Source organism: Pseudomonas sp. NPDC089741, assembly GCF_044748825.1.
GTDB classification, from domain to species: Bacteria; Pseudomonadota; Gammaproteobacteria; order Pseudomonadales; family Pseudomonadaceae; genus Aquipseudomonas; species Aquipseudomonas helmanticensis.
Window position 1 is genome coordinate 1 of the sequence record NZ_JBIVGT010000020.1, and the last position, 57,671, is coordinate 57,671.

Annotated in this window: 45 protein-coding genes and 2 pseudogenes (1 of these 47 running past the window's edge); 30 read left to right on the forward strand and 17 right to left on the reverse strand. The window is 59.5% G+C overall.

The annotated features are described in order from the left end of the window. From ACIPZE_RS18675 to ACIPZE_RS18690, 4 genes are all read left to right on the forward strand, one after another. A partial coding sequence (locus ACIPZE_RS18675; RefSeq protein ID WP_400774584.1) for a helix-turn-helix domain-containing protein occupies positions 1 to 106 on the forward strand: 106 nt, incomplete at its 5' end. An 83-nt stretch (positions 107 to 189) separates the two neighbouring features. Beyond that, positions 190 to 1,797 carry a bifunctional phosphoribosylaminoimidazolecarboxamide formyltransferase/IMP cyclohydrolase gene (gene purH, locus ACIPZE_RS18680; protein WP_053116902.1) on the forward strand — a complete coding sequence of 536 codons (1,608 nt, stop codon included), beginning with the start codon at positions 190 to 192 and terminating at the stop codon, positions 1,795 to 1,797. Between the two features lie 161 nt (positions 1,798 to 1,958). Continuing rightward, entirely contained in the window at positions 1,959 to 3,254 is a 1,296-nt protein-coding gene (gene purD / locus ACIPZE_RS18685; RefSeq protein ID WP_283437856.1) for a phosphoribosylamine--glycine ligase, read from the forward strand. Between the two features lie 99 nt (positions 3,255 to 3,353). Next, positions 3,354 to 6,131, forward strand: a complete 2,778-nt coding sequence (locus tag ACIPZE_RS18690) for a response regulator (protein ID WP_400774488.1) — start codon at positions 3,354 to 3,356, stop codon at positions 6,129 to 6,131. Here ACIPZE_RS18690 and ACIPZE_RS18695 read toward each other — a convergent pair whose 3' ends face one another. Then, positions 6,132 to 6,851: a hypothetical protein gene (locus ACIPZE_RS18695; RefSeq protein WP_400774490.1), complete on the reverse strand. Its 720-nt coding sequence runs from the start codon at positions 6,849 to 6,851 to the stop codon at positions 6,132 to 6,134. A gap of 80 nt (positions 6,852 to 6,931) precedes the next feature. Beyond that, positions 6,932 to 7,735, reverse strand: a complete 804-nt coding sequence (locus ACIPZE_RS18700; RefSeq protein ID WP_400774491.1) for a hypothetical protein — start codon at positions 7,733 to 7,735, stop codon at positions 6,932 to 6,934. 263 nt (positions 7,736 to 7,998) lie between these two features. Here ACIPZE_RS18700 and ACIPZE_RS18705 point away from each other — a divergent pair, with 263 nt between their 5' ends. Beyond that, positions 7,999 to 8,595 carry a MarC family protein gene (locus tag ACIPZE_RS18705; protein ID WP_102354383.1) on the forward strand — a complete coding sequence of 199 codons (597 nt, stop codon included), beginning with the start codon at positions 7,999 to 8,001 and terminating at the stop codon, positions 8,593 to 8,595. 79 nt (positions 8,596 to 8,674) lie between these two features. Here ACIPZE_RS18705 and ACIPZE_RS18710 read toward each other — a convergent pair whose 3' ends face one another. From ACIPZE_RS18710 to ACIPZE_RS18740, 7 genes are all read right to left on the reverse strand, one after another. Continuing rightward, positions 8,675 to 15,673 carry a TcdA/TcdB pore-forming domain-containing protein gene (locus ACIPZE_RS18710; RefSeq protein ID WP_400774493.1) on the reverse strand — a complete coding sequence of 2,333 codons (6,999 nt, stop codon included), beginning with the start codon at positions 15,671 to 15,673 and terminating at the stop codon, positions 8,675 to 8,677. 170 nt (positions 15,674 to 15,843) lie between these two features. Next, positions 15,844 to 22,917, reverse strand: coding sequence for a TcdA/TcdB pore-forming domain-containing protein (locus ACIPZE_RS18715; protein WP_400774496.1), 7,074 nt, complete (start codon positions 22,915 to 22,917; stop codon positions 15,844 to 15,846). Between the two features lie 407 nt (positions 22,918 to 23,324). After that, positions 23,325 to 25,025, reverse strand: coding sequence for a precorrin-3B C(17)-methyltransferase (cobJ, locus tag ACIPZE_RS18720; RefSeq protein WP_283437860.1), 1,701 nt, complete (start codon positions 25,023 to 25,025; stop codon positions 23,325 to 23,327). Then, the gene (locus ACIPZE_RS18725; protein ID WP_400774499.1) at positions 25,025 to 25,759 is read right to left on the reverse strand and encodes a precorrin-2 C(20)-methyltransferase; all 735 of its coding nucleotides are present in this window, start codon (positions 25,757 to 25,759) and stop codon (positions 25,025 to 25,027) included. The genes cobJ and ACIPZE_RS18725 overlap by 1 nt, the downstream gene beginning before the upstream one ends. After that, complete coding sequence (locus ACIPZE_RS18730) at positions 25,756 to 26,382, reverse strand: precorrin-8X methylmutase (RefSeq protein ID WP_064388739.1); 627 nt, start codon at positions 26,380 to 26,382, stop codon at positions 25,756 to 25,758. Before ACIPZE_RS18730 ends, ACIPZE_RS18725 begins: the two co-directional genes overlap by 4 nt. Further along, positions 26,375 to 27,673, reverse strand: coding sequence for a precorrin-3B synthase (gene cobG / locus ACIPZE_RS18735; protein WP_283437861.1), 1,299 nt, complete (start codon positions 27,671 to 27,673; stop codon positions 26,375 to 26,377). Before cobG ends, ACIPZE_RS18730 begins: the two co-directional genes overlap by 8 nt. Before the next feature lie 159 nt (positions 27,674 to 27,832). Next, positions 27,833 to 28,471, reverse strand: a complete 639-nt coding sequence (locus tag ACIPZE_RS18740; RefSeq protein ID WP_283437862.1) for a hypothetical protein — start codon at positions 28,469 to 28,471, stop codon at positions 27,833 to 27,835. A gap of 270 nt (positions 28,472 to 28,741) precedes the next feature. On the opposite strand from ACIPZE_RS18740, the gene cbiE reads away from it, so the two are divergent. The 22 genes and pseudogenes from cbiE (at position 28,742) to ureC (ending at position 48,677) form a co-directional block, all read left to right on the forward strand. Next, the gene (gene cbiE, locus ACIPZE_RS18745; protein WP_400774503.1) at positions 28,742 to 29,953 is read left to right on the forward strand and encodes a precorrin-6y C5,15-methyltransferase (decarboxylating) subunit CbiE; all 1,212 of its coding nucleotides are present in this window, start codon (positions 28,742 to 28,744) and stop codon (positions 29,951 to 29,953) included. Then, the gene (locus tag ACIPZE_RS18750; RefSeq protein WP_400774506.1) at positions 29,946 to 31,043 is read left to right on the forward strand and encodes a cobalt-precorrin-5B (C(1))-methyltransferase; all 1,098 of its coding nucleotides are present in this window, start codon (positions 29,946 to 29,948) and stop codon (positions 31,041 to 31,043) included. Before cbiE ends, ACIPZE_RS18750 begins: the two co-directional genes overlap by 8 nt. Further along, the gene (locus tag ACIPZE_RS18755; RefSeq protein WP_400774508.1) at positions 31,040 to 31,765 is read left to right on the forward strand and encodes a cobalt-precorrin-6A reductase; all 726 of its coding nucleotides are present in this window, start codon (positions 31,040 to 31,042) and stop codon (positions 31,763 to 31,765) included. Before ACIPZE_RS18750 ends, ACIPZE_RS18755 begins: the two co-directional genes overlap by 4 nt. 56 nt (positions 31,766 to 31,821) lie before the next feature. Further along, positions 31,822 to 32,156 (forward strand): annotated as a pseudogene (locus ACIPZE_RS18760) (type II toxin-antitoxin system RelE/ParE family toxin). A 3-nt stretch (positions 32,157 to 32,159) separates the two neighbouring features. After that, positions 32,160 to 32,483: a DNA-binding protein gene (locus ACIPZE_RS18765; RefSeq protein ID WP_008078139.1), complete on the forward strand. Its 324-nt coding sequence runs from the start codon at positions 32,160 to 32,162 to the stop codon at positions 32,481 to 32,483. A gap of 112 nt (positions 32,484 to 32,595) precedes the next feature. After that, on the forward strand, positions 32,596 to 32,994 hold the full coding sequence (locus ACIPZE_RS18770) for a DUF2946 domain-containing protein (protein WP_400774509.1): 399 nt from the start codon (positions 32,596 to 32,598) through the stop codon (positions 32,992 to 32,994). 48 nt (positions 32,995 to 33,042) lie between these two features. Beyond that, positions 33,043 to 33,522 (forward strand): copper chaperone PCu(A)C, encoded by a 480-nt coding sequence (locus tag ACIPZE_RS18775; RefSeq protein WP_400774511.1) that lies wholly within the window; start codon positions 33,043 to 33,045, stop codon positions 33,520 to 33,522. A 21-nt stretch (positions 33,523 to 33,543) separates the two neighbouring features. Beyond that, on the forward strand, positions 33,544 to 33,990 hold the full coding sequence (locus ACIPZE_RS18780; protein WP_400774514.1) for a DUF2946 domain-containing protein: 447 nt from the start codon (positions 33,544 to 33,546) through the stop codon (positions 33,988 to 33,990). 84 nt (positions 33,991 to 34,074) lie between these two features. Next, positions 34,075 to 36,195, forward strand: a complete 2,121-nt coding sequence (locus tag ACIPZE_RS18785; RefSeq protein WP_400774517.1) for a TonB-dependent copper receptor — start codon at positions 34,075 to 34,077, stop codon at positions 36,193 to 36,195. A gap of 100 nt (positions 36,196 to 36,295) precedes the next feature. After that, the gene (locus tag ACIPZE_RS18790; RefSeq protein ID WP_400774520.1) at positions 36,296 to 37,675 is read left to right on the forward strand and encodes a PepSY-associated TM helix domain-containing protein; all 1,380 of its coding nucleotides are present in this window, start codon (positions 36,296 to 36,298) and stop codon (positions 37,673 to 37,675) included. Between the two features lie 161 nt (positions 37,676 to 37,836). Beyond that, on the forward strand, positions 37,837 to 38,136 hold the full coding sequence (locus ACIPZE_RS18795) for a hypothetical protein (RefSeq protein ID WP_400774523.1): 300 nt from the start codon (positions 37,837 to 37,839) through the stop codon (positions 38,134 to 38,136). A gap of 226 nt (positions 38,137 to 38,362) precedes the next feature. Continuing rightward, positions 38,363 to 39,628, forward strand: a complete 1,266-nt coding sequence (gene urtA / locus ACIPZE_RS18800; RefSeq protein ID WP_129388453.1) for an urea ABC transporter substrate-binding protein — start codon at positions 38,363 to 38,365, stop codon at positions 39,626 to 39,628. Between the two features lie 143 nt (positions 39,629 to 39,771). Beyond that, on the forward strand, positions 39,772 to 41,274 hold the full coding sequence (urtB, locus tag ACIPZE_RS18805; protein ID WP_400774527.1) for an urea ABC transporter permease subunit UrtB: 1,503 nt from the start codon (positions 39,772 to 39,774) through the stop codon (positions 41,272 to 41,274). Continuing rightward, positions 41,274 to 42,353: an urea ABC transporter permease subunit UrtC gene (urtC, locus tag ACIPZE_RS18810; protein WP_283437872.1), complete on the forward strand. Its 1,080-nt coding sequence runs from the start codon at positions 41,274 to 41,276 to the stop codon at positions 42,351 to 42,353. The genes urtB and urtC overlap by 1 nt, the downstream gene beginning before the upstream one ends. Beyond that, the gene (urtD, locus tag ACIPZE_RS18815; protein WP_108224426.1) at positions 42,350 to 43,219 is read left to right on the forward strand and encodes an urea ABC transporter ATP-binding protein UrtD; all 870 of its coding nucleotides are present in this window, start codon (positions 42,350 to 42,352) and stop codon (positions 43,217 to 43,219) included. The genes urtC and urtD overlap by 4 nt, the downstream gene beginning before the upstream one ends. Before the next feature lie 134 nt (positions 43,220 to 43,353). Further along, complete coding sequence (urtE, locus tag ACIPZE_RS18820) at positions 43,354 to 44,052, forward strand: urea ABC transporter ATP-binding subunit UrtE (protein WP_053116875.1); 699 nt, start codon at positions 43,354 to 43,356, stop codon at positions 44,050 to 44,052. Between the two features lie 43 nt (positions 44,053 to 44,095). Further along, entirely contained in the window at positions 44,096 to 44,935 is an 840-nt protein-coding gene (locus ACIPZE_RS18825; RefSeq protein WP_400774530.1) for an urease accessory protein UreD, read from the forward strand. 150 nt (positions 44,936 to 45,085) lie between these two features. Further along, positions 45,086 to 45,388: an urease subunit gamma gene (ureA, locus tag ACIPZE_RS18830; RefSeq protein WP_008085431.1), complete on the forward strand. Its 303-nt coding sequence runs from the start codon at positions 45,086 to 45,088 to the stop codon at positions 45,386 to 45,388. A 9-nt stretch (positions 45,389 to 45,397) separates the two neighbouring features. Next, positions 45,398 to 45,931: a GNAT family N-acetyltransferase gene (locus tag ACIPZE_RS18835; protein WP_129388435.1), complete on the forward strand. Its 534-nt coding sequence runs from the start codon at positions 45,398 to 45,400 to the stop codon at positions 45,929 to 45,931. 5 nt (positions 45,932 to 45,936) lie between these two features. Next, the gene (locus ACIPZE_RS18840) at positions 45,937 to 46,470 is read left to right on the forward strand and encodes a GNAT family N-acetyltransferase (RefSeq protein WP_129388432.1); all 534 of its coding nucleotides are present in this window, start codon (positions 45,937 to 45,939) and stop codon (positions 46,468 to 46,470) included. Then, positions 46,470 to 46,775 (forward strand): urease subunit beta, encoded by a 306-nt coding sequence (locus ACIPZE_RS18845; RefSeq protein WP_016984791.1) that lies wholly within the window; start codon positions 46,470 to 46,472, stop codon positions 46,773 to 46,775. Before ACIPZE_RS18840 ends, ACIPZE_RS18845 begins: the two co-directional genes overlap by 1 nt. 201 nt (positions 46,776 to 46,976) lie before the next feature. After that, positions 46,977 to 48,677 carry an urease subunit alpha gene (gene ureC / locus ACIPZE_RS18850; protein ID WP_400774533.1) on the forward strand — a complete coding sequence of 567 codons (1,701 nt, stop codon included), beginning with the start codon at positions 46,977 to 46,979 and terminating at the stop codon, positions 48,675 to 48,677. A 143-nt stretch (positions 48,678 to 48,820) separates the two neighbouring features. On the opposite strand, the gene ACIPZE_RS18855 is transcribed toward ureC, so the two are convergent. Beyond that, positions 48,821 to 49,126 carry a chaperone modulator CbpM gene (locus tag ACIPZE_RS18855; protein WP_283437877.1) on the reverse strand — a complete coding sequence of 102 codons (306 nt, stop codon included), beginning with the start codon at positions 49,124 to 49,126 and terminating at the stop codon, positions 48,821 to 48,823. Positions 49,127 to 49,149: 23 nt separating this feature from the next. Further along, on the reverse strand, positions 49,150 to 50,100 hold the full coding sequence (locus tag ACIPZE_RS18860) for a DnaJ C-terminal domain-containing protein (RefSeq protein WP_400774536.1): 951 nt from the start codon (positions 50,098 to 50,100) through the stop codon (positions 49,150 to 49,152). A gap of 291 nt (positions 50,101 to 50,391) precedes the next feature. On the opposite strand from ACIPZE_RS18860, the gene ACIPZE_RS18865 reads away from it, so the two are divergent. After that, on the forward strand, positions 50,392 to 51,666 hold the full coding sequence (locus ACIPZE_RS18865) for an Hsp70 family protein (protein ID WP_283437879.1): 1,275 nt from the start codon (positions 50,392 to 50,394) through the stop codon (positions 51,664 to 51,666). A gap of 135 nt (positions 51,667 to 51,801) precedes the next feature. Here ACIPZE_RS18865 and ACIPZE_RS18870 read toward each other — a convergent pair whose 3' ends face one another. The 3 genes from ACIPZE_RS18870 to ACIPZE_RS18880 all read right to left on the reverse strand — a co-directional run bounded on the left by ACIPZE_RS18870 (position 51,802) and on the right by ACIPZE_RS18880 (position 54,148). Further along, the gene (locus ACIPZE_RS18870) at positions 51,802 to 52,815 is read right to left on the reverse strand and encodes an AI-2E family transporter (RefSeq protein ID WP_129388418.1); all 1,014 of its coding nucleotides are present in this window, start codon (positions 52,813 to 52,815) and stop codon (positions 51,802 to 51,804) included. Positions 52,816 to 52,984: 169 nt separating this feature from the next. After that, complete coding sequence (locus ACIPZE_RS18875; protein ID WP_025111807.1) at positions 52,985 to 53,290, reverse strand: PsiF family protein; 306 nt, start codon at positions 53,288 to 53,290, stop codon at positions 52,985 to 52,987. Between the two features lie 63 nt (positions 53,291 to 53,353). Next, the gene (locus tag ACIPZE_RS18880) at positions 53,354 to 54,148 is read right to left on the reverse strand and encodes an AraC family transcriptional regulator (protein WP_400774539.1); all 795 of its coding nucleotides are present in this window, start codon (positions 54,146 to 54,148) and stop codon (positions 53,354 to 53,356) included. Positions 54,149 to 54,244: 96 nt separating this feature from the next. Between ACIPZE_RS18880 and ACIPZE_RS18885 the strand changes: the two genes are divergently transcribed. Beyond that, entirely contained in the window at positions 54,245 to 55,132 is an 888-nt protein-coding gene (locus ACIPZE_RS18885; RefSeq protein ID WP_400774542.1) for a DMT family transporter, read from the forward strand. Between the two features lie 106 nt (positions 55,133 to 55,238). On the opposite strand, the gene ACIPZE_RS18890 is transcribed toward ACIPZE_RS18885, so the two are convergent. From ACIPZE_RS18890 to ACIPZE_RS18900, 3 genes and pseudogenes are all read right to left on the reverse strand, one after another. Then, positions 55,239 to 56,117, reverse strand: a complete 879-nt coding sequence (locus ACIPZE_RS18890; protein ID WP_129388408.1) for a triacylglycerol lipase — start codon at positions 56,115 to 56,117, stop codon at positions 55,239 to 55,241. Between the two features lie 94 nt (positions 56,118 to 56,211). Further along, positions 56,212 to 56,274: pseudogene (locus ACIPZE_RS18895) on the reverse strand (QacE family quaternary ammonium compound efflux SMR transporter); the annotation flags it as partial. Further along, a complete protein-coding gene (locus ACIPZE_RS18900) occupies positions 56,275 to 56,913 on the reverse strand; it encodes an FMN-dependent NADH-azoreductase (protein ID WP_400774545.1) in 639 nt (212 codons plus the stop codon). A gap of 109 nt (positions 56,914 to 57,022) precedes the next feature. On the opposite strand from ACIPZE_RS18900, the gene ACIPZE_RS18905 reads away from it, so the two are divergent. Next, positions 57,023 to 57,671, forward strand: partial view of a LysR substrate-binding domain-containing protein gene (locus ACIPZE_RS18905; protein WP_283437884.1) — the 5' portion only. 299 nt of this gene lie beyond the right edge of the window; the window shows 649 of its 948 coding nt (coding positions 1–649); its start codon is at positions 57,023 to 57,025; its stop codon lies beyond the right edge, outside the window.

Consider the following 57,671-nt stretch of genomic DNA (forward strand, 5'->3'; position numbering starts at 1 on the left):
AAGCGTGATGAACTACGTCAAGGGCAACCAGACCAAGGCCAGCGAGCTGCTCGGTCTCAACCGAGGCACGCTGCGCAAGAAACTCAAGCAGTACGATCTGCTGTAAGCATTCAATCAAACCAGAAAGGCGCCCGCGTAAAAAACGGTCGCCTTTTTTGCTGACTTCCTTTGCTTTTGATGGAAATTGAGATGACCGACCAGACTACCCGCCTGCCGATCCGCCGCGCCTTGATCAGCGTTTCCGACAAGACCGGGATCCTCGAATTCGCCAAGGAGCTTGAAGCCCTGGGCGTCGAGATCCTCTCCACCGGCGGAACGTTCAAGCTGCTGCGCGACAACGGTGTTGCCGCAGTGGAAGTCGCGGATTACACCGGTTTCGCCGAGATGATGGACGGTCGGGTGAAAACCCTGCACCCGAAAATCCACGGCGGCATCCTCGGTCGTCGCGGTATCGATGACGCGATCATGAACGAACACGGCATCAAGCCGATCGATCTGGTTGCCGTTAACCTGTACCCGTTCGAAGCCACCATCAACAAGCCAGGTTGCGACCTGCCGACCGCCATCGAAAACATCGACATCGGCGGCCCGACCATGGTCCGTTCGGCAGCGAAAAACCATAAAGACGTAGCGATCGTGGTGAATGCCAGCGATTACGCCAGCGTGCTGGAAGGGCTCAAGGCCGGCGGCCTGACCTACGCGCAACGTTTCGACCTGATGCTCAAGGCTTTTGAACACACCGCTGCCTACGACGGCATGATCGCCAATTACATGGGCACCGTGAATCAGGCCGCTGAAACACTGAGCACCGAAGGCCGCAGCGAATTCCCGCGCACCTTCAACAGCCAGTTCATCAAGGCGCAGGAAATGCGCTACGGCGAGAACCCGCACCAGAGCGCAGCGTTCTACGTTGAGGCCAAGCCAGCCGAAGTCGGCATCGCCACCGCGACCCAACTGCAAGGCAAAGAGCTGTCGTACAACAACGTGGCCGACACCGACGCCGCGCTGGAGTGCGTGAAGAGCTTCGTCAAACCAGCCTGCGTCATCGTCAAGCACGCCAACCCGTGCGGCGTTGCCGTTAGCCCGGACGCTGAAGGCGGCATTCGTCAGGCCTACGAACTGGCCTACGCCACCGACACCGAGTCGGCGTTCGGCGGGATCATCGCCTTCAACCGTGAACTGGATGCCGAGACCGCCAAAGCGATCGTCGAGCGTCAGTTCGTCGAAGTGATCATCGCGCCAAGCGTCAGCGAAGAAGCTCGCGCGATTGTTGCGGCGAAAGCCAACGTGCGCCTGCTGGCCTGCGGCGAGTGGTCGGCTGACCGCGCTGCTGCCTGGGACTACAAGCGCGTCAACGGTGGCCTGCTGGTACAAAGCCGCGACATCGGCATGATCAGCGCCGATGACCTGAAAGTCGTGACCAAGCGCGCCCCGACCGAACAGGAAATCCATGACCTGATCTTCGCCTGGAAAGTCGCCAAGTACGTTAAGTCCAACGCCATCGTCTACGCCAAGAACCGTCAGACCATCGGTGTCGGCGCTGGCCAGATGAGCCGCGTAAACTCGGCGCGTATCGCCGCGATCAAGGCTGAACATGCCGGCCTGCAAGTTGCCGGTTCGGTGATGGCATCGGACGCTTTCTTCCCGTTCCGCGACGGCCTGGACAATGCGGCCAAGGTCGGTATCACTGCGGTGATCCAGCCGGGCGGCTCGATGCGTGATGCTGAAGTGATTGCTGCAGCCGATGAGGCTGGTATTGCCATGGTGTTCACCGGCATGCGCCACTTCCGTCACTGATTTTTTCGCCCCCTGGTTGATCGTACCCACGCTCTGCGTGGGCACGCAGCCCGGGACGCTCCGCGTCCCATGGACGCAGAGCGTCCGTAGAGGCATTCCCACGCAGAGCGTGGGAACGATCAAGGTTTGGTAGCGCCCCACAGAGTTTGAGGTTTTTTGAAATGAATGTTTTGATCATTGGCAGCGGTGGCCGTGAACACGCCTTGGCCTGGAAAGTGGCTCAGGATCCACGTGTGCAAAAGGTTTTTGTCGCGCCGGGCAACGCCGGTACGGCGATTGAAGCCAAGTGCGAAAACGTCGCTATCGACGTGCTGGCCCTTGAGCAACTGGCCGACTTCGCCGAGAAAAACGTTTCCCTGACCATCGTCGGCCCGGAAGTGCCTTTGGTGGCGGGCGTCGTTGACCTGTTCCGCTCGCGTGGCCTGGACTGCTTTGGTCCGACCGCCGGCGCTGCACAGCTGGAAGGCTCGAAAGCCTTCACCAAGGACTTCCTCGCACGCCACAAGATCCCGACCGCCGACTACCAGAACTTCACCGAGATCGAGCCGGCCCTGGCTTATTTGCGTGAAAAAGGCGCACCGATCGTGATCAAGGCCGACGGCCTGGCCGCCGGTAAAGGTGTGATCGTCGCCATGACCTTGGCTGAAGCCGAAGACGCCGTACGCGACATGCTCGCCGGTAATGCGTTCGGTGACGCCGGTTCGCGCGTGGTGATCGAAGAGTTCCTCGACGGCGAAGAAGCGTCATTCATCGTCATGGTCGACGGCAAGAACGTGCTGCCGATGGCCACCAGCCAGGACCACAAACGTGTTGGCGACGGCGACAGCGGCCCGAACACTGGCGGCATGGGTGCCTACTCCCCTGCCCCGGTGGTCACCGCCGACGTGCACAAGCGCGTGATGGATCTGGTGATCTGGCCGACCGTGCGCGGCATGGCCGAAGAAGGCAACGTCTACACCGGTTTCCTCTACGCCGGTCTGATGATCGACAAGGCTGGCAATCCAAAGGTTATCGAATTCAACTGCCGCTTCGGCGATCCGGAAACCCAACCGGTGATGCTGCGTCTGCAATCGAGCCTGGTGCTGCTGGTTGAAGCGGCGCTGGCGCAAGCGCTGGACAAGGTCGAAGCACAGTGGGATCCACGCCCGAGCATCGGCATCGTGCTGGCCGCTGGCGGCTACCCGGGCGACTACGCCAAGGGCGCGGCGATCAACGGTCTGGATGCTGCGGCGAAACTGGAAGGCAAAGTCTTCCATGCCGGCACTGCACTGAAAGATGGCCAGGTTGTAACCGCCGGTGGTCGCGTACTGTGCGCCACCGCAATGGGCGCTTCGGTGGGTGAAGCCCAGCAGCAAGCGTACAAGCTGGCAGCGGCCATCGACTGGGAAGGCTGCTTCTTCCGCAAGGACATTGGCTACCGTGCCATTGCCCGTGAACGTGGCGAAAACCAGGAATAAGCGGTCCTTCAAGTCCGGCGAGGTGAGCCATTCCTCGCCGGGCTGTTCCGCCGCCGCGCATCGTTATATTCTGGCATCAATCTACGAAGGGATTTCGCCGTGCGCTGGCTCAGGATTGCCATAAGCTTCACCGTCACGTTGCTGACCTTGCTCTGCATGCTCCCGGCCCAGGCCGCGCAAGGCAGCGGCTGGTCGGTATTGCTTGACGATCAGGGCAATCTGCAACTGAGCGATATCCGCTCCACTCGCTACACCAATCAATTCAGCCCCATCGACCTTGACCGCCTCACCGCGTCCGAGCCCGAAGGAGCCCTGTGGCTGCGCTTTCGACTGGCGCCGGGCAAGCACGAACAAGTGCTGCGGATCTTCGCTCCCGACCTGTCACACCTCAATCTCTACGTGCTGGACGGCGACAAGCTGATCGAGCAACGCAACACCGGTACTGACCAGCCTCAGGCTGAGCGGCCCCTGCCGAGCAGCGACTTCATGTTGCCGCTGCCGCAGAGCGACAAACCCCTCGATGTCTATCTGCGGATGGTGTCCGACCATCAGTTGCGTCCGCACATCACCCTGCAATCGGCAGTGATGAGCGCGGCCAATCAAAACCAGACACTGATCTTCGGCCTGCTCTTCGGCTGTCTCGGCATGCTGCTGTTGCACAACCTTGTGCGCTACGCCTATTCCCGGTCGCGCAGCAGCTTGTGGCTGGCGGTCTGCGAAGGTCTGCTGGGCTTGAGCCTGTTGCTGCTGCTCAACCTCGCCGGCCCATGGTTGCCGAACTGGCATGCGATCCAGACCCCCGGCGCCTATCTGGCGCTGCTGCTGACCGCGCCGGCCGGGCTGATGTTTGCCTTGCGCTTCTTCGCGCCGCTCGGCCCGCACCCGCTGAACAAACTGCTGCTGGGCGATATCCTGTTCATCGTCACTTGCAGTCTGTTGCTGCTGTTCGTCAACACGCTGCCGCTGAACATCATCACCTATGCATTGGTGGCGCTGGCCGGGCTGAGCATGCTGCTGGTGAGTTTCTATCACTGGCAAAAGGGCTACCGCCCGGCGCGGCTGTTCGTCGCTGCCATGGTGGTGTTCAACATTGGCACGCTGATCATTTTGCCGGCGCTGCTCGGGCTGACACTGGTTGCACCGCAAGGCCTGATCATGACCCTGATGGTGTTCATCTGCATCAGTGGTCTGCTGATGAGCATTGCCTTGGGCGAGCGTCAGCGCAGTATCACCGAGAGCCGTTTCAGCATCAGCCGCGACCTCGCCGCGAGCAATGCCGAGATCAACGCCAAAGCCGAATTCCTCGCCAAGATCAGCCACGAAATCCGCACACCGATGAACGGCGTGCTGGGCATGACCGAACTGCTGCTGGGCACACCGCTGTCGGTCAAGCAACGCGACTATGTGCAAACCATCCACAGTGCCGGCAACGAACTGCTGACACTGATCAACGAGATCCTCGACATCTCCAAGCTCGAGTCCGGGCAAATCGAACTGGATGACGTGCAGTTCGACCTCAACGCCTTGATCGACGATTGCCTGAGCATCTACCGGGCCAAGGCCGAACAACAGAACGTCGAGCTGATCAGTTTCATCCAGCCGCAGGTGCCTCGGGTAATCAGCGGTGATCCGACCCGCCTGCGCCAGACACTGCTGAGCCTGTTGGAAAATGCCCTGAAGAAAACCGAAGAAGGCGAAGTGCTGATTGTGGTCGCCCTCGACGAACGCAGCAGCAAACCGCGCCTGCGCATCGCCGTGCAGGACAGCGGCGCACCGATGGAGCAGGAAGAACGCGACGCGCTGATGCACGCCGAACTGCACAGCAAGCACTTCCTCTCGGCCAACCGTCTGGGCGGTAACCTCGGCCTGGTGATCGCCCGCCAACTGATCCGTTTGATGCAGGGCGAATTCGGCATCAAGAGTGGTGCCAGTCAGGGCAGTACCTTGTGGCTGACGCTGCCGCTGGATCCGGATCGCCTCGAGCATCCGACGTCCGATCTCGACAGTCCGCTGCAAGGTGCACGCGTGCTGGTGGTCGATGACAACGATACCTGCCGCAAGGTGCTGGTCCAGCAATGCAGTGCGTGGGGCTTGAACGTCAGCGCCGTGCCATCCGGCAAGGAAGCGCTGGCACTGCTGCGCACCAAGGCACACCTGCGCGACTACTTCGATGTGGTGCTGCTCGATCAGAACATGCCCGGCATGACCGGCATGCAGCTCGCCGCCAAGATCAAGGAAGATCCGAGCCTGAACCACGACATCCTGCTGATCATGCTCACCGGCATCAGCAATGCGCCGAGCAAGATCATCGCGCGCAACTCGGGGATCAAGCGCATCCTCGCCAAACCGGTGGCCGGCTATACGCTCAAGACCACGCTGGCGGATGAACTGAACCAGCGCAACAAGGGCCAGGTGGTGTTCCAGCCACAAGTGGTCACGCCCGCCACGGCGGCCAAGGTACCGAGCGACTTCCGCATTCTCGTCGCCGAGGACAACACGATTTCGACCAAAGTGATTCGCGGCATGCTCGGCAAGCTCAACCTGCAACCCGACACCGCCAGCAACGGCGAAGAAGCGCTACAAGCAATGAAAGCCCAGCGTTACGACCTGGTGCTGATGGACTGCGAAATGCCGATTCTCGATGGTTTCTCGGCGACCCAGCAATTGCGCGCGTGGGAAGTCAGCAATCAGCGCATCCGCACACCGATCGTAGCGTTGACCGCGCACATCCTCGCCGAGCACAAAGAGCGCGCACGCCAGGCGGGTATGGACGGGCACATGGCGAAACCGGTGGAGCTGTCGCAACTGCGCGAGCTGATCGAACACTGGGTGGCCCAGCGCGATCAGCAAAATCGAAGTACTGCGCAAACATCCTGATCAGTCTGCGCGGGCCAACAGCTTTTCATCCACCTGACCGTCAGTAACCATTTCGATCAAGTCCATGTATGGCAGCACGTGCCCCGCGAGAATTTCGCGGATCGGATCGAAGAGTGGCGGAGCAAGATCCAGTTGCAGGAAGTATTGCTCTACCAGCCCCGAAACATTGGCAGCAGTAAAAATCTGAGAGTACGGATTGATTGCGCCGACTACCGAAGACTTCAATGTCATGTATGTCGCGTTGATCCGGGGGCCAGGTTGCGCGACGATGAGCAAGAAACGAAATCGGCCGAAGCCTGGTTCGTCCGCCGGGTCCTGTTCGATCGACTGCTGAACCCGCTCGTGCAGAGACTCGATGAGCGGGTCTGCAGCCGACCGCCCGACAATGTCTTTCAGGACTGGCACCAGCGTGCCCTTGTCGGCACTTTCGAGCCCACCCTCCATATAGTCCACCAGCCTCGTCATGGCTGTGTCACTGGATTTGCGTGGCGGAGTGAGCTCGATCGATTTCCAGCTTTTCTCCAGCCAGTTGTCCTTCAAAACCTGCTGCCAGATCGCGTACCAGTTATCCTGCTCACTGTCTAGCGGGAACATATTGGTGGCAACCAGTTGGGCAAACAGGAGGGAATGTTGTACATCCTGTTTTTCCTGCTCGGTCATTCTTGACGACAGCAGAACCAATGCGCCGGCATTGCGATAAATTGCATACTTTTCCTGCACTGGACAACTCCTCGAGTTGAGCATGCGGCGACTGAAAACGGCCACCACATGCTTTGAATAAATCCTAAGAACTTACTGACTTACTTTAACTTCAGAGCCCACCTACTTACATTAGTCACTGCACGATCACCCAACGCACCGGAAATCATATCGCGCGTCTTGGCGATGATAAATGGAACCATCGTCATATGAGACTCACCCTTATATAGATCTACCGAACTGCTATCCCAGTTGACGAACAGCACTTTGGTTTGATTAACCCGATTAATAAAGCGCACAGCGCCCATTGTCAGGATGACTTCCTTATCCGGTGTTTCAATGCACGAACCAACCGCGAAACCACCGTTAGCCTTGTTTTTGACATTCTTGTCGAAAACCTGAAGAGGTTTCTCGGAGTTTTGCAGAGACGCCATTGCATCGGTTGCCACTTTCAGCAACAGCGCCGAAGTTGGACCCGGCAGGGCGGCCGCAGCTGCGGCGGAGCCGAGAATGGTCAGGGCAAGCTGGTCCATCGTGAAGCTTTTACCGGATGCTTGGGTAGAGTCGTAATATCCCTTGAGAATGGCCCAACCACAGTCTTGCATGACTGTCAGAAAAGTTTTGTACCACTCCTTGCCCTGGCTTTCCAAAGGATGGTCATTGTTAGCCACCAGGGTCGCAAAAAGATAGGTATTGCGAACGTCTGCCTGATTCTGTTCGGACATGCCCGACACGAAAGCAATAATAGCTTCACCGACGATCGCGGCCTGATCTGGCTGCTCGACATCAAAAGCTGTTACACCGGAAAAACTGCGCGGGGCCAAAACAACCCGGTCGGCACTTATATTATAATTGTTCAAGCGTTCCAGTCGCTCTGCAATACTGAGTACGGTATTAGTTTGCATTATTCAATTCCATTAGTTTGTTTTAATTGAGCTCTTTCCAAGCCCGCAGTGCAAACTTACGCAGAAAACTTTAACCCAACAAGCTGATGAGTGTTACCAATAAACAACAACAGCAACTTACAACTCAAAAGTCAAAACCTCTTAGAACCAGCAGCTGAAAAAACGAACAGTTGAACTATGCCGTACGGCAAGCAATCGAGTCCGACAGACTGCCCGTTGCCTGATAGACTTCGCTCAACTTTCACCGGTACGGACGTCTCCCCATGCTCCACGTGTTATTCAGCGTTTACCTGAAGATGCTGGTGCTCTACAGCCCGTTCTTCGTGTTGTCCTGCTTCATTAGCCTGACCCGTGGTTACTCGCGCAAGGAACAGCGGCGCCTGGCCTGGAAAGTGGCGATTGCCACACTGATCTCCAGCGTTCTGCTGTATCTGTTTGGCCGGGTGATTTTCGACGTGTTCGGGATTACCGCAGACGCATTCCGCATCGGTGCCGGTAGCGTATTGTTCATCTCGGCGCTGGGCATGGCCCAAGGCAAGCCTGTGGTGCAAAGTGACAACGTGCAGCAGGACGTGACAATCGTGCCGCTGACCATTCCCTTGACCGTTGGCCCGGGGACTATCGGTGCACTGCTGGTGATGGGTATAAGCCAGCCGCATTGGGACGACAAACTGACTGCGATCATGAGTATCGCCCTGGCCAGTTTCACCGTTGGGGTGGTGCTGTACCTGTCCAATCACATCGAAAGGATTCTCGGCGATCAGGGCTTGCAGATCGTCAGTCGGTTGATGGGGTTGTTTGTCTGCGCATTGGCGGCGCAGATCATCTTTACCGGGGTAAAGGGCTATCTTGTTTCCTGAAAGCAAGAAAGGGCTGCGGATGATCTGATCCGCAGCCCCTTCGACTAATCCCGTCGGCGTTGAGCTACCGGGTTACGCCTTAACGGATGTTGGAAATCAGCGCGCCGAGCTCACTCAGCGCTTCCTCCTGCAAGGCGCTCATCAACTCATCGAGATAGAGCGTCACCGCGAGGTCTTCCGCCAAGGGAATACTGAGTGACACATTCTTTCGAGACTCTGCGCTGATAGCACCGACATTGCGCAAAATGATGCTGCGCCCCGTGTCAGTGTCCGTCAGCAGCAGGTGTCCATCCTTCTGCGTGACCAACCACTGCTCCATCGGCTGCAGCTGGAACGAAAGATGACTATTCAACGCGTCGGGAAAATCGAGATCGACAATCAGGCAGTCAAGTCGTGCCCAGGTCCGTTGGTCGATCAACAAGGAACCGCCATCCGTCGTAGACTTCAGGACCAGCGTATCAATGCCGTCCGGAATCGGCGCAAGCCTGCCAGGTATCCGATCACTTTCGATGACCAGCGTATTATCTACTCGCCTGACTGTTTGTGCAGTCATCCATACGTCACTGAGCTTGCCATCTTCACTGCGGTTGCTGAAAAGCTGCAGGCTCTGCGGGTCATGCAACACCAGGGTTTGACCGTTGGCGACGCCCACGTAGCCAGGCAAGTCTTCACCTGGAGCCGTTGCACTGAGCAAGCGGCCGGCGTCGACGTCATACCAGCTGCAAAGATCATCGACCCTGCCTGCCGTCAGATACGGAGCACAATGCTGACCCGACAGCAGCTTCTCCAGTTTCCGCTCCCGCGCCTGTAGCGAATCCACGCCGTCGAAGAACTCGTTTTCCACACCGACAATGCGCGCAGGCTCACCTTCGAACATGTCGAACAATACGTGATCATGGGACTTGGCGCGCAAGCCCGACTCATGGGGCATAGCCCAGGCGAACGTGCGCTGCGGCATCACCGCCTGCATTTGCGGGATCAAGTCAGCGCCTAACAGTCGCGTTCCCGCGCCAAATGCTGCGAACAAGCTATCGGGGGCCATCAACGCTTGGCGGTAGATCCGTCCAGTAGTCCAATCGATCATCAAAGCGGCCTTCCTGTCCAAGGTCAGCCTCAATAACCCAAAGCTTTTCCCCGCTGTATCGGCGATAAGAAGTTGCTGATCGAGACACACGACATAGAGCGGCGAGTGATTCGAAGCAGCGCTGATGCCACCGACCTCCACAGCCCTGGCGGACCACATTGCGGCAGTGCCCAGGACCGAACCCCACCAACGAAAATTGCTGCCTGAGCGCTCTTGGCGGGCGAATAGCCAATCACTACCGAGGCCTGCCAAATGTCGTTCGCCTGCGCCATTCAGGCGAAACACCATGCCCTCGTCAGTCAATGCAATGTATTGCCGGCCTCGGCGATGAATTTGCTGCACCTCGAGCGACAAGATGGATTGTGCAAAAATTACCGAGGACTGATCTTGTGCACTGATGCGCTGTCGATAAAGGAGGCGATGACGCAAGTGATGGAACAGAACCGTATCGCGTTCTGGCTGCTGTGGATCCAGAAGAGCCCAATCGAAGGCGCCGGCGTTGCTGTCCTCCTCTTTGAGCATCGGTCTAAAAACCCGTCCGTCGTCGCAACGTACCCAGACCCGGCTGTACGCTTTCGAGCTGTAGTCCATGTAATCAACGGTTATGAACCTGGACCAACCAGCACTTGTCACGTGTTCGTCGTCAACGCCTGACGCTGCCGGAATCAACCAGTACCACGAGAGGAAATCGTCCAGGAAGACCGTCCCGCTTCGAATCTCCCGACCTTCGTGATAGCTGAGATGACCGGACACACCAGTAATCGAGAGTTCATCTTCTTCGATCAGGTAAGTCATTTTCACAAACCAGTCTTCGTCGAGTTCGATGCGCCGAACCACTTGCAACGCACCGCCCGGCATCTCCTGGATTGCGGTAATCCAGGCTTTCAATTTCGTACGCACCAATTGGAAAACACGTATGATTTTCCCGGTGACAACATCAACGCGCCAGATCAATGCATCAGCGGGGCAGTAGTAGTAAATGTCCCGACCAATCCTGGGGCCCATACAAATATCCGCGGCATATTTCGGGTCCAGCCCGCGAACCAACGATAATGAATCTTGCTCGCGGTCATACCAGGCGCTGGTGCGCACGCCGGTCAGAGCGTCCTGGTAATTGCGAATGACCGTGGGGCCATCCGCCAGACGGCTGGAACGTGCAAGTTCGCGAACTCGCTTAAGGGTCATCGGGCCGTTTTCATCCGGGCCGGCCTCCAGCTCCGTGAGCAACAGGGTTCCGGTTGTCCAGTCCACCTGATACGAATGTCCGTCGAGTTGCACAAGCACTGTGTTCTTGCCAGGCACCTGCACCTGTATCGCGCCCAGTTGCAGGACGTCGCCCTCAATTTTCACGCCACCTTCATTCAACCAGGCTGTGCGCAATGACCAGGTCATCGCTTCGCCGGTCGAGACTTGTAAACGCACAGACTTGACACCCTCGGCCAAGGTAACCGAACAGTGTCCGCCCAATGCCTCGATATCATAGGAAAGATGGCCGTGTACCTCTTGCGGCAAAGTCGGTACATGCAGAAAACGGTGTTGCTTGCCCAGCACCACGCTGACCGTGGTTGCCACATAGTTGGGCACCATTTTTTCGATGATGTATTCGGTAGGTATTTTGTAGAAGGTAAACCAGAATTGCCGCTTGCCGTAACGGTCATGCTCAAGCGCCAGGGCCGTTTCCAGATCTTCGCGCAGGGTTGTCGAAAAGGCCAACCCGCCAAACTCATAGGCCAGGTAGCAATCCGGCAGGCTCGGCAACACAACGCTTTCAACGTTTAATCCGTCGCTGATGGCAAATTTTCCCGGCAGATCGAGCGCTTTTCGAATGCTGAATGCATGCTCGCGATCCGGGTCGATCTTGGGTGGATGCAAATCAGAGTAGTTGTCTGCGGCGTAAATTTTCTGACTGCCAAAGGTGATGGTTCCACTGCGCAGATCCAGTTTTGAATAAACCGCATGAGGGTTGGCAAAGAGGGTATCCCCTCGTACCGAGTAACCTCCGGTACGATACGCCTCGTTGACCCGATTCAAATACCTGCCGATCTGCTTGCCACGCTCTGTCCTGGCGCTGAAACCCTCGACCAGTGCACCGATGCCAACAGCCAGCCCGCCCAGAATGACACTGGCGCCACCCAGAAACGCAGCCGCCGTGGCCGCTCCGGCAACACCTGCGCCAAACGCTCCGGCGCCCAGCACCAGACCGGCGGTATCAAACGCCAGCTGTGTAGCGAACACCGCGCGCTGGGTATCGTTTTCAGCGTTGATCAACAAATAGATGTCGAAACCGATACTCGCCAGTTGCAGTGCATTCCCCACACCTTCGTTCAATACGTTGCCCAGCGCATTGCCCACAATTGCAGAGGTGGTGTTGGCCACACGCACACTGTCGGTGAACGCATGACGAACCAGCCCCAGCAATTGCACCGCGTCAACCACGAGTCCGTGGGCCAGTTGCGCGTAGGAAAGGTAACCGTGAATGCGCACCGCAGACGTCAATGCCGTCGAACCATCGGCGTGTTCTGCTTCTTTGAGCCCAAGCAGCAACGCCTGAATGGCAAAACCGGCATTGAGCGTGTGGACCGCACCGACGTCGGTCGGATCGACCACGGGTGAACCTGCGCGCCTACCGGATAACTCTTCGAAGGAATCGCTCAGATAAGATTTGATTGCGGACAGCCGTTTGTCATCGGTCAACACCGTGCGCGTCTGATGTGGGTCTTTGGCGTTGACCAGAGTGATTTCACTGCGCCCTTGTGCGGTGGGTTTCAAAGACTCGAATACTGGAACGAAGTCACGGCTCAGTTGATATTTTTGATGCAACTGATCGGTCGCACCCTTGATGATCCGCGTCCACTTGTGGGCGGCCACACTGGCGAACGCTTGGCCAAGACGCGCGTTCTCCGACAGCGACCGTAGTCGCAACTGCGCATGATGGTGCCAGGGTTCGACGGGCTTCCCGCCGGCAATCGGGTCATTGCTCAGCAGGTTTCCAACGCTGACTCTGGACGGCAAAGTCGCGTCGGCAATGTTCACGCCGTTGAGGTCCACCACATCGAAAGTGGCTCCGGGCCCCTCTGCAACGCCATAGAGTGTGGCGACCGTCCCATCCTGCAAAAACCCCTGGATACCCTTGTGCAGTTCATCTATACGGGCAAACGCATACAGGCCGAAGTTGGGATCGTAGAAGCGATAGGATGTTTCATCTGCTCCCGCGACTTTGCTCACCAGCATCGAATGATTTTCGGTATTGAGCAGCAAGCTGCCGCCGCTGGTTTTGGCATCCAGCGCCTGTATCACTGCGTGCAGATTCGCCACCGGCGTTTTTTCGCCGAACTGCGCCATCGGGATGCCGCGCAACTCATCCAGCACATGCAGCAACGCCTGGGTTTCAGCTGACTCCGGGGCGATATTGGCCAGCGCCAGTTTACCGATCAGAGCGCGCTCTGCGGCGACGCCCCGTTCCAATGCTGCCGCCATGGCCAATGCCAATGGATAACAGCGCCGCCCCGGATCGCCCACACCCTGTACCAGCAACCCTTGTGGAAACTGTTTGGCTGAGAGAGCCCCCGACCGGAAAAACTGCTCACGTACCGCATTGCCTCGTGTGAGAATCGACGCCCGTTGTTCTTTTTTAGCCACGGCTTCTACCTGGCTCAGGTGTTGGCGCCATTGCCGTACGCTCATCGGCTTGGCAAATGCCTGCGCCTTCAGAACCCGAGAGTTGTTTTCCCCCGTGCCGATGCTGGAAGTACTGAACTCTGTCGATGCCGCGTAACGGTTGAGCAGCGTTTGTTCGATGACGTCATAGCGTGCGAACAGCCCGCGATCACGGGTTTTCTCGGCAAAATCAACGGTGGTTTTCCAGGTGTCGGCGAACCCGTTCTGATCCAGTGTCGTAGCGCCAAACAGGCCGCCGAACATCACACGGTGCAACGGACTCAACTGATCCACAGGTAATTTGCCTGCCGCGATCCGCGCCAACGCTTCGTTCAAATTGCCCAGCGACTCGGCGCCTGTCGATGGCGGCAGTTCGACGGTGGGTTGCTGCAGAATCTGCTGACGTGTTTCGAAATCGACAGAGAACGGAGCATTGAACGCAATATCGCCAGTCAATCGGTCATTCATCGCACGAACGAACGGTTCACCCAGGCTATCCAGCAGTTGCTGCAGCACTGACGTCAGCAACACGGGCTTGCCTTCGATGACCGGCCAGCCTTGCTTGAAAGTCAGAGTCTGACCTTTGAGCAGTTCATCCACATTGCCCAGATAACGGTTTTTGTAGGCACCATCGGCAATTCTGGTTGTTTCCAGTTCGAACCAGGCGGACTCGGTCTTGGCGTTGTCCTTCCAGCTATGGTGGGTCTCCTCTTCGGTGGCCAGATTGAAACCGTCACGCAGATCGACTCGGTCACTGATTTGTTGACGAGCTTCAGCAAGCGCTTTTTCGTTGACGTAATCACTCAAACCTTGCGAAACGGCCGTCGGGCCACTCATGGTAATCGCCGATTGGGCACCAAATTTGATGCCGTCGGCATCGTACTCAGCGATAGCCTGCAAAAACCGGTTTCGAGCAATTAACTCGTCACCCCAGGTTGATAGCGGGCCATATATTTTCTCCATCTCGCTAATGATCAGATTGGAGAATGCGGCGGAATCTGTCAGTGAGATGCTCCCCTGACGAGCCAGCACCTCCACTCGATCCAGAAATGCGTAATTACTGCGAATTTTATCGATGATCCCGACAATTGCCGCGGACCCGGCATGACCACTCAACATTGCATTGGAAAGACCATTGAAAGGGCTGCTTTTTAAATCGGCGCTATTTTTATTGCCTACACGCACTCCGTGTTGTGAAACAACGACATCATTGAACGGTGCAAAAATATCCTTGAATGAAGGTGCGGTCCTGGCAAACTCTATCAATGCGTTTTTTATGTGTTCCGGTACCTTATGGCGTAAATCCGCATACGGTGCGCTTCGGTTCGGAAGTATTTGCGGGTTAGAGTCGAGCAGAATCTGCGTGATTCCCATCCGGGTTTCGATGTCAAAACCGGAAATATCCACGCCACCGATATTTTCATGTAATGACGGCAATAGATCCGCATCCAGATAAGTTCCGCTTTCGAAATGCACCGCCTGCAGTCGCGTGATGTCAGACGCCGCTGCCAGATTGCCGCGAAGAGACAACTCTCGTTCATAAATTTCGAACAAGGGTCGACTGGACAATTCGCTACGGATATCCCGAAGTGCAATGCCATTCGCAGCAACACTTTCAAGCGACTGCAAATTGCGCACCTTCAGCGCATTGAGCGTGGCCTCATCCTGACCGTAAGCGCTGACCAAAAGATTGATTCTTGCCCGGTCGGCACTGCCACCTGTCGCGGAGGCTTTCTGGATATGTTCGAACATCTGCTGACGAAGCACGCGGGCGCGCTCAACGTATAGCTTGCCAAGCCTCGCTGACTTCATCGATGCATCTTCAGAAGCGAGCTTCGCGACTTGAGCCTTGGCCGATTCGACGATGATCTTGTTGGTTTCATGCGCAAGCAGTCCATCGCTGTCGTACCAGAGATTCAGACGATATCCATCAGCGTCGGTCATCTGTTTCCAGACATTGATGTAATCCCCCTGAATGGTTCCAATGCCTCCGCCTACCCAGACAAAATGTAACTTTCGCGCAACCGGTTGACCTCGAGACAAAAGGTTTGCAGTAGTCGTTAGCCGGCGGTGGTAATCCCTAAGGTTTTCACTGAATTTTTTGAATTGAATATCGGCTACACCAGGAAGATTCGACTCGACGAATTCCTTGAGTAATCTGACTGCTATCAGTTGTTCTGTCCACTCCGCGGCCCCGACCGCAGCGTTGTAATAACGCAGCAACTGTTCTCGAGACATGTCATCACGCAAACTCCCTGCAATCAAATCAATTTCGGCTCGTTCAAAAACGCTCGAGAACTTACTGCTCACCATTAATCCATAATCCTTAGTATTCAACCGAGCTTCCTTTTCCCACACAAATATAGACCGCGACGGGCTTTACCATCACGACATCCAGAAACAATTAAATGTTTTAAAACCGCAACTTTTCGCGCGCCTTCTACTCGCCAATCAATTGCGCCAGCTTACAAACAATTAACAACTATCGAGAAACTTCCATTCGTTTCTCAAGCCGGTACTACACGCAATAACTGCTCGAGCGTCGCACCGGTTTGGGCATTTGGAACACTCTGCAACCCCTGCACCAGTCTGGAAACCGGATAGGAGTTCTGCCCCTCAAACCCCAGAAAGACGTCGCCTCGCAGCGCCGGATCGGCCGAGCACACTTCGCGCAGGATCAGGCTGTGCTGGCGATCGGGATCGACAACCAGCAAATGCTCGCCAACCACCGACAGTTGCAGTTTTCCCGGTGCATCGACTGCCCAGATCAACTTGCCGGGAATCGCCGACCGCTCTCCAGGTCCTGGCCGGCAATCGACAATGACGAAGTCCAGTCGCAGCCAGCTGGCTTTTGACAAGTGATAGCTCACGCCGCCCTGCCCCATGCGTAAAACCAGACGGCTTACGTCATCGGCGAGCAGCGGCAGCAGGTCGCTGACCTTGTTCTGCCCCTCGACCACGAGTACCTCGGCATTGCGCTGCACATAATCGAAAGGTCCGACGCTATGGTGACCGGGATAGATCGAAACGCGCTGTTCCCGGGGCTCGTGCAACAGCACACTGTCACGGCAGGTGCCGAGCAGTTCGCAATCACTAGGCAGGTCTTGACTGGCGACTCGAATCATCCGCGCGTTGGCCACGTCATACCATTGCCGGACGCCAGCCGCGGATTCCACAGTGATGAATTCGCCATGCCCGGAGGTCTCCAGCAACGCTTGCAGCGACTCGAGCAGATGGTCGGCATGCGCGTTTGCCCAGCGGTGGTCGACGCCAATGACGAGCTCCGTCTCCTGGTAACGCAATTGCAGAGACACACCTTCCACCGACGTGCCACGCAAGGCGGAGCCTTCATTGGTTACACCGCTGAACCGCCAATCGTCCCACTCGGCCTGCGGTGCCGGTAACAAGTCCCTCGCCAATAATTTTTGGCCGTGGCCAAAAGCCTGTTCGAGTTGCCGGCTATCGAAAAATGTCTGACTCAAGATCTCACCGCTGCTAACGTCCAGCAGCCACGCGGCCTGGTTGTCTGGCGTAACCCCGAGCAAACGCACTTCTTTGTCGTGGCCCGGATCGCACAGCAACAAGCGATTGTCCAGGTACCAGGCGCACAGGCTGCGATCACCGCTGGCGTTGCGCACGCCGAGAATGGCGAAGCTGCTCACCGGATACTTCTGCGCCAGCGCCTCCAACGCCAGCCACCACTGTGTCCGGCCATTGAGCCAGCGCTCGCTCAGCCCGCCCAGACGCACTTCACCCTCCGCGGTCAGATTGAAGAACAACCCCTCATCGGTCAGCGCCAGATAACCACCCTCGACCGCCACTACGTCCCGGAGTCCGGCAGGTTCCACCCAATGATGGCTCCACTGCGCCGGCCAGCGCTGATTTTCGTCGGACAGGCGTCGTTGCACTCGGCATAGCTTCTGCGCTGCCCTGTCGTAAATGAAATATTGGCTCTGCTGATCATTTGCCGGCAACAACAGCAGATCGGCTAGCTTACTGATCGAGTCCTGCCAGCCACGGATATGCCCGGACGCAATAAACGGATGAATGCACAGGCGATCACGGCTGCGAATCCAGACCAGATCGCGCTTGCCCGGATCGAACGCCCAGCAGACTGAAACGTAAGCAGCCGGTTGCCAGTCGAGCGTGACGACGCCATCGCGCTCGGGGGCTGTCGACAACGGCACATAGTCACCAAGCACCTGCGACCAGTGCGTCAGCGTCTGCCGGGCAAAAACCCTTTCGCCCAATTCGCGATCCATGTCATGGGTGACGGAGGTGAGCTGCAATTGGCCGTCATGCAACAGGTAGTTGAATTGCGTGGGTTTCTGATCAGGGTCTATCCACTGTTGTTCGATATGAATCACGCCATGATCGTCGACGTCGATTCGGCGGATGCTGCACTGCCCGCGCATCACCAGCAATCGATAGCAGAACCGCAGCAGGCCGCTGACGGTATCGACCTGCCAGATTACATAGTTCTGTGGTTCGTAAAAGAACGCCGAATCGCCGACGACCGCTGCCAGCAAAGCTTCATCGGCCTGCAACACTTGCTCATTGCGGATGTACAGAAAACGTTCCCCGGCCGCGTCGTACCAGGCAGTGGTGTAACGCGGTTGCCGGGCGGACTCGAACGGGATCAGAAAGTTGTGCAGAGGTGTGTAAGGCAGTACCAGCCGGTGCTCGCCTACCAGTGACTGATAGTGCTGGAGCAAGCTCGGTTCGTCCGCGCCGGCGGGTGCGGTCTGCTCCAGAATCAGCAACTGGCCAAGGGCGCGATCAACCTTGTACAACTGCCGGTCGGCCAGCCGGATCAAGACCTCGTGCCGCCCCTTGCCGGATAGCGTCACCTTGACGCCACCGATGATGATCGCCCCACCGACCAATACCCGTACATCCCGCTCGGTGGCCCAGGTCGCTACCAGGTTCCAGCGGCACAACTGCAAGCTCGGCGATTGCAGTTCAAGGTCGATCCCGCGATTGAGGATCAGTGAGCAGGATGCCCCCGCTCCTTCAATCCGGTAAGACAACAACTCGTGCCACACCGCAGGCACCATCGGCACTGCCAGCGCACGTTCATTGGCGTCGAGCCGAATCTCGATCTCGGTTGGCCGATACGCCGGTGCCAGGCGATTGACGATGTAGTGAGAGGGAAACGAATAGAAGGTAAACAGAAACTGCCACTGCCCCTCCCGATCCTTTCTTTCCAGACGCCGCGCTGTATCGAACCCCGTGTCGTGGCTCCAGCTGGAAAAAGGCAAGGCTTTGTATTCATAGCCGTAACAGGTTTGTGGCGTGCATGGCAGCACCACCAGTTGCCCAGCCGGCAGCGCGCGCCTGATGGTGCGGGGCAGCCCCAGCTCGCGTTGAAGATTGAGTGCTTTCTGATAGTCCGGATCGAAATCCGGCACGCCGAAATGGTCGCGTAGTCGATACAGCTTAGGGCTGTCCAGGGTCAGGGTTGAGCGGTTGAAATCCAGGCTTTGCACAATCAGCGCAGGATCTGCAACCCAGCTATCCAGAGCGTCGTCGTAGCGATAACCCACCCCCCGATAGGCGCGCTCCAGATTGTCGAAAAACTGCCCTACCGCCTTAGCCTGCTGCGCGATGTTGGCAAAACCCTGAGCCAGCGCCGCGACTCCGACAGCCAGACCGCCGAGGATCACGCCCGCGCCGCCCAACACTGCAGCGGCGGTTGCGGCGCCCGCAGTTGCCGCACCGAGACCGCCGGCGGTCAATGCCAGACTGGCGGAGTCAAAGGCCAGTTGCGTGCCGAATTGCGCCCGCTCGATCTCGTTGTCCGCCGTCGCCAATTGGTAAATGTCGAAACCGACATTAGCCAGCCCAAGCACCGCACCCACACCTTCGTTGACCACATGGCCCAACGCCTCGCCCACCACCGGAGCACAGGTACGAGCGATGACCTTCTCTTCATTCAATGCGGTTTTCACCAGGCTGATCAGGCCGGCAACGTCCGTGACATTGCCATGTGCCAACTGGGCGTAGTTCACGTAGGCATGCAGCCGCACCGCGGTGGTCAACGTGCGGTCGTCCCCTTCCCGTCCGCGCAAGGCGTTCATCAATGCCTGGATCGTGAATCCGGTATTGAGGGTGTGAACGGCGCCAGCCTCGGACAATGCCGGCGTAGGCTTGGTGCCCAGGGTCGAGAACTGCTCCGACAGATAGTTTCTGATCCTCAACAGCCGATGGTCCGAGCTGGTCACCTGGACCACATGCTCGCTGCGCAATGGATCGATCAGGCTGATCAGATACTCCCCTCCGGAGCTTATCTTGAGGGTTTCGAACAAGGGCACCAATGGTGTCACCGAGGTGTGCAACGCCTGCAACGCATCAGTCGCGTGGGCAATCTGTTGCCCCCACCAATGACTGTCAAGATCGCGCAGACTGCGTCCCAGATGCGCATTGCTGACCAGCGACTGACCGCGCGCGCTGTTCAGACGCTGCCGTATCGGGCGTCCCGAATACTCCGGTAGCACATTGTCGGACTCCAGCAGTTGCCTGACACGAAGTCCGCCGGACAGGTCCAGGGCCGCTATCTTGTGCCCTTCCAGTTCGATCAGATCAAATGTCGGATGCCCTTCGTCGCCATAGGCCGCATAGTATTTCGCCAGGCCCTGCTTCTGAAAAAAATCGTTCAATGCACGCAAGAACAGGTCTGGGTGACGGAACTCGAACACGCCGAAATTGGGATCGTAGAAGTGATAGGTTGACAACCCGTCATCGAAGGTTTTCGCCACCAGCATGGCATGGTTGTCAGAGTTGAGCATCAGCGTGCAAGTGCTCCCGTATGCCTCAAGCGTGGCGACGAGTTGCTGTAGATCAACGCGTCCCAAGGGGCTGCCGACTTCGTGCAACTGCACGCCGCGCAACTCCTCAAGCGCTTGCAGAAATACCGCCGAATCGCTTTGTTGCGGCTCGGCGGACGCCAGGAAGAAACGCTCGCGCAATCTTCGTGACGCCGCGACGCCGTGCTGCAGAGCGGCGCTCATGATCAGCGCCAGCGGATAACAGCGAGCACCGGGATCTCCCGGCCCGATGAGCAACAGATCCTGGGGCACAAGCTTGACGTCACTGGCCTCGATCTGACCCAGTACCTGACCGAGTTGCAGGATCACCTGCTCACGATGTTCTCGCGTGGCCACCTCTTGGATACGGGCGACATGCCGCCCCCACTGAAACAGCGTGTGCGCCTGCGCCAGCGCCGTTCGTTTCAACGTCAGAGCGCTGTCCGACGATACCGTCGGTTGATCGGCATAATGGGCGAGACCGGCCATGAACGCCGGTGAACGCTGCTGATAAAGATGACGTTCAATCGCCGCATAACGTGCCCAAGCTCCTACCTCAGCAACGCTGTTGGCCAGGTTATCGAGTTCGGCAGCCACCAGGCTCAGGCTAGGGTTATCCAGTGAACGCACGCCCAGCAGTTGGCCCAGCAGCGCCCGTTGCAAGGCACTGACCTGAAAAAACTGCAGTGTCCCCTCGGCAATCGCGCTCAGCACTTCATCCAGCGTCAGCCCCTGAGTCTGCGCATCGCCGAGCGACGCAGGTGCTCGCAGGTCAATGGGCTGAGCCTTTATAGCCTCGCGATCATCGAAACCGAGACCGAGGCCTGACGGAAAAACCAGCGGGCCGTTATGGCCTCGCCGCATCGCAGCCACAAAAGGCTCACCGAGCCTGTCCATCATTCGTTGCAGGACATCCACCAACAACACCGGCCGGCCCTCGACGACCGGCCAGCCTTCCTCGAACAACACGGTCTGCTGTGTGAGCAGCGCTGTGATATCGCCGTTATAACGCGCGCTGAATTGCCCTTCCCGCCAGCGCTGCTGCTCGTCGATGACCCATTGCTCGACATCGCTGGCATTGTCTTTCCAGGAGTGATCCTGCTCCTCCTCGGTCTTGTCGTTGACCACCCAGAGCGATTCGATGGCCGCCTCCAGGCGCAGCCTTTCTTCTTCTCGCGGGACGAAGTTGTGCCGGTGGTAATCGGCCATGCCATCGCGCATCGCTGCCGGACCGGTCAAATAGATTGTCCATTCGCTCTGCGCACGTATACCGTCGCTGTAGTAGCCCGCAGCTGCCAAAGCCAGATAGCTGGCCGCCACATCTTCGCTCATCGACAGGTCGGCGAAAGAACCGTAGGCCTGCTCGAGGACCTCACGCGACAGCACTGACATGTTGTCGAAATCGCTCAAGGCAACGCCGCGTGTCTCTGCCAATCGGGCCGTCTGGTCGATGAGCTGGTAATTGAAGCGAAACCGCTCGAGCACGCTTTTGAGCATCGGCGATTGCGCATGAGCCGCCAGAAAGGAGTTGCTCAACGTGCTCTGCACGGAAACGGCGCGCAATGCCTGTGGCCGTACGAGCAGTTCGGCCGGAGCCTGGAACACCTCGTTGAGCGCCGGTTGTTGCCGGGCAAAGGCTTCCAGCGCGGCGCGGTGTTCCTCGGGAATTTGCCCCAGATAGTCGGTGTATCCGTCGCGCCGTGCCTGGCGTCCCGGCATCCAGTGCGGGTTGTGGTCGAGCATCAGTTGCAGGACGCCAAGGCGCGCATCACCGCCGAACGTGCTGATGTCGACGCCACCCAGGGTCCTGACCAGCGGAGGCAGGTTATCGACATCGGCATATCCGCCCCCCTCGTTGTACAAAGCTTCGGCACGGACCACATCGGAGGCGGCAGCCAGATTACCGCGAAGCCGGGTCTCGCGATCATAGATGTCCTGCAATAGCAGCGGCGTGTCGAGGTCATGCAGATCGCGCAACTGCAGATCGTTTCCCGCCAGCTCCAGCAGGCTGCGGCGGTTTTGCTCGATCAGCGCCTCCAGATGTGCGGCGTCCTGGCCGTAGGCGCGAGTCAAAAGGTCGACCCGCGCTTCATCGGCAGACATCCCCTGTTCCCGCGCCGCGTTGATGTGCATAAACATCTGCTGCTTCAGAGCAATCGCCCGTTCCTCGTACAGCGTGCCCAGTTCGGCTTCGGAAACCTTTGCGCTGCCGCCGTGCTGCATCGCATCAGCCTTGGCCGCCTCGACGATCAGCGTATTGGTTTGCCAGGCCAGCAAAGCATCACTGTCGTACCAGAGATAGAGGTGATAGCCCTGTCCGTTCATCACCTGTTTCCACACGTTGAGATAGTCATGCTGGATCGCGCCAAGACCGCCACCCAGCCAGACAAAGTGCATATTCTTCGCAACCGCCGTTGCGGCACTTTTCTCATAGGCAAGGGTGTTTTTCAGGCGGCTTTCGAAGGCCTGAATATCGTCGTGGATACGTGTCAAAGTGTCCTTCGGTTGTGCCTCCGCCGGTTGTGCCCCCTCCTGGATGGATCGACGTACGCTAGGCAGTCCGATCAACAGACCCAGGGACTGCTTGAGCAATGCCAGCGGCTCGATCAGACGCGGGGAATCGAGTAAGGCGACACAGGCAAAGTAATAACGCCACACAGACTGATAAGAGTCACTGTCTTTGTGCGACAGCATTGCCTGTTCCAGATCCGCCTGCTTGAACAAGTTGATAAAGTTGACATAGCCACTAGCATCTTGCGGTCGTTGATCCTGCATGAAAGTTCCTTCTTTACCCTGACCGATTTCATGAGTGCCCGCTGGCACCTGCATATCGGTCAAACTAACGACTGGAAAACAAACACTCAAACTTCAAGACTTTCAATACATGTCAAGACCGGCAACTTTAAAACAACTATTTACACCTGCAAAAGTAACCAGGCATTGCCCAAAACATAGATACAACCCAACAAAATCAACCAAGGCACAAAACCAACCAGCCTGACTCTTTGTTTCTATCTATCTGGATTCAAGATAAGTCGGACAAAATATAAGTAACAGGAAAGCTCCCACAACCAGGAGGAGCAAATCGTACAGGGACTGTCGATAAATACGACACGGGCAAACCGGCAGCAATGCTCACGGGACGCGGGCGTGGCGAGGGAGCCGACTCCCTCGCCAACTGCTCAGGACTGTGGTTTTTCGCCGTACCAGCGCGGCGTGTACACCCACTCGCCACCTTCAGCCTTGGGGAAAGTACAAGTGGTCGAGGAGCCGATCAGCACCATGGTGCGCATGTCGACCTGATCCGGAGTCAATTGCCCCAGCGTCGTCACCCGCAGGGTTTGCCCCGGCCGGCCGATGTCGCGCCCCAGCACCACCGGTGTTGCGGCGACACGATGTTGCGCGACAATTTCCAGCGCACGTCCCAATTGCCATGGACGCGCTCGCGAAATCGGATTGTAGAAGGCCAGCGCCAGATCGGCCTCGGCGGCGAGGTCCAGGCGCTTTTCGATGATTGACCACGGTTTGAGGTTGTCCGACAGCGACATCACACAGAAGTCATGCCCCAGCGGTGCACCCGCCTGAGCCGCCGTCGCGAGCGAGGCCGAGACACCCGGGAGGATTTCCAGCTCGACGCTGTGCCACGCCGGGTCGTCCGACTCGTGCAGAGCCTCAAGCACTGCCGCGGCCATGGCGAACACGCCGGGATCACCCGAAGACACCACGATCACTGAACGGCCCTCGGCCGCCAGCCGGAAGGCATGTCGCGCGCGCTGCATCTCTTCGCGGTTGTCGGTGCAGTGTTGCACCTGATCGTCGCGGAACGGGCCAGCCATACGCACATAGGTTTCGTAGCCGAGCACATCGGTGGCTCGCGCCAGTTCGGCTTTTACCGCTGGCACCATCAATTCGGCAGCGCCCGGGCCGAGGCCGATGACGGCCAGACGACCGCGCGGGTGGCCGATGCTCGAAACATCCAAGGGTTGTTCGCCAATCACCATCGCCAGGTGGTTGGCGGTGACGACCTTGGCCTGAGGCAGCGCAGTCTGCGCCAGCGCAACAACGTCAGCTGGCGCCGCGACAAAGCGCAGCGGCACACCGAGTTCAAGCGCCGCTTCACGCAAATGCGCCGAAGCCATTTCGCTGTCGGCCGCCACCAGGCACGCCAGCGATTGCACGGCGACTTTGGCCTGTTGCAAAGCGGCACGAACGGCGTTCGGCAGATCCGCCACGTCGGCAACTACTGCTACCGCCACACTCTGCGGGTAGATCAGCAACTCATTGGCACTCGCGGCACGCTCGGCACTGCCGACATGGATCGAGCGCTGCGCCTGCGGATCTTCCGCCAACTGCGCCTGATCCAGCCACGGCGCCGCGCCTTCAATGCGCACGCTGTGCCCGGCCAGCAGATCCGAGACAAAACGCTTGCCCAGTTCCAGATCGCCCAGCGCATAACCTTCGGGAGGATTGAGCAGGCAGGTGCCGAAGCGCAGTTCACCACTGGTGGTAATCGCCGCCGCCACTTGCAGCCCGGCAGCGATCTGGCGGGCCATGACGTTCACCCCGCCGAGGCCGCCGAGCAGCGGCACCACGGCGCTGCCGTCTTCAGCAACGGCAAGTACCGCAGGTTCGGCGCCTTTCTCCAGCAGCAGCGGCGCCAGGGTTCGAATGATAATGCCGGCAGCGCACAGGGCGATGATTGGCGTTTCCTGCCGATACAACTCACGCAGGGTCGCGCCGAATTCCTGATACGTGCAATCGGCGCCCTCAACACGGCCAGCGAGACCATGGATCTGTGCTGCCGGATACAGCAGTTGAATATTGCGCGCAGTGGCCAGCGCGCCCTGTCCGAGAATGACAATGGCCGGTGTCGATTGAGTCATCAGCCTTGCCACCGTTCGCCCGGGACGATAATCAGCGAGAAGTACGGCGAAGACATCGGCTCGACCTGATCCAGCGGCACAATCTTCTGATTGGCCATCGTCGCGCGCTCGACATACAGCGCGCGCTCAGCGAGGCCAAGTTCTTCCAGCACTGCACGGACCTTGGGAAAGTTGCGCCCCAGTTTCATGATCACCGCCGCGTCGGCATCGGCCAGACGCCGCTTCAGATCGTCATGCGGCAACACGCCGGAGAGCACCGACAGGCTCTGATTGCGATACACCAGCGGCGCACCGAGCACCGACGCGCCACCGAGCATCGAACATACACCCGGCACCACTTGCGCTTCGTAACGTGTGGCGAGGCGGTCGTGCAAATACATGTAGGAACCGTAGAAGAACGGATCGCCTTCACAGATCACCGCGACATCGCGCCCTGCGTCCAGATGTGCCGCGACCTCTTCGGCGGCGGCGTCGTAGAAATCACTGATCACCTGTTCATAGGACAACGGTGCCGGCAGCACTTCAGTGGTCACCGGGTACACCAGCGGCAGCAGATTCTGCGCGTCCTGCAAGTGCGCCTCGATGATGCCGAAGGCATTACCCTTTTTGCCTTTGGCGACGAAGTACGCGACCACCGGCGATTCACGCAGCAGGCGCAGGGCCTTTACGGTAATCAGCTCGGGATCACCGGGGCCGACGCCAAGGCCGATCAAACGTCCTTTTGCCTGCATCATTCGATCTCCGTGGCGAGGGCATTCACTGCTGCAGCGGCCATGGCACTGCCGCCAAGACGGCCTTGCATGATCACAAACGGCACGCCACGGCTATCTGCCGCCAGCGCCGCTTTCGATTCGGCGGCACCGACAAAACCCACTGGGAAACCGAGGATCAGCGCAGGCTTCGGGGCGCCGGCGTCGAGCATTTCAAGCAGATAAAACAGTGCGGTCGGCGCGTTGCCGATCACCACAACGCTGCCTTCCAGGTGCGGACGCCATAGCTCCAGCGCCGCCGCCGACCGGGTGTTGCCCAACTCTCGTGCCAGTTCCGGCACGCTATCGTCGCGCAGGGTGCAGATCACCTCGTTGTTCGCCGGCAGGCGCGCACGGGTCACGCCCTCGGAGACCATCCGCGCATCACAGAGGATCGGCGCACCGGCCGCCAGCGCATCGCGCCCGGCCTTGCCCGCGCCTGCGGAAAATTGCAGACCGTCGACCGCCTCGACCATGCCGCAGGCGTGGATCACCCGCACTGCGAGTTTTTCCAGATCGGCCGGAATGCGCGCCAGATTGGCCTCGCTGCGAATGATCGCGAAGGAGTTGCGATAGATCTCCTGACCGTCGCGAATGTAATCAAGCATCAAGGGGGCTCCGTGAGCGGGCGTCGAGCAGGGTCGCGGCCGCTTCAATAGTAAGGTTGCGTGCGTGCAGCGCGCCGAAACCCGGCAGTGCTGCATCGCGAAAATAGAGGTCGTAGTGGCCCGGGCTGACCGCCAGCAACGTCACCGGTGTGCGATGGGCAGCGGCGCAAGAGCGCGGGCATGCGGACAGGTGCACGCCCTGCGCTTGTGGCAACAGTGTCGCCAACAGCCGGGCGTCGTGTTTGGTATCGGCAAGGCCTTTGCCGCAGCCGCTGGATCCGGTGCAGGCGATCAGCCGCGATAGCGCCTCGTCCGGATCGGTGCGCAACTGCAATTGTCCCAGTTTCTGCAGCACTTGCGCGGCGTCGGTGTGCTTCACGTTCGGTAGCAACACACTTTGCCAAGGTGTGAAGCGCAGGCTGCCATCGCCGAACTCACGGGCCAGTCGGGCCACCCCGTGAAGCATCGCCGGATCAAGACGGCCGAGCGCTGGCACCGCGCCGATGTACACCCGATCCACCGTGCCTTGCGGGTGAACACCGATGTGCAGCGCATCGATTGCGGGCGTTCGTTGCCAATCGCACAAAGCGGTTATCGGCAGGCGTTTGTGCAAATGTTCGAGGAACGTTGGCGTCGACATTTCATCGAGCAACTGGCGCATGCGCGCCTGCTCCGGCCGTGCCAGTTCAAGGAACAATTCCAGCACCGCGACGACCAGAGCATGGCCGTTTTCCAAGGGCACGGCGCCAGTTGCACGGTCGGTCGGGCATCCGGCCAGACCAAACGCCAACAATACTTCACCGTCACGTTCGAACGCCGACAGCCACAAGTCATGCGGATGCTCAAGCATCGCCAATGCCTCACCGCCATCGAGTTGCACGGCGAACTTGGCGCTCAACTGGTGAAACCGCGGGTGAGATTGCAGGGTCGCAAGAATCTGTTCGGCCAGTGACCGGGTATCGAATTGCTGCTGCCGATCGATCCCGGCACTGGGGCTGAGCATCAGATTGCGTACATCGTCGCCCTGCGCGGTTTGCGGCCCGAGGCCGGCGGCCAGCAGGCTGTCGATCAATGCCTCAGACTGCTCGCCGATACCGCGGATCTGCAGATTGGCGCGGTTGGTCGCCTCGATCAAGCCCCCGGCGAAACGCTCGGAGGCATCGGCTACCGCGTCAGCCTGATCGGCAGTGATCGACCCACCATTGAGCTTGATCCGGCAGATACCGCCGTCCAGCGCCTGGACAATACGCCGCAACCCCGGACAAGCCGAGGGGCGTAGAGCGGTGGACATCGGGCGTTCGTTCAAGGGATGGCCGTCTGGCTGGCAGCGCCGTGGTGGGCGAAAGGTCGCCATTATGCCTGCTTTGCCCAAGTGCATGAAAATGCCTGCCGGTCGGAAACTGCGTGGGGGTGCACGGCGCAGGATAAAAAGCGCTTTACCCCGTGCAAGTCAGATCGGGACAGCGGCGAAATTGAATTTGAGCCCCTCCAGCGCCTTGCCCACGCTCAGGCGGCGAGCGTCCATGACCCGGCGGCTGATCACCACCTTTCGCGCCACAACATCCAGCTGAGTCATGGATTGCGACACGTCCCAGAAAAAGTAACTGGTGTTGAGACTCGACTTGATGAAGCGGATATTGCTGATCACCAGTTCCAGATCGCCGTTGGCGTTATAGCTGAGCGGTATGACCTTGAAATCGAAAGGCTTGCCACTGGTGCCCTTGATCTTTTTCAGCAACCCCACGTCACGTTCCAGTTTCGCCAACCCTTGGTCAACCCCAGTCACCTGCTCTCGACTGAGCAGCGGCGATGCAAGTTGAAACCAGACCTGTCGCACGCTGCCATTGAACTGCGTCTGAACATGCTCGATCGGCTGATGATCGCGGTTCCAGCCATGCGACCAAAGCACATCAGTAAAATAATCGGTCCAGCGTCCTGGCTGGATCACACTGTTGTAAGTGGTATCCGCCTGACGTTTTGCCAAATAAGCACAGTTCAACGCGAACTGATAATCCTCGTAACTCTGCCCCTGACTTCCAGTCAGCAATATATCGCCGACCAGTGTCGCATTATGTTTTATATCATCCATGTTTATTTTTTCATCCTGGTAAGCGACGCCCGTATGGCGTGCAAAGTATTAATCCATTTAATAATCATCTATCGGTTTACCAAGTTTGCTTGGTTGTAACGGGCAACTTGATCAAATATCAAAATAACAAAAACGCTTGCTCTGCCAATCATTTTTCTACCACATGGCATGTCAACCGTTGGCAACACCTGCGACAAGCCAGCAGCACCAGACGACAGAAGCCGCGCTATCATGCGCCGCTTGAACGGGCGCACGAGATTGAGGAACGGCATGACACCCTGGCTGACGGTTGTGGGAATCGGTGAAGACGGCTTCAAGGGCCTGGGTAAAAATGCCCGGCGCGCCCTGATCAATGCTTCGCGGATCATCGGTGGCCAACGTCAACTGGACCTGCTGCCGGTGTGCATTCGTGGTGAACGCGAATTGTGGCCGAGCCCGTTTTCCCTTGCCCCGGTACTGGAGAGGCGCGGCGAAGCTGTCTGTGTGCTCGCCAGCGGCGATCCGATGTTTTACGGCGTCGGTGCGAACCTTGCGCGGCAAGTGCCGAGCGCGCAGATGCTGATTCTGCCAACGCCATCTTCCTGCTCGCTGGCTGCAGCCCGCCTCGGCTGGCCGTTGCAAGAAGTCGTGACTCTGTCGCTGGTAGCCCGACCGCTGTCGGCGCTCAATGCGCAACTGTTCAGCGGTGTGCGCCTGTTGCTGCTGAGCAATGACGGGCAGAGTCCTGCGGCGGTCGCGGCGTTGTTGCGCGAGCGCGGTTTTGGCGGCAGTCGCATCAGCGTTCTGGAGCACTTGGGCGGCGCAGCCGAACGGCGTATCGACAGCACCGCAAATCACTGGAACGACCCGCCAATTGCCGATCTGAATGTGATCGCCATCGAATGCCTGGCCGATGTGCAGGCGCCGCGCCTGTCGCGACTTGCCGGATTGCCCGACTCGGCATTCAAGCACGACGGCCAGTTGACCAAACGCGATGTGCGCGCGATCACCCTCGCCCGCCTCGCGCCGACACCCGGTGAACTGCTGTGGGATGTGGGCGGCGGTTGCGGCTCGATCGGCATCGAATGGATGCGTGCGCATCCCAGTTGCCGAGCGCTGGCAATCGAAGCCGATGACGGCCGCCAGCAGTTGATCGAATACAACCGCGACGCGCTGGGCGTACCCGGCCTGCAACTGGTTCGCGGTCGTGCGCCACAGGTCCTCGCCGGACTGGAGCGCCCGGACGCGATCTTCATCGGCGGCGGCGTGACTCGCGAAGGTGTGTTTGAAACCTGTTGGGAACAGCTCAAGCCCGGGGGCCGACTGATCGCCAACGCCGTGACCCTGCAAAGCGAACTCGCCCTGATGCATTGGCGCGAACGCCATGGCGGCGAACTGACGCGTATTCATATCGCTCAGGCCCAGCCGCTGGGCGAGTTCGACACCTGGCGCCAGGCGCTGCCGATCACCTTGCTCGATCTGGTCAAACCTCTCGATGCGTGATGAAACCGCCGAACAACCCGCGCCCCTGCGCAGCGGCCTGACCACCGGCAGTTGCGCCACCGCCACCAGCCTTGCGGCAGCGCGCCTGTTGCTCGGCGGACAGTCGGCCGATGCCGTGCAGATCGTCCTGCCCAAAGGCAAGCAGGTGCAGATGCGTCTGGAATTCTGCCGCCTGACCGACGACGGTGCCGAAGCCGGAACCATCAAGGATGCCGGCGACGACCCCGATGTGACCCACGGCGCCCTGCTCTATTCGCGGGTGCGGCTGGTGAGCGAACCGGGAATTCGGTTCAAGGCCGGTGCCGGCGTTGGCACCGTGACCCGGCCCGGGCTGGTATTGGGTGTGGGTGAACCGGCGATCAACCCGGTGCCGCGCAAGATGATCTGCGATCACCTGAACCTGCTCGCCGAGGAAACCGGCTATGGCGGCGGCTTCGACGTCACGATCAACGTCGAGGGCGGCGAAGTGCTGGCACTGAAAACCATGAACCCGCGGCTGGGCATTCTTGGTGGCCTGTCGATCCTCGGCACCAGCGGCATCGTCCGGCCGTTCTCCTGCGCGGCGTACATTGCCTCGATCCATCAGGGCATCGATGTGGCGAAAACCAACGGTTACCTGCACATCGCCGCCTGCACCGGCAACGCCAGCGAAGACACCATGCGCCGGGTCTACGACCTGCCGGAAATCGCCCTGATCGAGATGGGCGACTTCGTCGGCGCGGTGCTCAAGCACTTGCGCAAAGTGCCTGTGGATAAACTCAGTCTGTGCGGCGGCTTCGGCAAGATCAGCAAACTGGCGGCCGGGCACATGGATCTGCATTCACGGCACTCGAGTATCGACTTGCCGCAATTGGCCGAATGGGCGGCGGCAATTGGCGCGGATGAGGCGTTGCAGCAAGGCATTCGTGAGGCCAATACCAGTCAGCAGGCATTGGCGATGGCCAGTGCGGCGGGAATCGCGCTCGGCGATGAAGTCTGCCGCCATGCCCTGAATTTCGCCCGCAGCGTGGTGCCCGCGCAGGTGCAGGTCGAGGTGTTTGCGATTGATCGTCAGGGCGGGATTGTCGGGCAGGCCGGAGGTTTCGCATGAAGCGCATTTTACTGCTGGGCGGCGTCACGGAAGCACTGGCGATCGCCCGTACGCTTGGGCCGCAACATGTCTACAGCCTCGCCGGCGTTGGCCGGGTGCCGACAGATCTGACCTGTCAGGTGCGTGTCGGCGGCTACGGTGGCGCCGGCGGTCTGGCGCAGTTTATTCGCGACGAACGCATTGATCTGCTGCTTGATGCCACGCACCCCTACGCGGCGCAAATCAGCCACAACGCCGCCAGCGCGGCGCAACTGACCGGCATCCCTTGCTGGACCTTGCGCCGTCCGGCGTGGCAGCCGCAACCGGGTGATGACTGGCGCGAGGTCAGCGACTGGGCCGAACTCATCACCGCGTTGAAACCGTTCCGGCGCCCGCTGTTCACCTTGGGCCGCGAACCGTTGCAGCACCTCGACGAAATCCCCGCCGAGCAGTTCTGGACCCTGCGCGCGCTCGACGTTTATCCCGGCAACGAACGCTGCGAAGTCATCGGCGCACGCGGGCCGTTTGTGCTTGAGGATGAGCGCGTGTTGTTCGAACGGCGGCAGATCGATGTGCTGATCAGCAAGAACAGCGGCAGCACCGCGACCGAGCCGAAGCTGGAAGTGGCCCGCGAGCGTGGGGTGCCGGTGCTTGTGTTGAAGCGCCCGGGGTTGCCGGGGGTTGATCGGGAGTTTCTGTCGCGTCAAGAAACAGTTGCTGCGTTGGCGGAGTTCATCTCATAAGGCAAGATCCACAGCTTGCATGATAAGTAACCTATTTGTTACCTTCAGGGCTGACCGTGATCACACTCGAAGAATATCTACAAGAAGACGAATCAAGCCCATTTGGTCGGTGGATCTCCACTTTGAGCGTGCAGGCGGCACTGAAGGTCTCAAATGCCATGGTCAGGTTGGAATTGGGCAATACTTCCAATATCAAATGGTTCGATGGCTTAGGTGAATACAAAATCAATTGGGGTCCAGGGTACCGGATCTACTTCATACAAGAAGGAAAACGTCTGATCATATTGTTTGGTGGCGGCGACAAATCGACTCAAAAGAAAGACATCAAACAGCGAAAGCCTTGATAGCCGAATTCCGAATTCGAAAAAAAGCTGAACAGAACCGGAGGTAATTGATGGTTCTCACTCGTAGCTACAAACATTCAATCGCAGAACGCGCCCAACGTGATCCGGAGTTTGCTCAAGCATTACTGGATGAGGCCGCGACTCTGTTCCTGAATGGTGAGCCAGAAATGGCCAGAATAATTCTGCGCGATCTCGTCAATGCGACTGTCGGCTTTGAAGAGCTCGCAAGGGAGACCGAAAAGCCGAGTAAAAGCTTGCATCGAATGCTTTCAGCCAAAGGCAATCCGAGCATGGATAACCTGGCCAAAATATTTTCGGTAATCCGCGCTACGCTTGGTGTAGATATGCAAGTTCATGCCGTACCCGCGAATTGAGTGAGTAATTGACGAGTTCGCTGCAACACCAAACCGCACGACGCTTTTTTACTTATCGGCCCTGATCAGGCTAAATAGCCGCGCCTGATCGCCCACCCAATGGATCTGTCCCATGAACCGACACCGGTTAGCATTTGCCTGGATCGCCTGCTTTGCAGTGCTGTTCAACATGCTCGCCATGCCGATGACCGGGGCGATGGCGCAGGCGGCCAGTTCACCGGTCGAACAATTGCTCTGGAGCAGCTTCTGCACCGGCAGCGGCACGAAGATGGTGGCGATCAACATCGGCGCCACCGATCAGAAAGCTCCGCTCAAAGACACGCATTCGAACATGCAGCATTGCTGGTGTTGCTCAGGCTCTGCGCCATTGGTGGCGCTGCCGGGGCATTCGCCGCAGTTGTACTTCGCCCGCTACGAAAGCAATCGCAGCGTCGCGCCCGCCTCGTTGCAAACACCCACTCCACGCCAGCAATGGCCAAGCCTCAATCCCCGCGCCTCGCCTCTGGTTTGATTTGTTCGCGCAATTGACCTGCGTTTCAAATCGTTCTGGAGAACTGCCATGTTGAACAAACTCATCGTCGTCGCTGCGCTGCTGTTGCCGGCGTGCTTTGCCCATGCCCACGAATACAAGGCGGGCCAACTTGAGATCGCCCACCCGTGGTCGCAAGAATTGCCGCCGAATGCGCCAACCGTCGCCGCCTATTTCGTCATTCACAACGCCGGCCAAACCGCCGACCGCCTGCTCAGCGTCGACTCGCCGATTGCCCCCGAAGCGCAATTGCACGAACACGTGATGCAGGGCGATCTGATGAAGATGCAGCAAGTGCCGAGCGTGGAAATCCCGGCCGGCGGCAACGTGACGTTTGCGCCGATGGCCTATCACGTGATGTTGCTCAACCCGAGCGATCGCAGCCTGCTCAGCGACGGCAAAAGCTTCCCGCTGACCCTGCATTTCGAGAAGGCCGGTGACGTCACCGTCGAAGTCTCGGTGCAGAAGAAACCGCCGAAAACCACGCAGGCCCACGCGCACGCTCAGTAAGCCTTCCGGCAGAATCCGCCCATGCGCCCGCTGAGCGCCAGGCCATCCGTGCAACGCTGTCAGACTCAACACCTGACCCGCGGCAGCTGGATCGCCCTGTTCGCCATGTTGATGATCTTCATCGGCCCGCTGATTTCTCAGTCGATGCCGATGGATCAACACGCCTCGACATCGATGCCGATGAGCATGGACATGTCGATGGACATGCCGGGCATGGATCATTCCGGGCATGACGCGAAACCGAGCGCCGAACACTGTCCGCCGCAGTCTTCGCACCACGTGCTATGGGAAAAGTGCGGCTATTGCAGCCTGCTGTTCAACTGCCCGGCGCTGACCGGTGGTGGTGACTTCGCCACATTCAGCATCACCCACGTCAACACCTTCACCCCACCCTCGCCGCGCCTGGGCCACGCCCGGCAGACCTTCTTCCCCGGCGCCCGCACCCGCGCCCCACCCATCGCAACGTAAACACGCACCTTTGATTGCACACGGTTGAGAAGACAGCTTCAGGCTGCCGGCCGTGTCGTTTACGACTGTTTGATGGAAATTGTCATGTCCAGGTTTTCTGCTGTTCCACGCTCGGGCTGTGCCCCGGCATCCTTCGCTTTGAACGAATCGCGCATTCGTTTCAGGCACGCTACCGCCGTCCTTTGCGGCGTCCTGTTATCGCCGCTGGTACTGGCCGATGATCACACCGGCCACAACGAAGAACTGAGCCCGACGGTGATCACCGCGATTGCGCCGAGCTCGCCGCTGACCATCGTCACTAATCCAAAAGATCCGCGCCAACCCGTGCCGGCCAGTGACGGCGGCGATTATCTGAAGACCATTCCGGGTTTTGCGCTGGTGCGCAATGGCGGCACCAACGGTGATCCGGTGCTGCGCGGGATGTTCGGCTCGCGCCTGAACATCCTCACCAACGGCAGCATGATGCTTGGTGCCTGCCCCGGCCGCATGGACGCACCGACCTCGTACATCTCGCCGGAAACCTACGACAAACTCACGGTGATCAAAGGCCCGCAAACCGTGCTTTACGGCCCGGGCGCATCAGCTGGCACGGTGCTGTTCGATCGCGAGCCGGAAAGCTTCGGTGAGCTCGGCACCCGCGTAAACGCCAGCGTGCTGGCCGGATCCCACGGACGCTTCGACAAGGTCGTCGACGCCGCTGCCGGTGGGCCACTGGGTTACGCAAGAGTGATCGGCAACACCGCGCATTCCGACGATTACCGCGACGGCAACAACGACATCGTCGCCTCGCGCTACGACAAGTGGAACGGTGACGTCGCGCTCGGCTGGACCCCGGACGCCGACACCCTGATCGAACTCACCGCCGGCAAGGGCGACGGCGAAGCCCGCTACGCCGGGCGCGGCATGGACGGCTCGCAGTTCTTGCGTGAAAGCCTCGGCCTGCGCTTCGAAAAATCCAACATCACCGACGTGCTGGAGAAGCTCGAAGCGCAGGTCTACTACAACTACGCCGACCACGTGATGGACAATTACACCCTGCGCACGCCGTCCGGCACCGGCATGATGGCCGGGCCCATGGCCTCCAACGTCGACCGCCGCACCCTCGGCGCGCGGCTCAAAGCGACCTGGCGTTGGGCCGATATCCAACTGATCACCGGCCTCGACGCGCAGACCAACGAACACCGTCAACGCAGTGGCATGGGCATCGACACCTACAAGGATCAGCCGTACAACAAGGACGCCGATTTCCATAACTACGGCGTGTTCAGCGAAATGACCTGGTATGCCGCCGACCGTGACCGGCTGATCATTGGTGCCCGCGTCGACCGCGCTTCAGCCAAGGATTACCGGCAAACCACCGGCTCGGGAATGATGTCCCGCCCCAACCCGACCGCCGACGATACCCGTGCCGACACCCTGCCCAGCGGTTTTATCCGCTACGAGCATGACCTCGCCGACAGCCCGACCACACTCTATGCAGGTTTGGGTCACGCGCAGCGCTTCCCCGATTACTGGGAATTGTTTTCGCCCAAGTCTGGCCCGGCGGGATCGGTCAATGCGTTCGATTCGATCAAACCGGAAAAGACCACCCAGTTCGATTTCGGCGTGAACTACAAGAACGCCGACCTCGAAGCCTGGGCCTCGGGTTACATCGGCGTGGTCCGCGACTACATCCTCTTCGACTACACGCCCGCAATGATAGGCATGAGCACCTCGCGCGCGGAGAACATCGACGCGCGAATCATGGGCGGTGAACTCGGTGCCGCGTACAGACTCACCGACCACTGGAAAGCCGACGCGACCCTGGCCTACGCCTGGGGCAAGAACAGCAGCGACGGCAAGGCTCTGCCGCAGATGCCGCCGCTGGACGCGCGTTTCGGCCTGACCTACAGCGAAGACAACTGGAGCGCCGGTGCACTGTGGAGGGTGGTTGCCGCGCAAAACCGTATTGATCAGAACAAGGGCAACGTGGTCGGCAAGGATTACGACAAGAGTTCGGGCTTCGGCGTGTTCTCCCTCAACGGTGCCTATCGGATCAACAAGAACTGGAAGGTCAGCAGCGGCGTCGACAACCTGTTCGGCAAGGCTTACGCCGAACACCTGAACCTGGCGGGCAACGCCGGCTTCGGCTACCCGGCCAACGACCCGCAAGCGATCAATGAACCGGGGCGCACGCTCTGGACCAAGGTCGACATGAGTTTCTAACAAAAAAAGTCAAAAGATCGCAGCCCGCATGTACCCCTGTAGGAGCTGCCGAAGGCTGCGATCTCTTGATCTAAAAAATTCGCCCAGCGGAGCACACGTGATGAAACAGCCCAAACCGAACTTCTACAACCTGGCCTGGCGTTGGCATTTTTACGCCGGTCTATTTGTCGCCCCCTTCATGGTGATGCTGGCCCTGACCGGCATCATTTACCTGTTCAAACCGCAGCTCGATTCACTGATGTACAGCAGCCTGCTCAACGTCCCCGCCGGTCATCACACCGTCTCGGCCGATGACTTGCTGCAACGGGTAAAAAGCGCTTATCCACAAGGTCAGGTCACGCAATACCTGCCGCCGGTCAATGCTGAACGCAGCGCGCAATTCGTGGTGAAAAACGCCGGCCACGAACTCAACGTATTCGTCGATCCGTACCACGGCGACATCCTCGGCGAGCAGGATGCCAAGCAGAACCTGCAAGCCATCGCCCGCGCCATCCACGGCGAACTGATGATCGGCACTGTCGGTGACCGTCTGATCGAAATGGCCGCCGGCTGGGGCGTGGTGCTGGTGGTGTCCGGGCTGTTCCTGTGGTGGCCGCGCGGTCAGGCCGCCGGCATTCTGTGGCCACGGCTGAACAGCCGTGGCCGCGTGCTGTGGCGGGATCTGCACGCAGTCACCGGGTTCTGGGGCGCGACATTGCTGCTGGTGATGTTGCTCAGCGGCATGACCTGGACCGGTTTCTGGGGCAAGCAATACGCGCAAGTGTGGAACGTCTTCCCGGCGGCGATGTGGGACAACGTACCGACCTCTGACGTCGAAGCGCGAACCCTTAACAGCGCCACGCGCCAGACCGTGCCATGGGCGATGGAAAACACGCCGATGCCGGTGTCCGGCGATCACGCCGAGCACATGGCCCACGGCGGCGCCAATGCAGGCCCGGCAGCACCAATCATCAGCCTGCAAAACGTGCAGAACATCGCTACGGGGCGCAAGGTCGAACCCGGCTACAGCATCACCCTGCCAACCACCGCCACCGGTGTGTTCACCATCGCCGTGTTCGCCGATGACCCGCGCAACGATGCGACCCTGCACGTCGATCAGTACACCGGCAAGGTCCTCGCCGATGTGCGTTTCGAGCAATACGGTACCGTTGCTCGCGCCACGGAAATTGGCGTGATGCTCCACGAAGGCAAGATGTTCGGCACCTTCAACCAGATTGTCGTGCTGCTGATCTGCCTGATGATTCTGCTCAGTGCCGTCAGCGGCGTGGTGATCTGGTGGAAGCGCCGACCACAAGGCAAGTTCGGCGTGCCGCCGCTGCGCCATGACCTGCCGAAGTGGAAAACCGGCGTGGTGATCATGCTCGCGCTGGCGGTTGTATTTCCGCTGGTGGGCGCTTCGCTGCTGGTGGTGTGGTTGCTGGATCGCCTGCTGCTGTCGCGCCTGAGCAGGCAAACCGAGTCCGCCTCGACCTCATCCTGATCTACCCCATTTAGGAGCTGCCGCAGGCTGCGATCCTTTGATCTTGATCTTGAAAAACAACATCAAAAGATCGCAGTCTGCGGCAGCTCCTACAGGGGGTGTTTCACGTGCGTGTGCGGCTGATTTAGACTGCGTGTCTTTCCAGTCTCAGGATGAGTGTCATGTTCAAAAAGGTTGCGCTGTTGGTGTTGGTGTTGGTTTGCGGTTCGGCGTCGGCCGATACCAAAGTCGATGTCTCGCGGATTTACGGCAAGATCCAGTTCGTCAGCTCTTACCCCGACTACAAAGTGAAGATCGATAACTCCTGGCCAGACCTGAAGGTCAAGCAAGTCACCCAGTGGCCTGACTCGGTCGGCAAATGGCAAATCGTCGATCAATACCCTGATTACAAGATTCAAATTGTCGACGCCTACCCCGATTTCACCATCAAATACGTCGACTCCTGGCCCGGGGTGAACTGACCCGCCACGCCTTACCGCTGTCGCCCTGCGGCAGCACCACAATGAAGCACTTCCCCGCACCACGCCCCGCCGCACGTCCCCTCCTGGTGCGCAGTCTCTGCGCGCAACCGCTCTAACACGACATTTTCCTGCCCGATCCCGACCGGGCACAGCCCTTGCAAAACACACCTTCAGTCGTCCGCATCTGCCAACCAAAAAAACTTCAAATGTTCATGGAGATCGCACAATGAAGCGTCGCAGTTTGATCAAGGCTTTCACACTCACGGCATCCATTGCCGCGATGGGCATGACCTGGACTGTCCAGGCCGCCGAGACCATCAAGGTCGGGATTCTGCATTCGTTGTCCGGCACCATGGCGATCTCCGAAACGTCGCTCAAAGACATGGCGCTGATGACCATCGACGAGATCAACGCCAAGGGCGGCGTCAACGGCAAGATGCTTGAACCAGTGGTGGTTGACCCAGCATCAAACTGGCCGCTGTTCGCCGAAAAGGGCCGGCAGTTGCTGACCCAGGACAAGGTCGCCGTGGTGTTCGGCTGCTGGACGTCGGTGTCGCGTAAATCAGTGTTGCCGGTGTTCGAAGAGCTCAACGGCCTGCTGTTCTACCCGGTGCAATACGAAGGCGAAGAGATGTCGCCGAACGTTTTCTACACCGGCGCTGCGCCAAACCAGCAAGCAATCCCGGCGGTTGAATATTTGATGAGCGAAGAAGGTGGCAGCGCCAAACGCTACTTCCTGCTCGGCACCGACTACGTCTACCCGCGCACCACCAACAAGATCCTGCGTTCGTTCCTGCACTCCAAAGGCGTCGCCGACAAGGACATCGAAGAGGTCTACACGCCGTTCGGTCACAGCGACTATCAAACCATCGTTGCCAACATCAAGAAGTTCTCGGCCGGTGGCAAGACTGCGGTCATCTCGACCGTCAACGGCGACTCCAACGTGCCGTTCTACAAAGAACTGGCCAACCAGGGTTTGAAAGCCACCGACGTGCCGGTCGTGGCGTTCTCGGTCGGCGAAGAAGAACTGCGCGGCATCGACACCAAACCGTTGGTGGGCAACCTCGCGGCGTGGAACTACTTCGAGTCGGTGGAGAACCCGGTAAACAAGAAGTTCGTCGATGACTGGAAGGCCTACGCGAAGAAACACAACCTGCCGGGCGCTGACAAAGCCGTGACCAACGACCCGATGGAAGCCACCTACGTCGGCATCCACATGTGGGCGCAGGCGGTTGAGAAAGCCAAGTCCACTGACGTCGACAAAGTCCGCGAAGCCCTCGCCGGCCAGACCTTTGCCGCGCCGTCTGGCTACACGTTGACCATGGACAAGACCAATCACCACCTGCACAAACCGGTGATGATCGGCGAGATTCAGGCCGATGGTCAGTTCAACGTCGTGTGGCAGACCGAAGGGCCCGTCCGTGCGCAACCTTGGAGCCCGTTCATTCAGGGCAACGACAAGAAGCCGGATTATGCGGTGAAGAGCAACTGAGTTATCCCGCTCAACCTGATCGTTCCCACGCTCTGCGTGGGAATGCCTCAACGGACGCTCTGCGTCCGCTTTGGGGACGCGGAGCGTCCCGGGCTGCATTCCCACGCGGAGCGTGGGAACGATCACTACGCAAGGCCACGCATATGCGCACTGCCCTCTACCGCTTGCTTCTCGCCATCGCACTTTTGCTGCCGATGCTGGCCCACGCTGGCGATGCCGAAGACTTTGTCGCGGCCAATCCCGTGCAACAGGCCAAACTCCTCGAAACCTGGGCTGCGCAGCCCGACCCGGCACGTATCGAATTGATCAACGCCCTGCAACAAGGCGAACTGACCGTCGATGGCCAAGCGAAAACCCTGCGCCTGAACAATCGCCTGCGGGGTCTGATCGACACTGCCATGGCCAGCCATCAATTGCTCGCCGCCGACGCCAAAATCCGTCTGACTGCCGCGCAGCAATTGCAGAAAAGCGCGAAACCCGCGCAGCTGAAATTCCTCGACCAGCAACTCGCTGGTGAAAAAGATCAAGCCGTCCACGCCGCCCTGAGCCTGGCGCTGGCCAATCTGCAACTGGTCGACACTGACCCGGCCGTACGCCTCGCGGCCGTGCGGTTGCTCGGCGAAACCGGCGATCCACTGGCCCGTACGCGCCTCGAAGGTTTGCTCGAACCCGGCGTCGAAGCCGATGCCAACGTGCGCACCGCTGCCGAAACCAGCCTAGCCCAGGTCAAACGCAAACTGCTGATCGGCGAGATCCTCGGCCAGGCCTTCAGCGGCATGTCGCTCGGTTCGATTCTGTTGCTCGCCGCTCTCGGTCTGGCGATCACGTTCGGCCTGCTCGGCGTGATCAACATGGCCCACGGCGAAATGCTGATGCTCGGCGCCTACTCGACGTATGTGGTGCAGTTGATGTTCCAGCGCTACGCACCACAGGCCATCGAGTTCTACCCGTTGATTGCGTTGCCGGTGGCGTTCTTCGTTACGGCGGCGATCGGCATGGCACTGGAGCGCACGGTGATTCGTCACCTCTACGGTCGCCCACTGGAAACCCTGCTCGCCACGTGGGGCATCAGCCTGATGTTGATTCAACTGGTGCGTCTGTTGTTCGGCGCGCAGAACGTTGAGGTCGCCAACCCGGCGTGGTTGTCGGGCGGCATTCAAGTGCTGCCGAATCTGGTGCTGCCGTACAACCGCATCGTCATCATCGCCTTCGCCTTGTTTGTGGTGGTGCTGACGTGGCTGCTGCTGAACAAAACCCGCCTCGGCCTCAACGTCCGCGCCGTCACCCAGAACCGCAACATGGCAGCTTGCTGCGGTGTGCCGACCGGTCGCGTCGACATGCTCGCCTTCGGCCTGGGCTCAGGCATTGCCGGCCTCGGCGGCGTGGCGCTGAGCCAGATCGGCAACGTCGGTCCGGACCTCGGCCAGAGCTACATCATCGACTCGTTCCTGGTGGTGGTGCTCGGCGGCGTCGGCCAGTTGGCCGGCAGCGTGCTCGCGGCATTCGGCCTGGGCATCGCCAACAAGATTCTCGAACCGCAGATCGGTGCGGTGCTCGGCAAGATCCTGATCCTCGCGCTGATCATTCTGTTTATCCAGAAACGTCCGCAAGGCCTCTTCGCACTGAAAGGACGGGTGATCGACTGATGAACCAGCCTCTGTTAGTCACGGCCACACAAAAGGCCGGGCCGAAGGTAACCATCGCGATTGGCGCGGTGATCCTCGCCCTGTTGATCGCCTTGCCGCTGCTGTCGTTGTTGCCGGCGGAAAGTACGCTGTCGGTCTCGGCGTACACGCTGACACTGGTCGGCAAAATCCTCTGCTACGCCATCGTCGCCCTGGCACTGGATCTGGTCTGGGGTTATGCCGGTTTGCTGTCGCTGGGCCACGGTCTGTTCTTCGCGCTCGGCGGTTATGCGATGGGCATGTACCTGATGCGTCAGGCTGCCGGCGATGGCTTGCCGGCGTTCATGACCTTCCTGTCGTGGAGCGAATTACCGTGGTACTGGACCGGCACCAGCAGCTTCGTCTGGGCGATGTGTCTGGTGGTGTTGGCGCCGGGTTTGCTGGCGCTGGTATTCGGTTTCTTCGCCTTCCGCTCGCGGATCAAGGGCGTGTATTTCTCGATCATGACCCAGGCCCTGACCTTTGCCGGGATGTTGCTGTTCTTTCGCAACGAGACCGGTTTTGGCGGCAATAACGGCTTTACCAATTTCCGCACGATTCTCGGTTTCGGCATCACTGAACCGGGCACGCGCGCGGTGTTGTTTCTGGCCACGGTGTTGCTGCTGGTGGCGAGTCTGTTCATCGGCTGGCGCCTGGCGCAAAGCAAATTTGGTCGTGTGTTGACGGCGCTGCGCGATGCGGAAAACCGTTTGATGTTCTGCGGCTACGACCCGCGTGGTTTCAAGCTGTTCGTGTGGGTGTTGAGCGCGGTGTTGTGTGGTCTGGCCGGCGCGTTGTATGTGCCGCAAGTCGGGATCATCAACCCGAGCGAAATGTCGCCGACCAACTCGATTGAGGCAGCAGTCTGGGTGGCCCTTGGCGGGCGCGGCACGCTGATTGGCCCGCTGCTCGGTGCCGGTGTGGTCAACGGCATGAAGAGCTGGTTTACCGTGGCCTTCCCGGAATACTGGCTGTTCTTCCTCGGCGCGCTGTTCATCGTCGTGACGCTGTATTTGCCCAAAGGCGTGATCGGTCTGCTGAAGAAACGAGGTGAACAATGAGAGTCACGGCGAGCGCTGAATTCATGCTGGAACCGGCCTTTTTTCCCGTCGAGCCGAACAAGGACGCTGGCACCAGCCGCGACTCGATCGGCCTCGGGCAAAGCGTCGGCCCGGGCCTCGACACCCGCCACGGCACGATCCTGACACTGGAAGACATCAGCGTCAGCTTCGATGGCTTTCGTGCGCTGAACAATCTGAACCTGTACATCGGCGTCGGTGAATTGCGCTGCATCATCGGCCCCAACGGCGCGGGCAAAACCACGCTGATGGACGTGATCACCGGCAAGACCCGACCGAGCCACGGCAAGGCGTGGTTCGGCGAAACGCTGGACCTGACGCAGATGAGCGAAGTGCAGATCGCCCAAGCCGGCATCGGTCGCAAGTTCCAGAAGCCGACGGTGTTCGAAGCGCTGAGCGTGTTTGAAAACCTGGAGCTGGCGCAGAAGACCGACAAGTCGGTGTGGGCCAGTTTGCGTGCGCGCCTGAGTGGTGAGCAGAAGGATCGGATCAGCGAAGTGCTGGAGACGATCCGTTTGACCACCTCGGTTAATCGCCCGGCGGGGTTGTTGTCCCACGGGCAGAAGCAGTTTCTCGAGATCGGCATGTTGTTGATGCAAGACCCGCAATTGCTCCTGCTCGATGAGCCGGTGGCGGGAATGACCGATGCCGAAACCGAGTTCACTGCTGAACTGTTCAAGAGCCTGGCGGGCAAGCATTCGCTGATGGTGGTGGAGCATGACATGGGCTTTGTCGGCTCGATTGCCGACCATGTGACCGTGTTGCACCAGGGCAGCGTTTTGGCCGAAGGCTCACTGGAGCAAGTGCAGGAAAACGAGCGCGTGATCGAGGTCTACCTCGGCCGCTGAAGACTCAGATCGCTCCCACGCTCCGCGTGGGAATGCATCCCGTGACGCTCCGCGTCACACAAAAGCGGACGCAGAGCGTCCATGGCGGCATTCCCACGCAGAGCGTGGGAACGATCACCGAGGAGAATTTGGACATGCTGCAAGTCGACAAGCTGCACCAGTACTACGGCGGTAGCCACATCCTGCGTGGCCTGTCTTTCGACGTTAAGGTCGGCGAGGTCACCTGCCTGCTCGGCCGTAACGGCGTCGGCAAAACCACCCTGCTCAAATGCCTGATGGGCTTGCTGCCGGCCAAAGAAGGCGCGGTGAATTGGGAGGGCAAACCGATCACCACGTTCAAGCCGCACCAGCGTGTTCACGCCGGGATCGCTTATGTGCCGCAGGGCCGCGAGATCTTCGGACGCCTGACGGTGGAAGAGAATCTGCTGATGGGTTTGTCGCGTTTCCCCGGCAGTGAAGCCAAAGAAGTACCAAGTTTCATCTACGAATTGTTCCCGGTGCTGCTACAAATGAAGCAGCGTCGCGGCGGTGACCTCTCCGGCGGTCAGCAGCAACAGCTGGCGATTGGTCGCGCATTGGCCAGTCGTCCGCGTTTACTGATCCTTGATGAGCCCACCGAAGGCATTCAACCCTCGGTGATCAAGGAGATCGGCGCGGTGATCAAGAAACTCGCGGCGCGCGGCGACATGGCGATTTTGCTGGTCGAGCAGTTCTACGATTTCGCGGCGGAACTGGCCGATCAGTACCTGGTGATGTCCCGGGGCGAAATCGTGCAGCAGGGTCGCGGTGAAAATATGGAGGCCGAGGGTGTACGCGGGCTGGTAACGATCTAGTACAACGAACTAATCTGTAGCTTCCTAACGATAATTACAAACCATGAATTCGACTGTTGCACCTGCCCTGTTTACCCCGAGCTGGCACGCCGAGCTGGAACTCGCCTACGCGCGTTTCGGCGATTGCACGCGCCCGGTCATGCGCCGGCACATCGGCCCGCTGCGCGTACAAAAACACCTGTACGCCGAAGGCCCCGAAGTCTGCCAACACATCATCGTTCACCCGCCGGGCGGTATTGCCGGCGGCGATCGGCTGGACATCAGCGCCCGCGTCGAACCTGGCGCTTGGGCGCAGATCACCAGCCCCGGCGCGGCCAAGTGGTATCGCGCCGGTGGCCCGGCCTACCAGAAACTCGATTTGCAGGTGGCGGCCGGGGCGACCCTGGAATGGCTGCCACAGGAAACCATCGTCTACAGCGCCGCCCAGGCCGAACTCACGACTTCGATCGATCTGCAGGGTGATGCGCGGCTGTTCTACTGGGATGTGGTGGCGCTGGGTCGTCCGGCGAGTGGCGAGCGTTTCGACCGTGGGCACTTTCAGGCGCACCTGGATATTCGTCGCGACGGCCGTTTGCTCTGGCATGAACGCCAGCGCATTGTCGGCGGTGATGGCTTGCTCGATGCGCCGATCGGGCTGGATGGCCATCCGGTGTTTGCGACGTTGTTGGTGACCGGTGAAATTGACGCTGAGTTGCTCGAACGTTGCCGCTCGCTCGGACACGAAGTGCGCGGGGATTTGACCCAGTTGCCAGGGCTGCTGGTCGCCCGTTGTCTGGCCAGCGAAGCATTGCTCGCCCGCGCGTGGCTCATCGATTTATGGCGCCTGCTACGCCCGGTGCTGCTGGACCGCGAAGCCCAGCCCCCCCGAATCTGGAACACCTGAAATGCATTCCCCTGTAGGAGCTGTCGAGTGAAACGAGGCTGCGATCTTTTGATTTTGTTTTTTCAAGATCAAGATCAAAAGATCGCAGCCTCCGGCAGCTCCTACAGGGTGTACGTCATTATTTTTAACTGCCGATATTGGATTCCCACAATGGACCTGACCCCACGCGAAAAAGACAAGCTGCTGATCTTCACCGCCGGCCTCGTCGCCGAGCGGCGTTTGGCGCGCGGCGTGAAACTCAATTACCCGGAAGCCATGGCCTACATCTCCGCCGCGCTGCTCGAAGGCGCGCGTGACGGCCGGACTGTCGCCGAGCTGATGCACTTCGGCACCACCCTGCTCAGCCGCGAACAAGTGATGGAAGGCATCCCGGAAATGATTCCCGAGATCCAGGTCGAAGCGACGTTCCCCGACGGCACCAAACTGGTCACCGTCCACCAACCGATCGTCTGAGGCCGCGCCATGACTTACTCCATTCGCGATGCCATCCACGCCGACCTGCCGGCGATCCGCGACATCTACAACGACGCTGTGCTCAACACCACGGCGATCTGGAATGAACAGGCCGTCGACCTCGGCAATCGCCAGGCGTGGTTCAGCGCGCGTCAGGCCCAGGCCTACCCGATTCTGGTGATCGTCGACGCCGACAACACAGTGCTCGGCTACGCTTCGTTCGGTGACTGGCGACCGTTCGATGGCTTTCGCCATACCGTCGAGCACTCGGTGTACGTGCGCAGCGATCAGCGTGGTAACGGACTCGGCCCGCAACTGATGACGGCGCTGATCGAACGGGCCAGAACTTGCGACAAACACGTGATGGTCGCCGCCATTGAAAGCGGCAACGCCGCTTCGATTCGTCTGCACGAGCGCGCCGGTTTCAGCATCACCGGGCAGATGCCGCAGGTCGGTACCAAGTTCGGCCGCTGGCTCGACCTGACCTTCATGCAACTGACCCTCAATCCTGGCGCGGAGCCGCCTGACGCCAACAAGGAGTGACACCGATGAACGCCGCCCAACTGCGCCGCGTCAACGCTGAAAGTTTTGCCCACTATCGTCAGGGCCTGATTGATCTGCTGCTCGATGCCGTGGGCTACGGCGCCAGCGTCGGCTTCATGGCCGATCTCGATGCGGCTCAGGCGCGCGCGTATTTCGATGAGGTGCAGGACAGCGTCAACAAGGGCAGCGTATTGCTCTGGGTGGTCGTCAAGGACGAACAGGTCCAGGCCAGTGTGCAATTGGGTCTGTGCCAGAAGCGCAACGGTCTCAACCGCGCCGAGGTGCAGAAACTGCTGGTGCGCGAAAACGCGCGGCGGCGCGGTCTTGGCCAGCAATTGATGAGTGCGCTGGAACTCGAAGCGCCCAAGCACAAGCGCGGCATGCTCTACCTCGACACCGAGGCCGGCTCGCCCGCCGAAGATTTCTACAAGGCGTTGGGGTACACCCGCGCGGGTCAGATTCCCGATTACGCCTGCGACCCGACCGGCACGTATCGCCCGACCGCCCTCTATTTCAAGATTCTGCAAGGAGCCCAGTGATGATTCCTGGCGAATACCAGATCCAGCCCGGCGACATCGAACTCAACGTCGGTCGCCGCACCGTCAGCCTGAAAGTCGCCAACAGCGGCGACCGGCCGATCCAGGTCGGCTCGCACTATCACTTTTTCGAAACCAACGACGCGCTGACCTTCGACCGCGCCGCGAGCCGTGGCATGCGCCTGAATATTCCCGCAGGCACTGCCGTGCGTTTTGAGCCGGGGCAGAGTCGCGAAGTCGAGCTGGTCGATTACGCCGGGCATCGCCGGGTGTTCGGGTTTGCCGGACGGATCATGGGCGACCTCTGACATCTGCATGCACCGCCGCCCCTCACCCCAGCCCTCTCCCGAGGGAGAGGGAGCCGAATGGGGGCTTTTCCGATCCTGAGTTCGACTCGATATTTCAGGTCGATGTCTGTCGGAAGAAACCCGCGATCAGTCCCCTCTCCCTCTGGGAGAGGGCTAGGGTGAGGGTTGATGGCTCACCACTATTTTCCTGAAGGACGCTGCATGAAAATCTCCAGAAAAGCCTACGCCGACATGTTCGGCCCCACCGTCGGCGACAAGGTGCGCCTGGCCGATACCGAACTGTGGATCGAAGTCGAAAAAGACTTCACCACCTACGGCGAAGAAGTGAAATTCGGCGGCGGCAAAGTCATCCGCGACGGCCAGGGCCAAAGCCAGCTGCTCGCCGCCGAAGTGGTCGACACGCTAATCACCAACGCGCTGATCATCGACCACTGGGGCATCGTCAAAGCCGACGTCGGCCTCAAGGACGGGCGCATCTTCGCGATCGGCAAGGCCGGCAACCCCGACGTGCAGCCCAACGTCGACATCGCCATCGGCGCGAGTACCGAAGTGATTGCCGGTGAAGGCATGATCCTCACCGCTGGCGGCATCGACACGCACATCCACTTCATCTGCCCGCAGCAGATCGAAGAAGCGCTGATGAGTGGCGTCACCACCATGATCGGCGGCGGCACCGGCCCGGCCACGGGCACCAACGCCACAACGTGCACTTCGGGCCCGTGGCATCTGGCGCGCATGCTCCAGGCTGCCGATGCCTTCCCGATGAACATCGGCCTCACCGGCAAGGGCAACGCAAGCCTGCCGGAACCGCTGATCGAACAGGTCAAGGCCGGCGCCATCGGCCTCAAGCTGCATGAAGACTGGGGCACCACCCCGGCGAGCATCGACAACTGCCTGAGCGTCGCCGATCAGTTCGACGTGCAGGTGGCGATCCACACCGACACCCTCAACGAATCCGGTTTCGTCGAAACCACCCTCGGCGCGTTCAAGGGCCGCACCATCCATACCTATCACACCGAAGGTGCCGGTGGCGGCCACGCGCCGGACATCATCAAGGCCTGCGGTTTCCCCAATGTGCTGCCGAGTTCGACCAACCCGACCCGGCCGTTCACCCGCAACACCATCGACGAACACCTCGACATGCTGATGGTCTGCCATCACCTCGACCCGAGCATCGCCGAAGACGTCGCGTTCGCCGAAAGCCGTATTCGCCGCGAAACGATTGCCGCCGAAGACATCCTTCACGACCTCGGCGCCTTCTCGATGATCAGCTCCGACAGCCAGGCCATGGGCCGCGTCGGCGAAGTCATCACGCGCACCTGGCAGACCGCCGACAAGATGAAAAAACAACGCGGCCCGCTGCCGCAGGACGGCGCAGGCAACGACAACTTCCGCGCCAAACGCTACATCGCCAAATACACGATCAATCCGGCGATCACCCATGGCATCAGCCATGAAGTCGGTTCGATCGAGGTTGGCAAATGGGCGGATCTGGTGCTCTGGCGTCCGGCGTTTTTCGGCGTCAAACCGACGCTGATTCTCAAGGGCGGCGCGATTGCCGCGAGCTTGATGGGCGACGCCAATGCCTCGATCCCGACACCGCAACCGGTGCATTACCGTCCGATGTTCGCCAGTTACGGTGGCTCGCTGCACGCCACCAGCCTGACCTTTATCAGCCAGGCGGCGCAGGAGGCCGGGTTGCCGGAAGCGTTGGGGTTGAAGAAGAAAATCGCCGTGGTGAAGGGGTGCCGTGATGTGCAGAAAACCGACCTGATTCACAACGACTATCTGCCGAACATTGATGTTGATCCGCAGACGTATCAGGTCAAGGCTGACGGCGTGTTGCTGTGGTGCGAGCCGGCGGAAACGTTACCGATGGCGCAGCGGTATTTCCTGTTCTAACCCAAAAAAGCCTTTCAAGATCCGCGAGTACAAGGGCCTGCGTATGCCGATCCCTGTAGGAGCTGCCGAAGGCTGCGATCTTTTGATCTTGATCTTAAAAAACAAGATCAAAAGATCGCAGCCTTCGGCAGCTCCTACAGGGGTTATTCGATTACCAAGCGTGCCAGGCGTTGTCTGAGCATACGGTTTTCGGCACGCAACTCGCGCACCTCTTCCAGCAGATCCAGCGCCAGAGCGACGCCTTCCCACTCCAGCTCCAGGTCATGCCGCAATTTCGCCGCACGCTTGGCCAGGGCCAGTTCGTAATCGGTGAAGCGCCATTCCCGGGGCTGCGCGCCCTGAGGTTCGAGGATGCCGTGTTCGACGATTTCTATCACGTAGACGTCCGACAAATCGGCCGCCTCACAGAATTCTGCCAGGTCCAGTTGAACGATCAGGGGGCTGCTCATGATGGGCTACTCCGTCGTCGAATTTAGAAGTTCTCTCGCGGATTGAAGGCGGCTTTCTTCGCCAGTTCCTGCCACAGCGCCTTGACCTCGTCGTCGGCCGCTTTTGGCATTACCGCTTTGAGCTGCACGAACAAATAACCGCGTTCGCCAGCCTTGTCCTGCAAACCGTGGCCCTTGGCGCGCATGCGCTGGCCATTCTGGCTGCCGGCCGGAACCTTGAGGTTGATCTTGCCGGTGAGGGTCGGCACCGCCACTTCAGTGCCCAGTGCCAACTCCCACGGCGCCAGTGGCAGCGTGATGATCAGGTTTTCGCCTTCGACATCGAATTTCGGGTGCGGCGCAAAACGAATGGTCAGGTACAGATCGCCATTCGCCCCGCCACCGACGCCCGGTGCACCCTGGCCTTTGAGGCGGATACGCTCGCCGTCGGTGACGCCCGCCGGGATCTTCACGTTCAGGCTCTTGCTGGTGTTGCTGACGTGCTGGCCGTTGGCGTTGTATTGCGGCACCTGGAAGGTGACTTTCTTTGACTCGTTCGACAGCGTCTCCTCGAGGAAGATCGGCAGTTCCATTTCCACGTCTTGCCCTCGGCGCGCTGCACTGCGTTGTTGCCGACCTTCGCCACCACCGAAACCGGGGCCGCGATTGCCGAAGATCGAACTGAAGAAGTCCGAGAAGTCACCGGTGTCCTGACCGCCGCCACCAAAGCCGCCACGGCTCTGCCAGCCCGGTGGCCCCTGGAACGGCTGACCGTGCTGGCCATAGCGGCGCAGTTCGTCGTATTCCGCACGTTTGTCAGCGCTCTTCAGCGCTTCATAGGCTTCCGAGGCGTCCTTGAACTTCTCCTCGGCGTCTTTTTCCTTGCTGACATCGGGGTGGTATTTACGCGCCAGCTTGCGATAGGCAGCCTTGATTGCCTTGTCGTCTGCTGTCGGCTCCACGCCGAGTATCTTGTAATAGTCTTTGAAGTCCATCGAAGGAATCACCGTCCGTTATCGATTTCGCGCCGATGCCAGCATGCGCCGATTCGCGCGTGCCGGGTTGACCGATCTCAAGGTTGTGACCGGGTGGCGCAGCAGAAGTTTATCGGCAGTGGACGACGGTTCTTGTGACCGCCGGTGGTTCTGCCGGCCCATGCCAGCAAGTTTGGGGCGAAGCTGCGATTTTCAACCAGTTTAGTCGTGAAATAGCAGATGACCGGCCTTCGATTCTGGCGCGCACTGACATACACTGCGCGGCCGTTTTTTTGACCGGAACCGAAAGACATGAAAGACGCCTCTCCAGCCCGTGCCTGCGGCATCGACTTCGGCACGTCCAACTCCACCGTCGGCTGGCTGCGCCCCGGCATGGAAACGATGATCGCGCTGGAAGACGACAAGATCACCCTGCCGTCGGTGGTCTTCTTCAACATCGAGGAGCGCCGCCCGGTTTACGGTCGTCTGGCGCTGCACGAGTACCTGGAAGGCTACGAAGGCCGCCTGATGCGCTCGCTGAAGAGCCTGCTCGGTTCCAAGCTGATCAAGCACGACACCAGCGTGCTCGGCACGGCGATGCCGTTCAAGGACTTGCTCGGCCTGTTCATCGGCCAGCTGAAAAGCCGCGCCGAAACTGCCGCCGGTCGGGAATTCGAGCAAGTGGTGCTCGGGCGTCCGGTGTTCTTCGTCGATGATGATCCGCTGGCTGACCAGGAAGCTGAAGACACTTTGGTCGACGTCGCCAAGAAGATCGGCTTCAAAGAAGTGTCGTTCCAGTACGAACCGATTGCGGCGGCCTTCGACTACGAGTCGACCATCGAGAAAGAAGAGCTGGTGCTGATCGTCGACATTGGCGGTGGTACGTCCGACTTCTCGCTGGTGCGCCTGTCGCCCGAGCGTCGTGGTTACGACAACCGTCACGATGACATCCTTGCCACCGGCGGTGTGCACATCGGCGGGACCGACTTCGACAAACAGCTGAGCCTGCAAGGCATGATGCCGCTGTTCGGCTACGGCAGCCGCATGAAGAGCGGCGCCTACATGCCGACCAGCCACCACATGAACCTGGCGACCTGGCACACCATCAACTCCGTGTATTCGCAGAAGTCCAGTCTGGCGCTGGGCAGCATGCGTTACGACATCGAAGACACCGGCGGCATCGATCGCCTGTTCAAGTTGATCGAGCAGCGCGCCGGCCACTGGCTGGCGATGGAAGTCGAAGAAACCAAGATCCAGCTGACCCACACCGACAGCCGCCATGTGCCGCTGGACCGCATCGAAGCCGGTTTGAGCGTGGAACTGTCGCGCGCGCTGTTTGAATCGGCAATCGATGCGCTGCTGGAGCGCGTGCGCGGCAGCGTCACGCAGCTGTTGAACGACGCCGGGGTGGCGGTGGATCAGGTTGATACGGTGTTCTTCACCGGCGGTTCGAGCGGGATTCCGGCGCTGCGCAACAGCGTCTCGGCGATGCTGCCGAATGCGCGGCATGTCGAAGGGAATATCTTTGGCAGCATTGGTAGCGGCTTGGCGATTGAAGCGATGAAACGCTACGGTTCGATGGCCTGATTCAGAATCGGTGGCGCGCCATTCGCGAGCAGGCTCGCTCCCACAGTGGATCGCATTCCAACTGAAGGAATGTGATCAAAATGTGGGAGCGAGCCTGCTCGCGAAGAGGCCCGTTCAAGCGCTACAAGGCTTGGATCAAACCATCCCGCCCAACTTCAACTCACTCTTCAGATACGCGTAATAAATCGGCCCCGCCACCACTCCCGGCAAGCCGAACGCGGCTTCGAACACCAGCATCGCCAGCAGCAACTCCCACGACTTGGCACTGATCTGCCCGCCGACAATGCGCGCATTCAGGAAGTATTCGAGCTTGTGGATAACGATCAGATAACCCAACGCCGCCACCGCCACCCAGATCGACAGCGACAGGCCGACGATGGTGATCAGCGTGTTCGAGATCAGGTTGCCGATCACCGGCAACAGGCCTAGCAGGAAGGTCAGCACGATCAGGGTCTTGGTCAGCGGTAGCTTGACCCCGAACATCGGCAGGATCACCGCGAGAAAGATGCCGGTGAAGAAGGTGTTGAGCAACGCAATCTTGATCTGCGCGAAAACGATATTGCGAAACGCCTGCACCAGCAGGTGCAAACGGTCGAACAGCGCGGCGGCCAGCGGCTTGCGCTTGGTCACGTCCGGTACACGCTGCAAGGCGATGATCGCGCCGAGCACCATGCCGATCAGCAATGTCACGAACATGTGCGCCGCGTCCTTGCCGACCAGTTGCAGATCAGAGAGATGCTTGCTCAGCCATTCGCCGATCGCGACGCGGAATTCACCGGCGCTGGCCGGCAGATAAGCATCGATGAACGGCGGCAGTTGCCCGCGTGCACGATCGACCACGCCCATGAATTTATCGAGGGAAGCCCCAGGGTTCTCCGCTTCGTGCAGGAGGAAGCTGATGGCCCCGGCAAAGATCAGCGCCAGCACGCTTACTACCAGCGTGCCGAGCAGTGCCACCGCCAGCCAGCGGGCGCGGCGGCCTTCGATCAGCCGTTGCAGTTGCGGGGTGAGCATGTTGACCAGCTCGAACACCAACAGACCGGCCAGCAGGCTCGGCAACAAACGCAGCGGCAGCACCAGCAGCAATCCGCCGAAAATGATGATGCAACTGACCCAGAACACTACATGACGCTCAGAAAACGTTGGCATACAGCCTCAAAACGAACGGCGTAAAAGGATTGGCAGTCTGCCAGCGTTCCGGCGCCGAAGCGAGCATAGGCCCGGGTGCCTCGTCGCGCCGAAAAGATCGCAGCCTGCGGCAGCTCCTACATGAGACCGCGATCCTGTAGGAGCTGCCGCAGGCTGCGATCTTTTGATCTTATTTTTTCTTCAGGCAATCACTCATGAAGGTCTTGCGCGCATCGCCCGTCAGCGCTTTGGTTTTCGCATCGGCATTGCAGGTTTTCATTTTTTCCTGCTGCGGCGTCAGGGTCTTGGCATCGTTGGCCGCTGGCGCTGCCTTGAGGCAAGTGCTCATGAAGGTTTTGCGCTCATCGCCTTTGAGGCTCTTGGCGGTCGCATCGGCATTGCAGGTGGTCATCTTGTTCTGTTGCGCCGTGGCGGCGAAACCCTGGGAACACAGGAGCAAACCAATCATCAACAAAGGCACACGCAACATCTTCATGGAGTTTTCTCCTTGTCGCCGCACCGATGGATGCGGCCTCTGCTGGAGTGTAGCCAAATCTTGTTACACCTTCCTGCCCTCCAGATGGCTACGCCGATATTGCTCCGGCGTGCACCCCGCCTGCCGGGCGAACATGGCAATAAACGCCGAGCCGCTGCTGTAGCCGAGGTCGAAGGCGATTTCCTGGACGCTGCGCACAGTCTCCAGCGCTTCGATCGCGGCCAGATACCGCAGGCGCTGACGCCACTCGCCAAAACTCATCCCCAGCTCGCGGACGAATTGCCGCGCCAAGGTGCGTTCACTGACATGCACTTGCAGCGCCCAATGCGCCAGCGGCTGATTGTTGCCCGGCTCGGCCTGCAGGGTTTCGAGGATCGCCAGCAATCCCGGACTGCTCGCATAGGGCAGATAGCACTCATGCACTGGCGCCTGTTGCAGTTGATCGACCAGCACTTGTGCCAGACGCTGATCGGCATCGAGTTGCGGGATCTTCACATCGCGGGCGGCGAAATCCTTGAGAATCGCCTTGAGAATGTCGCTGATCGCCAGGGTGCAGGCGCGCTTCGGCAACTCAGTACAAACCTTGGGGTCGAGACACACCGCGCGATAGTTGACCGGCTGATGGCTATAAAAGCTGTGCTCGACCTGCGGCGGCACCCACACCGCGTATTGCGGCGGCGACATGAAGCGGCTGCCGTCGACGTCCATGTGCAATACGCCATGGGCCGCATACTCCAGCGTGCCCCACGGATGGCGATGCGGCGCGGCGAATTCGTGGGCGTTGAAATCGGCGTAACGGAAGTACACCGTCGACGGCAGTTCGCTGAAATCCAGCAGATCGATGTGTTTACTGTTCATGCTGTCCGGTTTCAGAGGCAGGTTGTCCGGTTCGAAGTATAGGCTTGCATCCAGACAAGAGATAATTGCGCTTCATCAACGTAATGGTTTCAACTCATGCAATACGCTTTTCCGCTGCTGGCGATTTTTATCTGGGCCGGCAATACCGTGATCAACAAACTCGCGGTCGGCGCCATTTTCCCGGCCGAGATCGGTTTTTACCGCTGGCTGCTGGCCGGGTTGTTGTTCACGCCTTTCATGCTCAAAGCGGTGATTGCGCACTGGCCGCAGATTCGCCCGAACCTGGGCAAGATCTTTGTCCTTGGCGTGCTCGGCATGGCGGTGTATCAGAGCCTCGCCTACTTCGCCGCGACCCTGACCACCGCGACCAACATGGGCATCATTCTGTCGCTGATGCCATTGATGTCGCTGGCCATGGCGATCATCAGCCTCGGCCAGCGCTTGACTGCCGGTGCATTGGTCGGTGCGGTGCTGTCGTTTGCCGGCGTATTGGTCGTGGTGTCGTCCGGCAGCCTCGGCGCACTGTTGCAGCACGGGTTGAATATGGGTGACGCAATGATGTTGATCGCGACCCTGGCCTATGCGATCTACAGCACGCTATTGAAGAAATGGCAGCTGCGCCTGCCGCCGCTGGTGTTGCTGTATTTGCAGGTGCTGGTGGCGATTGTCGTGTTGTTTCCGTTGTATGCGGCTTCACCGAAAACCGGTCTGACCCTGCAGAACATTCCACTGGTGCTGTATGCGTGCCTGCTGGCGTCGATGCTTGCGCCATTGGCGTGGATGCAGGCGGTGCAACGTCTGGGGCCAAGCCGGACGACGTTGTTCTTCAACTTGCTGCCGTTGATTACCGCGCTGATTGCGGCGCTGGTGTTGAAGGAACAGCTGGCGATGTATCACCTGGTCGGCGGGTTGTTGACGTTGGGCGGGGTGATTCTGTCCGAACGCTGGACCACCGTGCCGGGCCGTCGAATCAGCGTTGCCTGATGGAAAAGATCGCAGCCTGCGGCAGCTCCTACATGAGTTCGGGGCGTTCACAAAATTTGTGTTCGACACCGAACCTGTAGCTGCCGAAGGCTGCGATCTTTTGATCCTAAAGACCCGCAGCCTCAAGCCGCGCCGCATGCTCGACAAACAATCGCACCGGATCCGCGCCCTTGCCCACCAGTCCCAACGACTGATTAACAATGTCGAAATGATCCAGCGGATAGTCATCACCAATCACCGTACCCAGATGCGAGCTATACCGCCCGACCATGCCGTCGCACTGCCCCGGCTCACGCACGAAAGTTTTCGCAAACAAGCGACAACTGCGATTGGTCCCGTCAAACAGATTTCCGCCACGATCGGTCTTGCCCGGCTGCAACGTCCCCGACCACGAGTAATAGCGCACGCCGTTAACCTCTTCCGGGCCATGTCCGCCCCAGGTTTCAGGCAAGCCCTGTGGATAACGCTGGTTGAACAGCGCCACGCCTTCGCTGGTCAGCGATTGATGCGAAGCGTGGATATCCACCGGCAGTTTCGGCCCGCGATAGCCGGTTTCCAGTAACGCCATCAACCACCCGACAAAGCGCAGCAACGCTTCCAGCAGGCGCCCCTTGGCGCTGTCCGCCGGGTAATGTCGGGCCAGATAATCAGCCAGCTCCGAACCATGATTGGGTCCGGCTACCGACGTCACCGAGGCGACCAGATCCGGCCGTTTCGCCGCCGCATAGCGCGCCGTCAGCGAGCCCTGACTGTGACCGAACAGGTTGACCTTGTGCGCGCCGGTCTCACGCAAAATCTCATCGATCTGCGCCAGCAACTGCTCGCCTCGCACCTCGGTCGAGTTCAGCGGTGAGACCTGCACGGCAATCACCGTCGCACCACCCCGGCGCAATGCCTTGATGATTCCGTACCAGTACGGATAGAGCACCAGCCGGATAAAGCCGAGCATGCCCGGTACCAGCACCAGTGGATAACGCGTCGACATGGGCAAACATCCTTGTGGTCGGTGAGTGGATGCAAGGCGTGCAAAACGCTCGCCAAGCATCCTCCGTGATGATGACAACTCCACGACCAGCCTACTTCATGCCCATGGCGAAGGTCACTTCAAACCCGGCGGCGATCAGCAGGAACAGCCAGGCCATTTAGAACTCCCGGGCGAGGTCGAGCAAACGCTGCTCGGCTTCGGCCACCGACACCGCGAAGGTGCGTTCGGCGGATTCTTCACCCTCGACCGCGACCACCGTGACGTCGTTGATACCGACGAAACCCAGCGCCGTGCGCAGCCATGGATCGGCGTGGTTCAACGCTTCCAGTTCACCGCCGGGGCCAAAGCCGAAGCCGCCGCGACTGGTGACGATCAAGGCCTTTTTGCCCTGCAACAGCGGCGTGTATTGAGCGACGCCGTTGTCCAGCGTGTGATCGAACGTCAGGCCCAACCGCACAATCTGATCGATCCAGGCCTTGAGGCCGCTGGGTACGCTGAAGTTGTACATCGGCGTGGAAATCAGCAGCAGATCATGATCAAGCAACTCGCCGACCAGTTGATCGCTGAGCGCCAGATCGGCCTGCATCGACAGTGGCCGCGTCTCGGGTTCGGGGTAAAACGCCGCCGCGACAAAGGCCTCGTTGACCGCTGGAATCAACGCTCGGCCGACTTCGCGGCGAGTGATATGAGCCTGCGGATGACGCGACTGCCAGGCGCTGAGAAAACTTTCCGCCAAACGTCGCGAGTGAGAACGCTCACCGCGAGGACTGGCATGAATCGCAAGAATCTTACTCATCTGTAAAGCCTCCGGACTAGAATCAAACTGTTTGTTGCCTATAGCCTGAGGCTCGCCACTGCGCTGGCTCAAATGAGTAAAAATCATTCGGTATGAATTTTTTTCATCCATGGAGTTGCCAATGTTTGCTTCATTGCCGTTAACCGCCCTGCGCGCCTTCGAATCTGCTTCGCGTCTGTTGAGCTTCAAGGCTGCCGCCGAAGAGCTGGCGGTGACGCCCACGGCAATCTCCCATCAGATCCGCGCGCTGGAAGACTGGCTCGGGGTTGCGCTGTTCGAACGTCTGCCGCGTCAGGTACGCCTGACCGAGGGCGGCGAGCGGCTGTTTCGCAGCCTGCACGGCGCGTTGCTGGAAGTGGCGCAAAGCGTCGATACCCTGCGCCCGCAACGCAATGCCGGCACGCTGACGCTATCGACCACCGCCGCGTTTGCCGCGCTGTGGCTGGTGCCGCGTCTGGGGCGGTTTTATGCCCGGCATCCGAACATCAACGTGCGTCTCGACACCCATTGCGAAGTCATCGATCTGCACCAGGACGCCAGCGTCGATCTGGTGTTGCGCTACAGCCTCGACGATTACCCCAACCTTTATGGCCTGTGCCTGTTCGATGAGTCGTTCGGCGTTTACGGCTCGCCGGAGCAAGTGGCGCTGGCGTCGCGCCGTACGCCGACGTTGATCAGCGTGCATTGGCATAACTCCAAGCTCTACGCCCACGGCTGGCAGGCGTGGTGTGCGAAGTCCGGCGAAAACTGGCTGCAGC

Excerpts from the sequence above, each read along its gene's own strand:
- ACIPZE_RS18750 (WP_400774506.1), top strand. The coding sequence starts at position 29,946 with ATGCGTGATGAAACCGCCGAACAACCCGCGCCCCTGCGCAGCGGCCTG.
- ACIPZE_RS18900 (WP_400774545.1), bottom strand. The coding sequence starts at position 56,913 with ATGAGTAAGATTCTTGCGATTCATGCCAGTCCTCGCGGTGAGCGTTCT.
- ACIPZE_RS18715 (WP_400774496.1), bottom strand. The coding sequence starts at position 22,917 with ATGCAGGATCAACGACCGCAAGATGCTAGTGGCTATGTCAACTTTATC.
- ACIPZE_RS18725 (WP_400774499.1), bottom strand. The coding sequence starts at position 25,759 with ATGATGCAGGCAAAAGGACGTTTGATCGGCCTTGGCGTCGGCCCCGGT.
- ACIPZE_RS18780 (WP_400774514.1), top strand. The coding sequence starts at position 33,544 with ATGCGCCCGCTGAGCGCCAGGCCATCCGTGCAACGCTGTCAGACTCAA.
- ACIPZE_RS18890 (WP_129388408.1), bottom strand. The coding sequence starts at position 56,117 with ATGTCGACGCGTTATCCACTGGTGCTGGTACCGGGCATGCTCGGCTTT.
- ACIPZE_RS18705 (WP_102354383.1), top strand. The coding sequence starts at position 7,999 with ATGCTCCACGTGTTATTCAGCGTTTACCTGAAGATGCTGGTGCTCTAC.
- cbiE (WP_400774503.1), top strand. The coding sequence starts at position 28,742 with ATGACACCCTGGCTGACGGTTGTGGGAATCGGTGAAGACGGCTTCAAG.
- ACIPZE_RS18835 (WP_129388435.1), top strand. The coding sequence starts at position 45,398 with ATGACTTACTCCATTCGCGATGCCATCCACGCCGACCTGCCGGCGATC.
- ACIPZE_RS18885 (WP_400774542.1), top strand. The coding sequence starts at position 54,245 with ATGCAATACGCTTTTCCGCTGCTGGCGATTTTTATCTGGGCCGGCAAT.
- ACIPZE_RS18860 (WP_400774536.1), bottom strand. The coding sequence starts at position 50,100 with ATGGACTTCAAAGACTATTACAAGATACTCGGCGTGGAGCCGACAGCA.
- ACIPZE_RS18825 (WP_400774530.1), top strand. The coding sequence starts at position 44,096 with ATGAATTCGACTGTTGCACCTGCCCTGTTTACCCCGAGCTGGCACGCC.
- ACIPZE_RS18730 (WP_064388739.1), bottom strand. The coding sequence starts at position 26,382 with ATGCTTGATTACATTCGCGACGGTCAGGAGATCTATCGCAACTCCTTC.
- purH (WP_053116902.1), top strand. The coding sequence starts at position 190 with ATGACCGACCAGACTACCCGCCTGCCGATCCGCCGCGCCTTGATCAGC.
- ACIPZE_RS18700 (WP_400774491.1), bottom strand. The coding sequence starts at position 7,735 with ATGCAAACTAATACCGTACTCAGTATTGCAGAGCGACTGGAACGCTTG.
- ACIPZE_RS18880 (WP_400774539.1), bottom strand. The coding sequence starts at position 54,148 with ATGAACAGTAAACACATCGATCTGCTGGATTTCAGCGAACTGCCGTCG.
- urtE (WP_053116875.1), top strand. The coding sequence starts at position 43,354 with ATGCTGCAAGTCGACAAGCTGCACCAGTACTACGGCGGTAGCCACATC.
- ACIPZE_RS18855 (WP_283437877.1), bottom strand. The coding sequence starts at position 49,126 with ATGAGCAGCCCCCTGATCGTTCAACTGGACCTGGCAGAATTCTGTGAG.
- ACIPZE_RS18740 (WP_283437862.1), bottom strand. The coding sequence starts at position 28,471 with ATGGATGATATAAAACATAATGCGACACTGGTCGGCGATATATTGCTG.
- ACIPZE_RS18775 (WP_400774511.1), top strand. The coding sequence starts at position 33,043 with ATGTTGAACAAACTCATCGTCGTCGCTGCGCTGCTGTTGCCGGCGTGC.
- ACIPZE_RS18755 (WP_400774508.1), top strand. The coding sequence starts at position 31,040 with ATGAAGCGCATTTTACTGCTGGGCGGCGTCACGGAAGCACTGGCGATC.
- ACIPZE_RS18845 (WP_016984791.1), top strand. The coding sequence starts at position 46,470 with ATGATTCCTGGCGAATACCAGATCCAGCCCGGCGACATCGAACTCAAC.
- ACIPZE_RS18785 (WP_400774517.1), top strand. The coding sequence starts at position 34,075 with ATGTCCAGGTTTTCTGCTGTTCCACGCTCGGGCTGTGCCCCGGCATCC.
- ACIPZE_RS18840 (WP_129388432.1), top strand. The coding sequence starts at position 45,937 with ATGAACGCCGCCCAACTGCGCCGCGTCAACGCTGAAAGTTTTGCCCAC.
- cobJ (WP_283437860.1), bottom strand. The coding sequence starts at position 25,025 with ATGACTCAATCGACACCGGCCATTGTCATTCTCGGACAGGGCGCGCTG.
- ACIPZE_RS18765 (WP_008078139.1), top strand. The coding sequence starts at position 32,160 with ATGGTTCTCACTCGTAGCTACAAACATTCAATCGCAGAACGCGCCCAA.
- ACIPZE_RS18790 (WP_400774520.1), top strand. The coding sequence starts at position 36,296 with ATGAAACAGCCCAAACCGAACTTCTACAACCTGGCCTGGCGTTGGCAT.
- purD (WP_283437856.1), top strand. The coding sequence starts at position 1,959 with ATGAATGTTTTGATCATTGGCAGCGGTGGCCGTGAACACGCCTTGGCC.
- ACIPZE_RS18770 (WP_400774509.1), top strand. The coding sequence starts at position 32,596 with ATGAACCGACACCGGTTAGCATTTGCCTGGATCGCCTGCTTTGCAGTG.
- cobG (WP_283437861.1), bottom strand. The coding sequence starts at position 27,673 with ATGTCCACCGCTCTACGCCCCTCGGCTTGTCCGGGGTTGCGGCGTATT.
- urtC (WP_283437872.1), top strand. The coding sequence starts at position 41,274 with ATGAACCAGCCTCTGTTAGTCACGGCCACACAAAAGGCCGGGCCGAAG.
- urtD (WP_108224426.1), top strand. The coding sequence starts at position 42,350 with ATGAGAGTCACGGCGAGCGCTGAATTCATGCTGGAACCGGCCTTTTTT.
- urtB (WP_400774527.1), top strand. The coding sequence starts at position 39,772 with ATGCGCACTGCCCTCTACCGCTTGCTTCTCGCCATCGCACTTTTGCTG.
- ACIPZE_RS18865 (WP_283437879.1), top strand. The coding sequence starts at position 50,392 with ATGAAAGACGCCTCTCCAGCCCGTGCCTGCGGCATCGACTTCGGCACG.
- ACIPZE_RS18870 (WP_129388418.1), bottom strand. The coding sequence starts at position 52,815 with ATGCCAACGTTTTCTGAGCGTCATGTAGTGTTCTGGGTCAGTTGCATC.
- urtA (WP_129388453.1), top strand. The coding sequence starts at position 38,363 with ATGAAGCGTCGCAGTTTGATCAAGGCTTTCACACTCACGGCATCCATT.
- ureC (WP_400774533.1), top strand. The coding sequence starts at position 46,977 with ATGAAAATCTCCAGAAAAGCCTACGCCGACATGTTCGGCCCCACCGTC.
- ACIPZE_RS18875 (WP_025111807.1), bottom strand. The coding sequence starts at position 53,290 with ATGAAGATGTTGCGTGTGCCTTTGTTGATGATTGGTTTGCTCCTGTGT.
- ACIPZE_RS18795 (WP_400774523.1), top strand. The coding sequence starts at position 37,837 with ATGTTCAAAAAGGTTGCGCTGTTGGTGTTGGTGTTGGTTTGCGGTTCG.
- ureA (WP_008085431.1), top strand. The coding sequence starts at position 45,086 with ATGGACCTGACCCCACGCGAAAAAGACAAGCTGCTGATCTTCACCGCC.